Origin of the sequence: Streptomyces sp. NPDC006552 (assembly GCF_040611655.1) — a bacterium.
GTDB lineage: Bacteria > Actinomycetota > Actinomycetes > Streptomycetales > Streptomycetaceae > Streptomyces.
The window spans coordinates 1-55,799 of record NZ_JBEXOS010000052.1 but is presented as its reverse complement, the minus strand read 5'-3'; the positions used below and the strand labels follow the sequence as shown (position 1 = coordinate 55,799).

Below are 55,799 nucleotides of genomic sequence, written 5' to 3'. Positions count from 1 at the left end.
CTGCGCGCGGCCTTGCTGCGCCGCGGGGTGCCCGAGCGGTGTGCCGAGTGCGGAGTCGGTGTGGAGTGGAACGGCGGTCCCCTCCGGCACGAAGTCGACCATGTCAACGGGGAATGGTGGGACAACCGTCCGGAGAACCTGCGCCTGCTGTGCCCCAACTGCCACGCGGTGACCGACACTTACCGCGGCCGGAAGCGGGGTACGGCGTGACACGGTATCCCCGGAGACTGCTCACCGCGGAGGCCGCGAAGTCATCGAGCGTCGTTGACCTGATGCGGCGCCTGGGCACCCCGATGGGCTCCAAACCACGCCGTTATCTGCTGGCACGGCTCGCGCACTACGGGATCGACACCTCTCACTTCTGCGAAGAACCGCTTCCCCCGCGTGCGCCGAGGTCGTTCGCCAAGGAGATCCTGGCCGATGCGGCGGCACGCTCCACCAGCATCCGCGACATGTTCGTCCACATGGGCATCCCTCCACAGGACGGGCCGTACGGGCATGTCCGGCGGAAGCTCGACACCTTCGGCATCGACACCAGCCACTTCACCAGCGGCCGCGCCAGGACGGGCGAACACCTCTATCCACAGGCGGAGTTCACTCGCGCCGTGGCATCGTCCCGGACCCTCGCAGCCGTCCTGCGAAAACTGGGTGAGCCCCGCGTCAACGGATCGACGTTTGCCAAGGCGAAGCGCAGCATCGACGCCTACGGGCTCTCGACCGAGCACTTCACCGGGCAGGGTCACCTGGTGGGTACGGTCTCACCCCGACGCAAGGGAGCGCAGGCCATCCTGGTCCGCCAGGCACCGGGTTCTCGGCGTACGCCCACGTCGCTGTTGCGCCGGGCGCTGTGCGACATCGGCACCCCTGCCGTGTGCGCGGCGTGCGGCTTGGGCGAGCTCTGGCGAGGCAAGCGACTGGTCCTGGAGATCGACCACGTCAACGGAGACCGCGCGGACAACCGTCCGGAGAATCTGCGGTATCTGTGCCCGTCCTGCCACAGCCAGACCAGAACCTTCTCGAACCGGCGCCCCTTCGCCCAGTAGAGTAAGCCGGGCGGGTCCGTACCCCAGCTGGCCGAGAGGGCGCCGGTTTAGGTCCGGTGTGTCGTGGGTTCGAGTCCCACCGGGCCCACACGCCGAGGGGCGCGGCCTGTGCAGGCCGCGCCCCTCGTCACTCTCCCGGCGCTCAGCCCACCAGCTCCCGCACCACCGGCACCAGCGCCCGAAACGCCTTCCCCCGGTGGGAGATCGCGTTCTTCTCCGCCGGGGTCAGCTCCGCGCACGTGCGGGTGGAGCCCTCGACCTGGAGGATCGGGTCGTAGCCGAAGCCGCCCGTGCCCGCGGGAGCGTGCCGCAGGACTCCGCGGAGCTGGCCCTCGACCACGCGCTCCGTGCCGTCCGGCAGCGCGAGCGCCGCCGCGCAGGCGAAGTGGGCGGTGCGGTGGCGGTCCTCGTCGATGTCGCCGAGCTGGGCGAGGAGCAGGTCGAGGTTGGCCTGGTCGTCGCCGTGCTTGCCGGCCCAGCGGGCGGAGAAGATGCCGGGCGCGCCGCCGAGGACGTCGACGCAGAGGCCGGAGTCGTCGGCGACGGCGGGCAGGCCGGTGGCGCGGGCGAGGGCGTGGGCCTTGAGGAGGGCGTTCTCGGCGAAGGTGACGCCGGTCTCGCGGACGTCGGGGATGTCGGGGTAGGCGTCCGCGCCGACGAGTTCGTGGGGCAGGCCGGCGTCGGCGAGGATGGCGCGGAGTTCGACGATCTTGCCGTTGTTGCGGGTGGCGAGGATGAGGCGGGTCATGCCTTCAGTATCCCGCCACCCGCGGCGGCGCGGTCGCGGTGGCCGCTACGGCGTGCAGACCTTGGTGAGTTCGCCCGCGGCGTCGGTGACCGGGGTGACGTCGGGGGTCTCGTCGCCGTTCTTGATGGCTGTGCGGACATTGTCGACGGCCTTGTCGAGGTCGCCGACGGCCCGGGAGACGTCGGCGTCGTCGGTCTTGTCGCCGATGCTGTCGAGGTTGGTGTCGATGGAGGCGAGGGCCTCGTCGGCCTGGCCGGGGTCGTTCGCCGCGTTCTCGACGGCCTGCTGGAGGTCGGTGACGCTGTCGGCGATGGCGTCGGCGGTCTGGACGCAGTCGAGCGCCTTGTCGACGGCGGAGCAGCCGGCGGCGGCCGGCAGGGCGGTCAGTGCGACGGCTGCCGCGAGTAGGGCGGTGCGGCGGTGGCGGCGCGCGGCCATGGAACGGTCCTCCCCTGAAGTACGGACGGGTGGGCGGCGGTTGCGGATGCGTGCCGTCCACCCGTTCGTAGGGACGCGGTGGGTGGCCTGCTGGTTGCCACCATGCTTGGGGAGTTCTTTACCTGCGTGGCGGGGGTTATGCGGGGTCGGTGGGGGTGAGTGCCTGGCGCTGGGCGGCGGCGAGTTCGTCGCAGCCGGCGACGGCGAGGTCGAGGAGGGAGTTCAGTTCGGCGCGGTCGAAGGGTTCGGCTTCGGCGGTGCCCTGGATCTCGACGAAGCGGCCGTCGCCGGTGCAGACGACGTTCATGTCGGTGTCGGCGCGGACGTCTTCCTCGTAGCAGAGGTCGAGGAGGGGCGTGCCGCCGACGATGCCGACGGAGACGGCGCTGACGGTACCGGTGAGGGGCTGCCGGTTGGCCTTGATGATCTTCTTGCCCTGGGCCCAGGCGACGGCGTCGGCGAGGGCGACGTAGGCGCCGGTGATGGCGGCGGTGCGGGTGCCGCCGTCGGCCTGGAGGACGTCGCAGTCGAGGACGATGGTGTTCTCGCCGAGCGCCTTGTAGTCGATGACGGCGCGCAGGGAGCGGCCGATGAGGCGGCTGATCTCGTGGGTGCGGCCGCCGATCTTGCCGCGGACGGCTTCGCGGTCGCCGCGGGTGTTGGTGGAGCGGGGCAGCATCGAGTACTCGGCGGTGACCCAGCCCTCGCCGCTGCCCTTGCGCCAGCGCGGGACGCCTTCGGTGAAGGAGGCTGTGCAGAAGACTTTGGTGTCGCCGAAGGAGACGAGGACGGAGCCTTCGGCGTGCTTGCTCCAGCCGCGTTCGATGGTGATCGGGCGGAGCTGTTCGGGGGTGCGGCCGTCGATGCGAGACATGGGCCCGAGCCTATCGGGAGCGGGCGGGGACGCAGGACGGGGCGGGTTGGGCGGGGTCTGGGGCCCGGGTGGCCCCCGGGCGGGACCAGGTGGGCGGGGGCGAGCGAGAGCAGGGGACCCGACGGGCCGGGCCGGGCGAGACCAGTGGGCGGGGTCGATGGGCAGGTCCAGTGCGGGGGGCCACGGGCCGGGACGGGAAAGGCCGCCGGCCCGGGGTGTGCGGGGCGGCGGCCTTTCTGGTCTGGGCGGGAGCCGGGTGCGGGCCCGGTCCCGGTCAGAGGTGGCGACTCACATCATGTCTTCGATGTCGGCGGCGATGGGGTCGGCGTCGGTGCCGATGACGACCTGGATCGCGGTGCCCATCTTCACGACGCCGTGGGCGCCGGCGGCCTTCAGGGCGGCCTCGTCGACCAGGGCCGGGTCCTTGACCTCGGTGCGCAGGCGCGTGATGCAGCCCTCGATCTCGTCGATGTTCTCGATGCCGCCGAGCCCGGCGACGATCTTCTCAGCCTTGGTGGCCATTGCGTTCTCCCTGTGGTTCCCCGGCCCGCCGTGTGGGCCGCTTTGTCACGGTAACCCACGGTTGGCCCAACTTCGCGAGCGGTGGCGCCGCCCGTCCCGAAAGATGACGAGCGACGACCAGCACGTGGACGGACCCGTCCCGCGACTGGTCTACACCAGTTTCCGACAACCGCCAAACGTGGTTTGTCCCGGGAGGACGCCCATGAGCGCGAACGCCGCCGCCACGCCGCGACAGAGCCCCTGGGGGAACTTCTTCCAGGGGCTCCAGAAGATGGGACGCAGCCTTCAGCTGCCCATCGCCGTCCTGCCGGCCGCCGGTATCGTCAACCGGCTCGGCCAGCCCGACGTCTTCGGCGACGACGGGCTCGGCTGGACCAATGTGGCGAAGGTCTTCGCGGGCGCGGGCGGCGCCCTGCTCGACGCCGATCTCGGGCTGCCGCTGCTGTTCTGCATCGGTGTCGCGATCGGTATGGCCAAGAAGGCGGACGGATCCACGGCGCTCGCGGCGGTGGCGGGCTTCCTCGTCTACCGGGGGGTGCTGCGCCAGTTCCCGATCGACTGCGCCGACGGGGCGAAGGCCGTGGCGGTGGGGTGCCAGGCGGCGGACAACACCGTCTCCGCGTTCCAGTACCAGAATCCGGGCGTCTTCGGCGGCATCATCATGGGCTTCCTGGCGTCGTTCTTCTGGGTCCGCTACCACCGTACGAAGCTGGTGTCGTGGCTCGGCTTCTTCAACGGCCGCCGGCTCGTCCCGATCATCATGGCGTTCATCGGCATCGTCTTCGCCGTGATCTGCCTGTGGATCTGGCCGCCGATCGGTGACGCGCTGGAGCACTTCTCGGACTGGTTGCAGGGGCTGGGGGCGATCGGCTCGGGCATCTTCGGTGTCGCCAACCGCGCGCTGCTGGTGATCGGCCTGCACCAGTTCCTCAACGTGCCGCTGTGGTTCCAGTTCGGCTCGTACACCAAGCCGGACGGCACGACCGTGCACGGGGACATCAACATGTTCCTCAGTGGCGATCCGTCCGCCGGCATCTATCAGACGGGCTTCTTCCCGATCATGATGTTCGCGCTGCCGGCGGCCTGTCTGGCGATGTACCACTGTGCGCGGCCGGAGCGGCGCAAGGCGGTCGGCGGCATGATGCTGTCGCTGGCGCTGACGTCGTTCGTCACGGGGATCACCGAGCCGATCGAGTACTCCTTCGTCTTCATCGCGCCGCTGCTGTACGCGGTGCACGCGGTGCTGACCGGGGTCTCGATGGCGGTGACGTGGGGGCTCGGGGTCAAGGACGGCTTCAGCTTCTCGGCGGGGCTCATCGACTACCTGATCAACTGGAGCCTGGCGACCAAGCCCTGGCTGATCATCGTGATCGGGCTCTGTTTCGCCGTCGTCTACTACGCGGTCTTCCGGTTCGCGATCACGAAGTTCGACCTGAAGACGCCGGGGCGTGAGCCGGAGGACGAGGTGGAGGACGTCACCAAGTAGCGCTTCCGCTCCGCTCGAAGGGCCCCTGGACTACTGGTCCGGGGGCCCTTCGTCACGTATGAGCCGGAGCGGACGCATATGTTCCAGACCACAGAATCGGCGCCTTCCTTATCTCGCCTTCACCGTGCTACAACAGGTCTACACCACTGAGTGGTGTAGACCACGCGTGCAGTTGAGCCGCGTTCCCGAGACGCCGCCGTCCCCCCTTCCCCAGGCGGCGCCTGCCCACTGGAGGAAGTTGTGTCCACGGCTAGTGCCGCGCCCGCGGCCGACAAGAAGAAGAAGGGCGCAGGCGCGATGGCTGTCATGCAGCGCATCGGCCGCAGCCTCATGCTGCCGGTCGCCGTGCTGCCCGCAGGCGCTCTGCTCGTCCGCCTCGGCAACCCCGACATGCTCGGCAGGGACTCCTTCCCGGCCTTCATCACCAAGATCGCCTCGTTCATGGCCGCGGGCGGCAACGCGATCCTCGACAACATGGCGCTGCTGTTCGCCGTCGGCATCGCGATCGGCTTCGCCAAGAAGTCGGACGGCTCCACCGCTCTGGCGGCCGTGACCGGCTACCTGGTCTTCAAGAACGTGCTGGCCACGTTCACCGACAAGAACCTGCCGAAGGTGGCCACGGCCGTCGACGGCAAGGTCGTCATGGTCGACGCCCCGGTGGACGCCAAGGTCCTCGGCGGCGTGGTCATGGGCATAGTCGTGGCCCTGCTCTACCAGCGGTTCTACCGGACCAAGCTGCCCGCCTGGGCGGGCTTCTTCGGCGGCCGCCGCCTCGTGCCGATCCTCTCCGCCTTCGCGGGCCTGATCATCGCCGTCGTCTTCGGCTACATCTGGCCGGTCCTCGGCACGGGTCTGCACAACTTCGGTGAGTGGCTGGTCGGTTCGGGCGCGGTCGGCGCCGGTATCTTCGGTGTCGCCAACCGTGCGCTGATCCCGATCGGCATGCACCACCTGCTCAACTCCTTCCCCTGGTTCCAGGCGGGTTCGTACCAGGGCAAGAGCGGTGACATCAACCGCTTCCTCGCCGGTGACCCGACCGCCGGCCAGTTCATGACCGGCTTCTTCCCGATCATGATGTTCGCCCTCCCGGCCGCCTGCCTCGCGATCGTGCACTGCGCCCGCCCCGAGCGCCGCAAGGTCGTCGGCGGCATGATGTTCTCGCTCGCCGCCACCGCGTTCGTCACCGGCGTGACCGAGCCGATCGAGTTCACGTTCATGTTCATCGCCCCGGTCCTGTACGCCATCCACGCGGTGCTCACCGGTGTCTCGATGGCCCTGACCTGGGCGCTCGGCATGAAGGACGGCTTCGGCTTCTCGGCCGGCGCGGTCGACTTCTTCCTGAACCTGGGCATTGCGACCAAGCCGTGGATGCTGGTCCTGGTCGGTCTCTGCTTCGCCGTCCTCTACTACGTGATCTTCCGGTTCGCGATCGTCAAGTTCAACCTGCCGACGCCGGGCCGCGAGTCCGACGAGGAGCTGGCGGAGCTGCTGAAGGCCGAGGCCAAGTAGCCGCACCCCCGCACATGGCGAAGGCCCCGGAACCGTACGGTTCCGGGGCCTTCGCCATGTCGCACCGGCACGCTCAGAGCTCGTACGCCGCCCCGGCCACCGCCAGCTCCACCGGCCCGTCGAAGACATCCCGCGCGTCCGCCAGGTTCACCTGCGGGTCCGTCCAGGGCGGGATGTGGGTGAGGACCAGCTTGCGGGCGCCGGCCCGGCGCGCCGCGTCGCCGGCCTCGCGGCCGTTCAGGTGCAGCTCCGGGATGTTCTCCTTGCCGTGCGTGAACGCCGCCTCGCACAGGAACAGGTCGCTGTCCGCGGCCAGTTCGTCGAGCGCGGCGCACGGCCCGGTGTCACCGGAGTACGTCAGGGAGCGGCCGCCGTGCTCGATGCGGATGGCGTACGACTCGACCGGGTGGCAGACCTTCTCCATGCGCACCGAGAAGGGGCCGATCTCGTACGCGCCCGGCTTGACGGTGTGGAAGTCGAAGACCTCGCTGAACGCGGAGGCCGAGGGGGTGTCGGCGTGCGCGGTGGTCAGCCGCTGCTCGGTGCCCTCGGGCCCGTAGACCGGCATGGGCGCGCAACGGCCGCCGTCGTGGCGGTAGTAGCGGACGACGAAGTACGCGCACATGTCGATGCAGTGGTCCGCGTGCAGATGGCTGAGGAAGATCGCGTCGAGGTCGTAGAGACCACAGTGGCGCTGCAGCTCGCCGAGGGCGCCATTGCCCATGTCGAGGAGCAGCCGGAAGCCGTCGGCCTCGACGAGGTAGCTCGAACAGGCCGAATCCGCGGACGGGAACGACCCCGAGCAGCCGACGACGGTGAGCTTCATAAGAGCCGGAACCTCCGCGCTGGCGGTCGGGAAAGCGGGTGGGGAGCGGGACTGAGGGGTCCGTCGAGCGTAAGGCGCGAAAGGGCCGGTCGCTCCTTTGTCGCGGGCCGTTGTGGGCGAACTCACCTGCGCTGTCACCGGTTCGGGGGGCGCTCGCCCGGTGCGGCGGCCCGTGCGCCCCACCGGTACCGTCGTAGCCATGGACACGTCCTGGTGGCTCGCGCTCGCGGCCGTGGTGCTGCTCGCGCTGATCGCGGCGCTCGTCGACGGCTGGGGCCGGGGCTCGCGCCGGCGACGGCTGCGCTCCGGCTCCCCCACGGCGGCCGGCGGGCCCCGGCCGGGCGAGATCTGGTGGGCGCTCGTGCCCTACGAGGACGGGCCCGGGGGCAAGGACCGCCCGTGCCTGGTGCTGAACCGGCGCGGCGACACGGTCCAGGTCGTGAAGATCACCAGCCGGCACCACGAGGAGCGGCCCGGAGTGATCGCGCTGCCGCCGGGCGCGGTGGGCGATGCGCGGGAGCGGCGCAGCTATCTGGAGACGGACGAGCTGCGGGATGTTCCGCTACGGGACTTCCGGCGGCGGGCCGGTGTGATCGACCCGGCGCTCTGGCGCCGGGTGCGGCACCTGGGCTGACGGTCTTCGCAGGAGCTGAGCCGCTTCGGAGCGCGGGCCACGGGGCTCTGCCCCGGACCCCGCTCCTCAAGCGCCGCAGGGGCTGGATCGTGCCGGACCTGGGCGAACTGTCAGGCCCACAACTGGCCGTGCAGGACCTCGATCGCCTCTTCCGTCGTGGCCGCCGTGTAGACGCCCGTCGACAGGTACTTCCAGCCGCCGTCGGCCACGACGAAGACGATGTCGGCCGCCTCGCCCGCCTTGAGCGCCTTCTTGCCCACCCCGATCGCGGCGTGCAGCGCGGCGCCCGTGGAGACGCCCGCGAAGATGCCCTCCTGCTGGAGGAGTTCGCGGGTGCGGGTGACCGCGTCGGCGGAGCCGACCGAGAAGCGGGTGGTGAGGACGGAGGCGTCGTAGAGCTCGGGGACGAAGCCCTCGTCGAGGTTGCGCAGGCCGTAGACGAGGTCGTCGTAGCGCGGTTCGGCCGCGACGATTCTGATGTCCGGCTTCTGCTCGCGCAGGTAGCGGCCGACGCCCATGAGGGTGCCGGTGGTGCCGAGCCCCGCCACGAAGTGGGTGACCGAGGGGAGGTCCGCGAGGATCTCCGGTCCGGTGGTGGCGTAGTGCGCGCCCGCGTTGTCCGGGTTGCCGTACTGGTAGAGCATCACCCAGTCCGGGTGCTGTCCGGCCAGTTCCTTGGCGATGCGCACGGCCGTGTTGGAGCCGCCCGCGGCCGGGGAGGGGATGATCTCCGCGCCCCACATGGCGAGGAGGTCGCGCCGCTCCTGGGAGGTGTTCTCCGGCATGACGCAGACGATGCGGTAGCCCTTGAGGCGGGCGGCCATCGCCAGTGAGATGCCGGTGTTGCCCGAGGTGGGTTCGAGGATGGTGCAGCCGGGGGTGAGCCGGCCGTCCTTCTCGGCCTGCTCGATCATGTGGAGCGCGGGGCGGTCCTTGACCGAGCCGGTGGGGTTGCGGTCTTCCAGCTTCGCCCAGATCCGTACGGAGTCGGCGGGCGAGAGCCGCGGCAGGCGCACCAGAGGGGTGTTGCCGACCGCGGCCAGCGGACTGTCGTAACGCATAGGTCGCTACGTCCGGCTCAGCGCATGCCGCCGGCCACGGCCGGCAGGATCGTGACGCTGTCGCCGTCGGTGAGCTTGGTGTCGATGCCGTCCAGGAAGCGGACGTCCTCGTCGTTCAGGTAGACGTTCACGAAGCGGCGCAGCTGGCCCCCGTCCACGATCCGGGCGGCGATGCCCGAGTGCCGGGTGTCCAGGTCGGTGAACAGCTCGGCGAGGTTGTCCCCGCTGCCCTGGACGGCCTTGGCGCCGTCGGTGTAGGTGCGGAGGATGGTCGGGATGCGGACCTCGATGGCCATGCTGGTGCTCCTGTCAGGAGTCGGAAGTCGTGTGGAGGGGCGCGCGGCGGTGCCCCGTACCGGCGGGCGGCCGTACGCGGAGGTGCGGTTCAGCGCGGACAGCTGGCGCCGGCGAGGCGGCACAGGTCGACGTGCAGCCGCGCCACGAGCAGCGTGCCCGGCGTCTTTTCGCTCACGTCGTGGGAAACCATGGGCTCATCGTAACGATTCCCGTCCGGGTTCCCCGAGTGTGATCTCAGCATGCGGTCGAAATCCGTCCGATGGCCGGGACGATCCTCGGATCAGGCCGTGACCTGGACCTCTTCCTCCGTCACCTGGCCCTCGACGATGCGGAACGAGCGGAACTGGAAGGGGCCCGCGTCGTCGGTGTCGGCGGTGGAGACCAGGACGTAGTGGGCGCCGGGTTCGTTGGCGTAGGAGATGTCGGTGCGTGAGGGGTAGGCCTCGGTGGCGGTGTGCGAGTGGTAGATGACCACGGGCTCCTCGTCGCGGTCGTCCATGTCGCGGTAGAGCTTGAGCAGGTCGCCGGAGTCGAACTCGTAGAACGTGGGCGAGCGGGCGGCGTTGAGCATCGGGACGAAGCGCTCGGGGCGTCCCGCGCCGGCCGGGCCGGCGACGACGCCGCACGCCTCGTCGGGGTGGTCGGCGCGGGCGTGGGCCACGATCTGGTCGTACAGGGCCTGTGAAATCGTCAGCATGCGGCCAGGATAAGCAGCAGGGCCGCCGCGTACCGGAGTGCGGTACGGGGCGGCCCAGCTGGTGAGACGCGGTGCGCGGGCGCGGGTTACGCGCGCTTGGCGAACGCGGCGCTCTGCGGGTTGCGCTTGCGCAGGAAGAAGTAGGAGACGCCGAGGACGACGCCCCACACCGGGGCCGCGTAGAGGCTGACGCGGGCGTCCTTGTCGATGCCCATCAGGACGATGACCATGGCGATGAACGCCAGTGCGAGGGCGCTGGCCCAGACGCCGCCCGGGGCGCGGAACTCGGAGACGGGCAGTTCGCCGCGGTCGGAGCGCAGGCGGTAGCGGATCTGGCAGATCAGGATGACGATCCAGGCCCACATGCCGGAGATGGTGGCGAAGGAGACGACGTAGTTGAACGCCTCGCCGGGCCACTGGTAGTTGATCCAGACGCCGACCAGCATCATCGCGGCGGAGACGGACGTGCCGATGAGCGGGAGGCCGTTCCTGGTCAGCTTGGTGAAGAAGGACGGGCCCTGGCCGTTGAGCGCGAGGTCGCGCAGCATGCGGCCGGTGGAGTACATGCCCGAGTTGCAGGAGGACAGGGCGGCGGTGAGCACGACGAAGTTGACGATGCCGGCGCCCGCGGCCAGGCCCATCTTGGAGAAGGCTTCGACGAAGGGGCTCTTGCCCGCCTCGAACTCGGTCCACGGCACGACCGAGAGGATCATGATGAGGGCGCCGACGTAGAAGACGGCGATGCGCCACGGCACGGTGTTGATCGCCTTGGGCAGGACCTTCTTCGGGTCCTTGGACTCACCGGCGGTGACGCCGACCAGCTCGACGGCGAGGAAGGCGAACATGACCATCTGGAGGGTCATCAGGGTCGAGCCGATGCCGTTCTCCCCGGCGAAGAAGCCGCCCTTGTCCCACAGGTGGGTCACGGAGGCGGTGTCGCCGGCGTCGGAGAAGCCGATGGTGAGGATGCCGGCGCAGATCAGGATCATGCCGACGATGGCGGTGACCTTGACCATGGAGAACCAGAACTCCAGCTCACCGAAGAGCTTCACGGAGATCAGGTTGGCGCCGTAGAGGATGAGGGTGAAGACGAGGGCGGAGACCCATTGCGGGATGTTCCACCAGTACGTCATGTAGGTGGCGGCGGCGGTGACCTCGGTCATGCCGGTGATGACCCAGAAGAGCCAGTACGTCCAGCCGGTCACGAAGCCCGCGAAGGGGCCGATGAACTCGCGCGCGTACTCCGAGAAGGAGCCGGAGACCGGGCGGTACATGAGGAGCTCGCCGAGCGCCCGCATGATGACGAAGATGACGAGGCCCGCGACGGCGTACGCGAGGATCAGGCTGGGGCCCGCCTTGGCGATGCCCTTGCCCGCGCCGAGGAAGAGGCCGGTCCCGATGGCGCCGCCGATGGCGATCATCTGGATCTGCCGGGAGCCGAGGCCCCGCTTGTAGCCCTCGCCGCCCTCGGCGGGGTCGCTCACGGCCTCATTGCCGGCATCGTGCTGGTCGACCTGCACTGAGGTCATGGTGCTGCGCCTTTCTCCATGCCGATCCGTGCCGTCGGTGGCCCGGATCGACTGTGACGATCCTTGGGGGCTGGGCCCCTGGATGGATGGAGCTGTGCCTGCCGGCGGTCGGCCGACAAGGGCGCCCCCGGCGGACAGGGGTGGCGTCCGTCAGGTGGTCGTGAAGATTTATCACGGCGTTCACGGTGCCCGGGACGGGCCAGTGTGACGCGGACCACTGGAAAAAGGGGACAAAAGTCGTTCGCGACCGCAATGGGGGTCCGGGCGGTGACGCGATCGTTATGCGGATTTGAGTACCCGCTGAGCGAACACGGCCGCGCGCGCCGCCCGGAAGGCACCCATTTCAGCCCGACATGTCAGGGCATAAGGGTTTCGACCAGAGTCTCCTGGAGGCCGCCCAGCCACAGGTACGCCATCACCATCGGTTTGCGCGGGTCCTCGTCCGGGAGCCGGTAGAGGAGGTCCGTGTCCTCCTCGTCGGTGATGTCCAGGCGAGTACCGATGGCCAGGCGCAGGTCGTTCAGGGCCCGCATCCACTGGACGGACTCGTCCTGGGAGAGCTTCAGGACGGCGCCGCCACCGCCGCCGTCCGGGCTGAGCGCGTCCAGCGAGCGGACCACCGCGAGGGCGTCCGCACGCTTGCCGGCCCGCAGGTCGTTCTCGGTGAAGCGGCGGAACTCCGAGGAGTAGGCCCGCAGTTCGTCCGCGTCCGCGCCGCGCACGCCGTCCTCGGCGGCCGGGCCGCCGTAGGCGTCCGGGAGCAGCCGGCGCAGCACGGCGTCGGTGGGCGGTTCGCTGGGGCCCTCGGCGAAGAGTTCGGCGAGCGGGTCGTCCGAGATCTCGCCGCCGGGCCCCGGGCCGATCAGCTCCAGGAGCTGGACGGCGAGCGAGCGGATGATGGAGATCTCGACGTCGTCGAGGGCGACGGCCGCGCCGCCGGGGATCGGTTCGAAGTGCCCGGGCATCAGAGCGCGGTACCTCTCGCGTACGTCGTCAGCACTTGCCTACTTCCGATCCTGTTGCAGCGTGGCCCACAGGCCGTATCCGTGCATGGCCTGGACGTCGCGCTCCATCTCCTCGCGGCTCCCGGTGGAGACGACGGCCCGTCCCTTGTGGTGGACGTCCATCATGAGCTTCGTGGCCTTCTCCTTGGAGTAGCCGAAGTAGCTCTGGAAGACGTACGTCACATAACTCATCAGGTTGACCGGGTCGTTGTGGACGAGCGTGATCCAGGGGACGTCCGGCTCGGGGACCACGGAGATGTCCTCCGTGGTCTCGGGGCTTTCGATCTCAAAGGGTGCTGGAGCCGTCACACGGCCCATGCTGCCACCACCGGGCGGGAACCGCACAAACGGGCCGCTCCTGCCGTTCGCACAGATGGACCCCTGAAATCGTCACCTTGACGCTAAGAGGGGGTAGCATCCGGGACATGAACACAGCGGACCTTGGCCTGCCGGTGGACGTTCCGTCGACAGCGCTCTTCACCGATCACTACGAGCTGACGATGCTGCAGGCCGCCCTGCACGGGGGCGCGGCCGACCGCCACTCGGTCTTCGAGGTCTTCACCCGCCGGCTTCCCGAGGGCCGGCGCTACGGCGTCGTCGCGGGCACCGGGCGCGTCCTGGACGCCGTGGAGAACTTCCGCTTCGACGCGGGCGTCCTCGGCTTCCTGCGCGAGCGCGGCGTGGTCGACGAGCCGACCCTCGAATGGCTCGCGCAGTACCGTTTCTCCGGCGACATCTGGGGCTACCCGGAGGGCGAGGTCTACTTCCCCGGCTCGCCGGTCCTGCGTGTCGAGGGCTCCTTCGCCGAGTGCGTGCTCCTGGAGACGGTGATCCTCTCCATCCTCAACCACGACTCGGCGATCGCGGCGGCCGCCTCGCGCATGGCCTCCGCCGCCGCCGGCCGGCCGCTGATCGAGATGGGCGCGCGGCGCACGCACGAGCTGGCCGCCGTCGCCGCCTCGCGCGCCGCCTACGTGGGCGGCTTCGCGACGACGTCGGACCTGGCGGCCGGGTTCCGGTACGGCATCCCGACCGTCGGCACCAGCGCCCACGCCTTCACGCTGCTGCACGACACCGAGCGCGACGCCTTCCGCGCCCAGGTCGACTCGCTCGGCGAGGGCACGACGCTGCTGGTGGACACCTACGACGTGCAGGAAGCGGTCCGTACCGCCGTGGAGATCGCGGGGCCGGGGCTCGGCGCCGTCCGGATCGACTCCGGCGACCTGCTGCTCGTCGCGCACCGGGTGCGCAAGGAGCTGGACGAGCTCGGCGCGCACGACACGAAGATCGTGGTCACCTCCGACCTCGACGAGTACGCCATCGCCTCGCTGGCCGCCGCACCCGTGGACGCGTACGGCGTCGGCACGCAGCTGGTGACCGGCTCCGGGCACCCCACCTGCTCGATGGTCTACAAGCTGGTGGCGCGCGCGGAGTCCGCCGATCCGACGGCGCCGCTGGTGCCCGTCGCCAAGAAGTCGGCCGGCGGCAAGACGTCCATCGGCGGCCGCAAGTGGGCGGCGCGCCGGCTCGACCGGGACGGCGCCGCCGAGGCGGAGGTCGTGGGCGTCGGCCCGGTGCCGGCAGAGCTCGCGGACCGCCAGCTGCTGGTCGAGCTGGTCAAGGGCGGCGAGGTGCTCGCCCGGGAGCCGCTGGACGCGGTGCGCGAGCGGCACATCGCGGCCCGCGACGGTCTTCCGCTGTCGGCGACGCAGCTCTCCCGGGGCGAGGCCGTCATCCCCACCGAGTACGTGTGAGACCCGGCCGTGCGGGCGGGGGCGCGGGCCGCCCTCTCCCGCTCGGCACGCGAAGCTTCTACGCTCGTAATCCTCCGGGCCGAAATCCGGCCCTTCACTAAGGACACCAGTCATGCGCCGCGCCCTGATCGTCGTAGACGTGCAGAACGACTTCTGCGAGGGCGGCAGCCTCGCGGTGGCGGGAGGTGCCGACGTCGCTGCTGCCGTCACGGATCTCATCGGCCAGAGCGCCGGCGGCGGCTACCAGCACGTCGTCGCCACCCGCGACCACCACATCGACCCCGGCGACCACTTCGCCGTGGCCCCGCAGAGCCCCGACTACGAGCGCACCTGGCCTCCGCACTGCGTCGCCGGGACGGAGGGCGTGGGCTTCCACCCGAACTTCGCTCCGGCGGTCGCCTCCGGGGCGATCGACGCCGTCTTCGACAAGGGGGCCTACGCGGCCGCCTACAGCGGGTTCGAGGGGGCCGACGAGAACGGGGTGCCGCTGGCGCGGTGGCTGCGGGAGCGGGAGATCTCCGAGGTGGACGTGGTGGGGATCGCCACGGACCACTGCGTGCGGGCCACCGCGCTGGACTCCGTCCGGGCCGGGTTCCGTACGCAGGTCCTGCTGGAGCTGACCGCGGGGGTCGCCGCCGCCACGACCGAGGCGGCGCTGGAGGAGATGCGGGACGCCGGGGTCGAGCTGAGCGGGAAGCCCGTGGTGGCTTAGGCGCTGGTGGGGCTGAGGCGCAGGAGGGCTCGTATCGGGTGCCACAGCTCGCCCGTCGAGGCGTCCGGCGCCTCGCGCCACAGCAGGCCGTCCGGGTGGTGCAGGACCGCGGTGATCTCGTCCGGGGTCGGCGGGTGGGCGTTGCCCCGCAGGTAGACCGCGCGCAGGCCGAGGTTGCGCAGGCGGGTCAGGGCCCGGGCCCGGTTCGCCGCGTGCACGAGGACGCGGACCGCGCGCTCCCCGGGGCCCGGTGCGGGCAGGGTCAGCGCCACCACCACGCTGCCTCCGGGCAGCTTGCAGAACCCTCCTGCGGACATGACGGTCACACCCCCGTAAGACGCGGTGTCAATAAGGAACTCACAGGACGCACTCAAACACGATCGGCCGCGACCCGCTAGACCCAGCTAGCGCAGTCGCGGCCGATACGGTTGTGACCTGCGGCTTTACCGACTACTTCGTCGAGGGGCCGACCTTGATCGTCATCGAGGAGCCGTCGAGCGGCTGGCTCAGGACGGAGATCCGGGTGTGGGTGTCAGTTGTCTGGACGCTCCCGGTGGGGTTCTCCTTGTACCAGTAGGTGCCCTTGTGGTCGTCGAAGACCGGGACGCCGAGCTGGGCCGGGATCTTCGTCTCGACGCCCAGCTTGTGCAGCTTCATGCCCGGCACCGGGTACCAGCCGAAGGCGGCGTCGTACGGCGTGATCTTGTTGCTGATCAGCTTGCCGTCCGACCACTTCAGCGGCTTCGCGTGCGCGTCGACGGGGAGGATCAGCCCCTTGCCGGGGTGCTGGCCGACGTTGTTGTTGCGCTGCGAGGTGTCCCACTGCCAGACGACGAGGCCGGGGCGGTACTGGTAGTGCTCGACCCAGTCGTTCTTCGCGCCGCCGTCGCGCCAGCCGAAGTTGTACGGGCCGACCTTGAGGGTCTTGTCGTAACTCACGTACTGGCGGTTCTCCGCGAGGTAGAACTGCGGGAAGTCGCCGCTGATGGAGGCGCCGACGCGCGAGAAGCCGCGCGCGGTCCAGCCGTTGTCGTCGCCCTCGGCGTCGTCCGTGAAGACCGCCGCGCCGTCCGCCTGCACCGAGAGGTTGTCGGCGGTGAAGCCGAGGCCGCCCGCGCCGCCGTCCGTCTTGTAGCGGAACCGGATGTCGATCTTCTTGCCCGCGAACTCGTCGAGCGGGTAGACGAGGTGCTGGAACGTGGTGGAGTCACCGGTCAGCGCGGGCTTGTCGCCGCCGTCGCGCGGGATGGTGACGCCGTTGGCGGTGCCGTCGATCGACTTCCAGCTCGCGCCGCCGTCGGTGGAGACCTGCGTGTACAGGTAGTCGTAGTCCTTCTCGATGTTCCACCAGCCGTCGAGCTCCAGCGCCGCCTTCGCCTTGCCGGTCAGATCGACCGTGCGCGACAGGGTGTTGTCGAGGTCGTCGCCGTAATCCGACCACCACTGCTTGGATCCCTGCGGGGGCTGCACGATGTCGGTGGTGACGTGCTTCTGCGGCAGTTCGACGACGAGCGCCTGCTTCAGCTTGGTGTTGTACTCCGACACGCCCAGCTTGTGCAGCGAGTTGGTCGCCGCCTTCGCCTTGTCGTAGTTGAGCCAGCCCAGCTGGAGCTTGTCCCAGGCGGTCATGTCGCCCGGCATGTCGCCGATCTCGTTCTTGCCGGTGCCGAGCCAGGAGCCCGCCGACATCAGCGACCAGAAGCCGACCGAGTTCTCGGCCGCGTTCGAGGTGTCGTAGAGGTCGGGCAGGCCCAGGTCGTGGGCGTACTCGTGGGCGAAGACGCCGAGGCCGCCGTTCTCCGGCTGCATCGTGTAGTCGCCGACCCAGATGCCCGTGTCGCCGACCGGGGTGCCGCCCGCCTTGAAGCCCGTGGGGCCGGTGTCGCCGTCGTCGCGGCTGTAGGCGTAACCGCGGTGCGCCCACAGGGAGTCGCCGCCCTGCGCGCCGCCGCCGGCCGACCCGTCCTCGCCCGCGTGGACGATCTGGAAGTGGTCGATGTAGCCGTCCGGCTCGTTGAAGTTGCCGTCGTTGTCGTGGTCCGTGCGGTCCCACTGGTCGTACTGCGCGAGGTCGGCCTTGATGTCGGCGTCGGTCTTGCCGGCCGCCTTCTGCTGCTCGACCCAGGCGGTCACGCCGTCGCGGACCAGGTCCTCGACGTTCGGGCAGTTGTCGGCGCCGCAGTAGTTGGAGCCGTAACGGGCCTCGTTCCACGGGACCTTGACCCAGTCCGAGACCTCGCCGTCGACCGAGTAGCGGCCCGAGGACGTCTTCTCGTAGTACGTCTTGAGGGAGTCGACGCCCTTGCCGGAACCGAAGTACAGGTCCTGGTAGTGCTGCGAGTTGTAGTCCTTCTGCCAGGCCGTGCTGTTGTTCGTGGCACGGTCCGGCTCGGCTATCCGGTTGTGCAGCGGGCCGGGCGTGCCGCCGTACTTCGGCTTCGGCTCGGGGGTGTTGTCGTCCGCGCGGTCCACCAGGGTGGTGTTGTCGACCTTGTCGCCGAACTCGGTCAGGATCGTGAAGATCTTGTCCGTGCGCTCGCGGCCCAGCTCGACGTACTTGCCCCGGCCGAGGTCGACGACCTTCGAGCCGTGCTTCTCCTGGACCTTGGACTTGCCTTGCAGGACGTTCTGCAGGGCGGTCTGCCGCTGCTGCTCCTGCTGCTTGCTGAACGGGCCGTCCATGACATGGCCCTTGCCCCCGTACGTCTTCCCGGAGGTCGTGCTCGTCGCGGCCGGCGCGTCGGCCTGGGCCGTCGTCGCCAGCGCGCCCGCGGCCGCGGTGGCGGTCAGGGTCACGAGCACGGCGGCGGATCTCAACGCCCGTCTCTTGGTCGTCACTTGAGTGGTCCCCTCTTCCGTGGCGGATGCGCCACGTGTCACAAGTGACGCCATTTGAACGGAAGTAGAGGCGAAATAACAGTCCTTGACTGTGACGTTTCCGTTGCACTATGCAGGGGGGCGGCTCCGGAATCCGGACAAGCGCCCCGATACGCGACGGCGCGCACCCCGTCCAGCTGATGGACCCGGTGACTCCGTGCGCCCCCCGTGCACCGGCACTGTGGGTTAGGTCATGCTTACTGGCCGTTCCGCTCGGGCACAGGTCCGAATAGAGTGCGGGCCGACGGTGGGACCCACCGGTTGCGCCCTTCTCGCACCCCCTGATGTCACGAGGACGGATACCGCCATGCCTCGCCCGACTGTCGCACAGCTCCTCTACGGTTCCGGCACCGTCATCTGTTCCACCGTCGCCATGCTGCTGCTGTCACAGACGAGTTCGGGTCCCGGCGTCGGCGTGATAGCGGTGTCGGCGCTCATCCTGGGACTCTTCGTGGCCTTCTCCGTGCCCACCCGCCGGCCGGCGGCCGGCGCGGGAGAGCCGGCCGGCCAGGAGCCGAAGCGGGCGCCCGGCCGGCGCGTCCCGGCCCACGCGCCCGGCTCCGTCGCCCGGTCCGTCCGGGAACGCGAGCCGGCGGGCCCGTGAGCCACGGACCCGCCGGACGTACCGCAGCGCCTCGCGTCAGGCGGTGCTGACCACCACCGTCTTGGCGGCCTTGTCGTGCAGGCCCTGTCTGTAGGGCTTGTCGAAGAAGCTCCAGCCGCCGCAGATCGCCGTCCAGATACAGGCGCAGCAGAACACGGCCGGAAGCCACAGCACGACCGCGCGCAGCAGATTGCTCTGCACGCTGGGGGTGGCGCCGTTGTCGAGGTTGGCCACGCGCAGTTTCAGCAGCTTCTTGCCGAGCGTCTGGCCGGTCCTGGCCATCATGACGGTGTCGTAGCCGATGTAGAGCACGGCCGCCAGCAGCGACTGTCCGAACTGGCGGCCGTACTGGATCTTGTCGGGGTCGGTCTCGTACTCGGAGGTCCCGAACGCCCAGGAGAGCAGGCCCACGACGATGCCGACCAGGACCAGGTCGATGATCCGGGCCAGGACGCGCTTGCCGCTGTCGGCCAGCGGCGGCATCCCGGCCGTCGGGTCCTGCGCGCCGTAGCCGCCGCCCGCGCCGTAGGGGTCGCCGCCGCCGTACGGCGGCGGGGCGCCGCCGCCCGGCGGGGGCGTCGCGCCGTAGGGGTTCTGGGGGGTGTCGTACGGGTTCTGGCCCGGGCCGGGGTCGGGGGGCTGCGGGCCGTCGTACGGGGAGCCGCCGCCCGGCGGGGCCGGGGGCGGCTTGCGGAACGGGTCGTCGTCCGGCGGGCGGCCGGATCCGTTGGGCGGCGGTTCGGTGCTCATGGCCCGAGTGGACCGCGAACCCGGGCGCCACGCACCCGGCGGGCCGCCGTCCGGATGAGCCGGACGGCGGGCGGGCTACCCGGCGACGAACGTCCGCGCGAGCTTGTCGTGCAGGCACTGGCGCCACGGCCGGTCGACCGCCCCCCACAGGACGCCGAGCACCCCGATGACGAGGACGCCGGGCACGGCGTAGGCGAGCCAGCGCCACAGGGCCGCGCCGAACGACGGGGAGTCGCTGCCCTCGATCTCCCGCACGCTCAGGCCCATCAGCTTCTTGCCCAGCGTGCGGCCCCACTTGGCGGTCGGCAGCGCCTCGTACAGGACGCCGAAGACGAGCAGCACGGCGAGGACGATGCCGAGGTACGTCGCGGTCGTGCCGTCGAGCAGCCAGACCGTGACCTGCCGGCCCGATGCCTTGGCCGCGTCGATCTTGCCGTCGATGTGGTCGAGGGCGCGGGTGCCGAGCGGTACGGCTGCCGCCGCGGTGACGGCGCCCAGGACGAGCGAGTCGATGAGCCGCGCCACGAACCGCTTGCCGAGGCCCGCGGGGCGCGCGGACGCCTGCGCCTGCGCGGCGGCTAGGAACGGGTCCTCTGCCACCGGCTTGAACGGGGTGACCGGCCCGTCCGGCTCCGCGCCCCGCGGTGTCGCCAGCTGGTGCACCTGCTGCGCCCAGGACGACGAACCGCCGCCGGGGCCCGGGGTGACGGGTGTGGCGGGCGCGGCGGATTGGGGGTAGCCGTACGCGGGCGCGGGCGGCGGGTAGCCGTATCCGGGGTGCTCCTGCTGCGGGACCGGGGCCGGCCCCGGCTGGGGGTAGCCGTACCCGGGCTGCGCGGCGGGGGCGCCTGCCTGCGGCCGCGCGCCTTCGAGACGCGGGTCCGGGACGGACCCACTCTGCGGGTGGCGTCCCGCGCGGACCGGGGCCGGTGAAGGTGCCTGGGGCCGGGCGGCCGCCGGGGGCTGGGCCTGGGCCGGGGGCTGCGCTTGCGGCGGGGCCTGGGAGGCGGCCGGGGACTGTGCCGGGGTGTGAGACGCGGCCGGTGACTGGGCCGCAGCCGGGAACGCGGCCGGGCCTTGCGCCGCGGCCGGGAACGCGGCCGGGGACTGCGCCGAACCCTGGGACTGTGCCGGGCGCCGAGAGCTGCCCGGGGACTGTGCCGGGGCCGGGGACTGTGCCGGGGTGTGAGACGCGGCCGGTGACTGGGCCGCAACCGGGAACGCGGCCGGTGACTGCGCCGAACCCTGGGACACGGCCTCCCTCCGAGACCCGCCCGGGGACTGAGCCGGGGCCGAGGGCTGCGCCGGGGCCTGGGAGGCGGCCGGGGTCTGAGACGCGACCGGTGACTGGGCCGGGGCCGGGAACGCCGCTGGGGACTGTGCCGAAGACTGAGGCGCGGCCGGGGTCTGTGTCGGGGACTGATGTGGTGCCGGGGTCGAGGGCTGCGCGGTGCTCTGTTGTGGTACGGCCCGGATCGTCATCGTGCCGTCGGCGCGCGGAGCCGCAGGTACGTCGCCGGGCCCGGTGGGCTCCTCCGCGTCCACGCCGGAGGCATCCGCGCCCCAGGAGACGCGGCGGTCCTGCTCGCCGCCGAAGCCGGTCTGGTGGGAGGTGTCGGCCGCCCACGCGGAGGCGGGCTCGGGCGAGTCCGCCTCCTCGCCCGTCTCCGTCCGTACGGAGGGCTCCTCGTCGAGGAAGACCGGTCCGGTCTCCTCGACGGGTCCGGGCGCCGGACCGGCCGGGACCGGCAGGGCCTCGCCTTCGGACGGGGCGGGGCGGCTGGTGCCGGGCACCCAGGCGGCACCGTTCCAGTACCGGACATATCCGGGAATGGACGGGTCGGGGTAATAGCCTTCGCGGGGCCTGTCGTCACCGGGGGCCGGGGTTGGGGCGCTCATGTCCGTCGTCCCGTATCTGCTCGGGGGTCTTGTTGTGGCCTCCACATCTATCAGACGGCCGCACCCGCCCGTGCCGCTCCGCCGGTACGCCCCACTTTCCGGGCAACGCGGCGGGTACCGCACCCCGCACGGCGGCCCCGCGCAGAAACTTCGGCGAACTCGCGTAATGGCGCGGGGACATCGCGCTCTCTCCCGGTACGGGCCCGCTCCAGGGCCCCGTACCGAGGAGAGGAAACGCACGTGACGCACACCGTGGTGGAACGCGAACTCGAGCTGCAATTGGTGCTGTCACCGGAGCGGAGCATCCCCGTACCGGCCCGCCTGACCTACCGGACCGACGACCCGTACGCCGTCCACATCACGTTCCATCTGGGCTCGGAGCATCCGGTGCACTGGACGTTCGCCCGCGAGTTGCTGGTGGAGGGGGTGTTCCGGCCGTGCGGCCACGGGGACGTGCGGATCTGGCCGACGAAGGTGGACGGGCGCAGCGTCGTGCTGATGGCGCTGAGTTCGCCGGACGGCGACGCGCTCCTCGAAGCGCCGACCGTGCCGGTCTCGGCCTGGCTGGAGCGGACGCTGCGGGTGGTCCCTCCGGGCTCTGAGGCCGGGCAGCTCGGCATCGACGACGGCCTCGCCGAGCTGCTCGCCACCACCCCCTCCGCCCCGGCCGCCGACGACCTCTATCTGCGCGACCCGTGGCCCTCGGACGAGTCGTCGCCCGACGAGCGGTGAGGGGGCGGCGTCAGAAGAGCTTGCCCGGGTTGAGCAGGCCCAGCGGGTCGAAGGCCGCCTTGACCGCACGCTGGACGTCGACGCCGACCGGGCCGAGTTCGCGCGCCAGCCACTCCTTCTTCAGGACGCCGACGCCGTGCTCGCCGGTGATGGTGCCGCCGAGTTCCAGGCCGAGCGCCATGATCTCGTCGAAGGACTCGCGGGCCCGGCGGCCCTCGTCGGCGTCCTGGGCGTCGAAGCAGACGGTGGGGTGGGTGTTGCCGTCGCCCGCGTGCGCGCAGACGCCGATGGTCAGGGCGTACTTGGCGGCGATGCGCTCGACGCCTTCGAGGAGTTCGGCGAGGCGCGAGCGCGGCACGCAGACGTCGTCGATCATGGTGGTGCCCTTGACCGCTTCGAGGGCGGTGAGGGACAACCGCCGCGCCTGGAGCAGCAGTTCGGACTCGGCGGTGTCCTCGGCGGGCACGACCTGGGTGGCGCCCGCGGCCTCGCACAGGGCGCCGACGGCGGCGAGGTCGCTCGCCGGGTCGGGGGTGTCGAAGGCGGCGAGGAGGAGCGCCTCGGTGGTCTCGGGCAGGCCCATGTGCGCCATGGCGTTGACGGCCTTGACGGTCGTGCGGTCCATCAGCTCCAGGAGGGACGGGACGTGGCCACCCTCCATGATCGCGCAGACCGCGTCGCAGGCGGCGGTGGCGGACGCGAACTCGGCGGCGAGGACGAGCTGGCGCGGCGGCCGCGGCTTGAGCGCGAGCGTCGCCCTGACCACGATGCCGAGGCTGCCCTCGGAACCGACGAAGAGGCGGGTGAGGTCGTAGCCGGCGACGCCCTTCGCGGTGCGCCGGCCGGTGGAGAGCAGCCGGCCGTCGGCGAGGACGACATCGAGCCCGAGCACGTACTCCGCCGTGACGCCGTACTTGACGCAGCACAGGCCGCCGGAGGCCGTGCCGATGTTGCCGCCGATGGTGCACATCTCCCAACTCGACGGATCGGGCGGGTAGTACAGGCCCTGTTCGTCGACGGCGCGGGAGAGGACGGCGTTGACGACGCCCGGTTCGACGACGGCGATCCGGTCGACCGGGCTGATCTCCAGGATGCGGTCCATCTTGACGAGCGAGAGCACGATGCAGCCGTCGGAGGCGTTGGCGGCGCCGGACAGGCCGGTGCGGGCGCCCTGGGGGACGACGGGGACGCGCAGGGCGGTGGCGGTGCGCATGACGTGCTGGACCTGTTCGACGGTGCGGGGCAGGACGACCACGGCGGGGCTGCCCGCGGCGCAGAAGCTCGCCATGTCGTGGGCGTAGGCGGCGGTGACGTCGGGGTCGGTGACGAGCGCCTCGGCGGGCAGTCCGTCGCCGAGCAGTTCGATGAGGGTGCGGCTCATGATCACAGCCTGGCACCCGGGGCGATCGGTGTGAACCCGTCTGCGAGGTGGGTCGCGGCCCCTGGGCAGTTCTCCGGCCGACGCACCGTCGTGGTTGCTCGCGCAGTTCCCCGCACCCCTGAGATGCGCACTGCGTGCGCCGTCTCCTCGGGCCCCCGCTGGGGCGCGGGGAACTGCTCAGAGCGTTCGGGCGGCCCGGGGTCAGAGGTTGCCGCGCTTTTCCTGTTCGCGCTCGATCGCTTCGAAGAGCGCCTTGAAGTTGCCCTTCCCGAAACCCATCGACCCGTGCCGCTCGATCATCTCGAAGAAGACCGTCGGCTTGTCCTGGACCGGCTTGGTGAAGATCTGGAGCAGGTAGCCGTCCTCGTCCCGGTCGACGAGGATCTTCTGCTCGCGCAGCGTCTCGACGGGGACGCGGGTCTCGCCCGCCCACTCCCCGAGGGTGTCGTAGTAGGAGTCGGGGGTGTCGAGGAACTGGACCCCGGCCGCGCGCATGGTCCGTACAGAGGCGACGATGTCGTTCGTGGCGAGCGCGATGTGCTGGACGCCGGCCCCGCCGTAGAACTCCAGGTACTCGTCGATCTGGGACTTCTTCTTGGCGACGGCCGGCTCGTTGATCGGGAACTTGACCTTCAGCGTGCCGTCCGCCACGACCTTCGACATCAGCGCGCTGTACTCGGTCGCGATGTCGTCGCCCACGAACTCCTTCATGTTCGTGAAGCCCATGACCTTGTTGTAGAACTCCACCCACTCGTTCATGCGGCCGAGTTCGACGTTGCCGACGCAGTGGTCGATTGCCTGGAAGGTCCGCTTGGCGGGCGGCTCGACGATCGGGGCCGCGGTCTCGAACCCGGGCAGGTAGGGGCCGTCGTAGCCGGCGCGCTCGACCAGGGTGTGCCGGGTCTTGCCGTACGTGGCGATGGCGGCGAGGACGACGGTGCCGTGCCCGTCCTTGACCTCGTGCGGCTCGGCGATGCCACGCGCCCCGTGCTCGACGGCGTAGGCGTACGCGGCGCGCGCGTCCGGCACCTCGATGGCGAGGTCGACGACGCCGTCGCCGTGGGCGGCGACATGGTCCTGGAGGAAGTGGCCCCACTCGGTGGACGCCTTGATGACGGAGGTGAACACGAAGCGGGCGGAGCCGTTGGTCAGGACGTACGAGGCGGTCTCGCGGCTGCCGTTCTCCGGTCCGGAGTAGGCCACGAGCTTCATGCCGAAGGCGGTGGAGTAGTAGTGCGCGGCCTGCTTGGCGTTGCCCACGGCGAAGACGACCGCGTCCATCCCCTTGACCGGGAAGGGGTCGGCCTGCCGGGCGGTGTCGGGGGTGTGCTGCGAGGACGAGTGTGTGGTCTGCGTCATGGGGGGAGGCTCCCGCCGTTCCACAAGGTGCGCAACAGTTCGCGTATCGGCTGGACAATCTGTTCAGGGACCCGCCGGTTCCGGCAGACTGATTGCACAGGATGACCACCCGGGAGGCGCGCATGCCGATCGATCATCTGGACGGGCGGCTGATCCTGCTGCTGGCCCGGGAGCCGCGGATCGGGGTACTGGAGATGTCGCGGCGGCTCGGCGTCGCCCGCGGCACCGTGCAGGCCCGCCTGGACCGGCTTACCTCGAACGGAGTCATCCGCGGTTTCGGCCCCCAGGTCGATCCGGCGGCGCTCGGCTACCCCGTCACGGCGTTCGCGACGCTCCAGATCAGACAGGGCCAAGGAGCCGACGTCAGGGCGCATTTGACCGGGGTCCCGGAGGTCCTGGAGCTGCACACGACGACGGGCAGCGGGGACATGCTCTGCCGGCTCGTGGCCCGCTCGAACGCCGATCTCCAGCGGGTGATCGACCTGGTTGTCGGTTTTGATGGCATCGTCCGGGCCTCCACGGCGATCGTCATGGAGAACCCGGTTCCGCCGCGGATCATCCCGCTGGTGGAACAGGCGTCGGGAGATACCTGACGCCGGGCCCCGGGCCGGCGTGACGTCAGCGAGGTGCGATGAACTTCTGGGAGTACCTGGTCAACCGCCACCAGCAGTTGCTCGCCGACTCCTACCAGCACGCCAGCGCCGTCTTCCAGTGCATGGTGGTCGCCACCCTCATCGGCGTCCTCATCGCCGTCGTCACCTACCGCAGCGACTGGGCCGGGAACCTGGCGACGACGGCCACCTCGACCATCCTCACCATCCCCTCGCTCGCCCTGATCGGCCTGCTGATCCCGCTGGTGGGGCTCGGGGTCGCGCCGACCGTCATCTCGCTGACCCTGTACGGGCTGCTGCCGATCGTACGCAACGCCATCGTGGGGCTGCGCGGCGTCGACCCCACGCTGATCGACGCGGCCAAGGGCATCGGGATGTCCCGCCTGGCCCGGCTGTTCCGGGTGGAGCTGCCGCTGGCGTGGCCGCCGATCCTGACCGGCATCCGGGTCTCCACGCAGATGCTGATGGGGATCGCCGCCATCGCCGCCTACGCCTCCGGACCCGGGCTCGGCAACGAGATCTTCCGCGGCATCGCCTCCCTGGGCAGCGCCAACGCGCTCAACCAGGTGCTGGCCGGCACCCTCGGCATCATCGTCCTCGCCCTGCTCTTCGACGCCGCGTACGTCCTCATCGGACGGCTGACCATCCCGAGGGGGATCCGTGTCTGAGACCATCCCGGGGCGCACGCCCGAGCCGGGACCCGTACCCGTGGACGAGCGCCGCACCGGCGCCACCATCGAGCTGGAGAACCTCACCAAGCGCTACCCGGGCAGCGGCGACCCGGCCGTGGACAGCGTCGACATGGAGATCAGGGCGGGCGAACTCGTCGTCTTCGTCGGCCCCTCGGGCTGCGGGAAGTCGACCACCCTGAAGATGATCAACCGGCTGATCGAGCCGACCGGCGGCCGCATCCGCATCGGCGGCGAGGACGTCACCGACATGGACCCGGTGAAGCTGCGCCGCAAGGTCGGCTACGCGATCCAGTCCTCGGGCCTCTTCCCGCACATGACCGTCGCGCAGAACATCGCGCTCGTGCCGAAGATGGTGGGCTGGTCGAAGTCGAAGGTCACCGCGCGGGTCGAGGAGATGCTGGACCTCGTCGGGCTCGACCCGGGCGAGTTCCACGGCCGCTACCCGCGCCAGCTCTCCGGCGGCCAGCAGCAGCGCGTCGGTGTGGCGCGGGCGCTCGCCGCCGACCCGCCGGTGCTGCTGATGGACGAGCCGTTCGGCGCCGTCGACCCGATCACCCGCGACCACCTCCAGGACGAACTGATCCGCCTCCAGCACGAGCTGCACAAGACGATCGTCTTCGTCACGCACGACTTCGACGAGGCCATCAAGCTCGGCGACCGGATCGCGGTGCTGCGCGAGCGCTCGCACATCGCCCAGTTCGACACCCCGGAGGCCATCCTCACCAACCCGGCCGACGACTTCGTCTCCGGGTTCGTCGGCGCGGGCGCGGCGCTCAAGCGGCTCAACCTCACCCGCGTACGGGACGTCGAGGTCACCGACTACCCGACCGTCGGCGTCGACGACCCGCTCCAGGACATCTTCGACAAGCTGCGGGCCGCGGGCACGAACGAGCTGCTGCTCCTCGACCGGCGCCGCCGCCCCTACAAGTGGCTGCGCCGCGGCGACCTGATGCGCGCCAAGGGCTCGCTGGCCCGCGCGGGCACCCTGGTCCACGACACGGTGACCTGGGACGCGACCCTGCGCGACGCGCTGGAGGCGGTCCTCACCGACAACGCCGGCCGCGTCGCGGTCACCGGCCGGCGCGGCGAGTACGAGGGCGTCGTCGACATGGAGACCCTGATGAACTCCGTGCACGAACTCCTCGACGCCGACCGGCTCGAAGCGGTCGAGCACCAGCACGAGCTTCAGGAGCACCGGGCCCGCCAGACGCAGGCGGAGCAGGAGGGCGCGGGGGCCGGTGACGGAGGGGTGACGCCGTGAGCACTCCCGTGAAGCCGGGTGACGGGCGGCCCGAGGGCGAGCACGAGGTCAAGGGCCTCGCCTTCCGCGACGAGGGCGAGGGCGAGCAGGAGGCGCCGCCGCCGTCGGCCGCGCGCCGGCAGCAGCGCCGCATCACCTGGCAGAAGGTGACGTTCCTGCCGGTCGTGCTGGTGGCGGTACTGCTCGCGACCTGGCTCTGGTTCCGCAGCGCCGACCTGGACTCGATCTCGAAGAACGCGATCTCCGGCGGGCAGGTGTGGAAGGCGCTGCGCCAGCACATCACGCTCACGGTGATCTCGACGTTCTTCGTGCTGATCATCGCGATCCCGCTGGGCATCCTGCTGACCCGCAAGGCGTTCCGCAAGGCGACCCCGTTCGCCCTCACCCTCGCCAACATGGGGCAGGCGACGCCCGCGATCGGCCTGCTCGCACTCCTGGTCATCTGGCTGGGCATCGGCCAGAAGACCGCCCTGATCGGCATCATCATCTACGCGATCCTGCCGGTCCTCTCCAACACGATCGCCGGACTCAAGGCCAACGACCCGACGCTCCTGGAGGCGGCGCGCGGCATCGGCATGTCCCCGCTGGGCGTCCTCACCCGGGTCGAACTGCCGCTGGCCGTACCCCTGATCCTGGCGGGGGTGCGCACCGCGCTCGTCCTCAACGTCGGCACCGCGACGCTTGCCACGTTCGGGGGCGGCGGCGGCCTCGGCGTCCTGATCACCACCGGCATCACCAACCAGCGCATGCCGGTGCTGATCCTCGGCTCCATCCTGACCATCGCGCTGGCGCTGCTCGTCGACTGGCTGGCCTCGCTCGCCGAACTCCTGCTGCGGCCGCGCGGGTTGGAGGTACGGACATGAGGTACCGGATGCGGACGGCCGCGGCGGCGGTAGGCGGGCTCGTGCTGCTCGCCGGGTGCGGGCTCACCAGCGGCAGCCCGCTGGTCGACGACGTACGGCCCGGCACGGTCGGGCGGGGCGAGCCGCTGAAGGGCGCGAACATCACCGTCACGTCGAAGGAGTTCACCGAGCAGCTGGTCCTCGGCGCGATGATGGGCATCGCGTTCAAGGCGGCCGGCGCGGACGTCCTGGACCGCACCGGGATCCAGGGCTCGGTCGGCGCTCGCGAGGCCATCAAGTCCGGTGACGCGGACGCCATGTACGAGTACACGGGCACGGCCTGGATCACGTACCTCGGCAACTCCCACCCGATCCCCGACCCGCACCGGCAGTGGGAGGCGGTGCGCGAGGCCGACCTGAAGAACGGGGTCACCTGGCTGACGCCGTCCGCGCTCAACAACACGTACGCGCTCGGCATGAATGAGGCCAACTTCAAGAAGTACGGCACCAAGACGCTCTCCGACGTCGCCGCCCTGTCGAAGTCGGACCCGGGCGCCGTGACGCTGTGCGTGGAGAGCGAGTTCGCCAACCGCGCGGACGGGCTGCCCGGGATGGAGGAGGCGTACGGCATGAAGATCGGCGCCGGGAACATCACGCAGATGGACAGCGGCATCATCTACACGCAGGCCGCCAAGGGCAGTTGCACGTTCGGCGAGGTCTACACGACCGACGGCCGCATCAAGGCGATGAACCTGCGCGTGACCCAGGACGACAAGCACTTCTTCCCCAACTACAACGCGGCGCCCGAGATCAACTCCGCGGCGCTGAAGAAGTATCCGCAGATGGCGAAGGTGCTGGAGCCCATCACGAAGAGACTCGACAACACCGTCGCGCAGGAGCTCAATGCCAAGGTCGACGTCGACGGGCAGGACCCGCACGACGTCGCGAAGGACTGGCTGGTGCGGGAGGGCTTCGTCAAGGAGTGAGCCGGGCGCGGGTTCAGCAGGCGGGGACGGAGCCGGTGTCCTTTTCCAGGTCCGTCAGGGCGGTGACCGCGCCCCGGAGCGTGCTCACCGGGATCAGCCGCATCGACTTCGGCGCCGACGCCTTCGCGTCCGCACACTCCGCCTTCGGTACGAGGAAGACGGTGGCGCCGTCGCGGTCGGCGGCCTGCACCTTGAGGGAGACCCCGCCGACGGCGCCGACCCGGCCGGTGTCGTCGATGGTGCCGGTGCCCGCGACCGACTTCCCGCCGGTCAGGTCGGAGCCGCTGCCGTCGCCGTCCAGCATGTCGACGATGCCGAGCGAGAAGAGCAGGCCCGCGCTGGGGCCGCCGACGTCGCCGAGCTGGAGGGAGACCTTGACGCCGTCCGTGGTCGCGCCCTCGTCGTTCAGGTAGCCGAGGGCGGCCTCGGTGGCGGCGTCCTGGGAGCCCGTCATCTCCTTCTTGTTGTGCTCCTCGATCTCCTTGGTGGAGCCGCCCGACGGGTAGACGGAGTCCCGCGGCATGATCGCCCGGTCCTCCGCGAACCAGCCGTCGAGCACGTCGCCGAGGTGCACGGAGGCGTCCGGCCCGGTCGCCACGATGGTCACCGCGCGCAGCGCTCCGCGGGTGTCCCGGGTCGGGGCGCCGGTGATGTCGATGACGGGCTTGCCGTCGTCGTCGCCGAGCACGTTCGTGGTGGGGCCCGGCTGCGCCACCGAGAACGGCAGCGGGGCGAGGGCGGCCACCGCGAGCAGGGCGAGGGTGGGGAGCGCGCACAGGGTGAGGGCAGCGGGGCGGCTGAGGCGGTTGAGCACGGGGTCAATCTAACGTGGCCCGCGTTCGTTGCGCGGAGCGCCTATGGCAGGTCTTCTGCCCGCGGCCCCGGTGGGGGCTCCCCTGAAGGGGCGCACCCCGTCGTTTTTCGTCTGCCGGCCGGTGGGGCTTCTAGCACAGTTCCCCGCGGGCTGCCTCCAGGGGGCGGTACCCGCGTGACGGCGCAGGCCGGAACGGCGGCCCGGCGCACCACGTACCCCGGGTCACCAGAAACCGCCGCCTCAGCGGAGCGCGTCCGCCACTTCGCGCGCCGCGTCCATGACCCGAGGGCCCACCCGCTCGGGCACCGCGTCGGCCAGCATGACGACCCCCACGCTCCCCTCAAGACCGCTCACCCCGAGCAGCGGCGCGGCCGCCCCGCTCGCGCCGGCCTCCAGCTCACCGTGCGTGAGGGTGTAACCGGGCTCGGGCAGCACGCCGCGCCGGGAGGCGAGGATCGCCCGGCCCGCGGCCCCCCGGTCCAGGGGGTGGCGGAACCCCGTCCGGTACGCCACGTGGTAATCCGTCCAGGTCGGCTCGACGACGGCGACGGCCAGCGCCTCCGAACCGTCGACCAGCGTCAGATGCGCCGTCGCCCCGATGTCCTCGGCCAGCGACCGCAGCGCGGGCAGCGCGGCCTCGCGCACCAGCGGATGCACCTGGCGGCCCAGGCGCAGCACGCCGAGGCCGACCCGGGCGCGGCCGCCCAGGTCGCGGCGGACCAGGGCGTGCTGTTCCAGGGTGGCGAGCAGCCGGTAGACGACGGTGCGGTTGACGCCGAGCTTGTTCGAGAGCTCGGTCACGGTCAGCCCGTGGTCGGTGTCGGCGAGCAGTTTGAGGACGCGCAGTCCTCTGTCGAGCGTCTGGGAGGTCTCCGCGGTCACGACGCCCACTCCTTCATGGTGAGGTCGGCGGTCTCCTACGCGGCGGTTGCGCCACCTGTCCCTTGGGCGACGCGCGTCAGAGCCGCCGGTCGGTGATCAGGCGCTGGGCTGCATACGGCTGCAGACGACTGTCTTCGTGCGTACCGGCTGCGCTCCGCGGCGGCGCTGCCACGGGGCGTGTGCGTTGCCGGGAATGTAGCGAGGTCGTCCCGCTGAGCGGAAGACTCCGTCCAGAATCCGGTCAGCCCGGAGTCTGAGTTATTGCCGATTGCCCGCACTTGCGACCCGTGTCACTTCATGCGGGTCGCCCACTCCTGGACCTTGGCGATGCGCTGCCGCAGCTGCCCCGCGGTCGCCTCCGCGCTCGGCGGCCCGCCGCACACCCGCCGCAGTTCGGTGTGGAGGACACCGTGCGGCTTGCCGCTCTGATGGACGTAGGCGCCGACGAGCGTGTTGAGCTGCTTGCGCAGCTCCATCATCTCCTTGTGGGAGACGACGGGCCGCCGCTCGGCGGGCAGCTCCAGCAGGTCGGCCTCGGTGTCGGGCTTCTTGCGGCTGTGCGCGATCTGCCGCGCCTGCCGCTTCTGGAGCAGCAGCTGCACCTGATCGGGTTCGAGGAGCCCGGGAATCCCCAGGTAATCCTGCTCCTCCTCGCTCCCGGGGTGGGCCTGCATGCCGAACTCGGCGCCGTCGTAGAGCACCCGGTCGAAGACGGCCTCGGACTCCAGCGCCTCGAAGGAGAACTGCTCCTGCTCGCCGGTGTCCTCGTCCTGCTCCTTGTTCGCCTCGTCCATCTCCTTCTCGGACTCGGCGTAGGGGTCCTCCTCCCCTTCCTTCTTCGGCTTGTCGAGGACGTGGTCGCGCTCGACCTCCATCTCGTTGGCGAAGCCGAGCAGGTCGGGGACGGTGGGCAGGAAGACGGAGGCGGTCTCGCCGCGCCGCCGCGACCGCACGAAACGGCCGACGGCCTGCGCGAAGAAGAGCGGCGTCGAGATCGTGGTGGCGTACACGCCGACCGCGAGGCGCGGCACGTCGACACCTTCCGACACCATGCGCACGGCGACCATCCACCGGTCCTCGCTCGCCGCGAAGTCGTCGATCCGGTTCGAGGCGCCGGCGTCGTCGGAGAGGACGAGCGTCGCCTTGGAGCCGGTGATCTCCCGGATCAGCTTCGCGTACGCGCGGGCCGACTCCTGGTCGGAGGCGATGACGAGGGCGCCCGCGTCCGGGATGCCCTTCCTGACCTCGGTGAGCCGGGCGTCGGCGGCCCGCAGCACGCTGGGCATCCACTCGCCGCGCGGATCGAGGGCGGTGCGCCAGGCCTGGCTGATCGCGTCCTTGGTCATCGGCTCGCCGAGCCGCGCGGCGATCTCGTCACCGGCCTTGGTGCGCCAGCGCATGTTGCCGCTGTAGGAGAGGAAGATGACGGGCCGCACGACGCCGTCGCCGAGCGCGCTCCCGTAGCCGTAGGTGTAGTCGGCGGAGGACCGCCTGATGCCGTCGTTCCCCTCCTCGTACTGGACGAAGGGGATGGGGTTGGTGTCGGAGCGGAACGGGGTGCCGGTGAGCGCGAGGCGGCGGGTGGCCGGCTCGAACGCCTCCAGGCACGCCTCGCCCCACGACTTCGAGTCGCCGGCGTGGTGGATCTCGTCCAGGATCACCAGGGTCTTGCGCTGCTCGCTGCGGTTGCGGTGCAGCATGGGCCGCACGCCGACCCCCGCGTACGTGACGGCGACGCCTTGGTACTCCTTGCTGAGCGGACCGGCGCTGTACTCGGGGTCCAGCTTGATCCCTATCCGCGCGGCCGCCTCCGCCCACTGCTTCTTCAGGTGCTCGGTCGGCGCGACGACGGTCACCTGCTGCACGACGTGGTGGTGGAGCAGCCAGGAGGCGAGGGTCAGCGCGAAGGTCGTCTTGCCGGCCCCCGGTGTGGCGACGGCGAGGAAGTCGCGCGGCTGCTCCTGGATGTACCGCTCCATCGCCCCCTGCTGCCAGGCGCGCAGCTTGTTGGCGGTGCCCCAGGGGGCACGGCCGGGGAAGGCGGGCGAGAGGTGGTGGGACGAGGAGCTGGTGGCGGCGGCAGGGGTGGTAGTCACGGTCTCCGGTTACTTGAGATCGACGGCACGGCTACGTACACGGCTACGTATGACAACCGGGCCACCCTACCGGTGCCGGAGTTGACGGAGCGGGCGGACGAGGCGGGGGAGGCGGCGGTTGGGACGCGCGTCACAGATCACCGGGCCCGGGCCGCGGCCTCCTTCAGTAACGGCCGCTACTGAAGGAGGCCGCTCCCTCCCGCTCCCCCTTACCGCTCCCGCAGCCGCGTCCCCACCCAGGCGCCGGCCAGCGCGATCGCCGCCATCGGCAGGAAGACGGCGGCGAAGGCGGCCGGGTGGGATCCGCCGGTCCCGGCGACGACCTCGTGTCCGCGCCCCACCGCTCCCCCGCCGAGCGCCGCGAAGGCCGCGCCGCCGGCGGCGAGCAGGACGACGTTGGCGAGGCCGTCGGAGATCTGCAGGGCCGCGGAGTTCGTCCCGGCCTCCTCGGGCGCGGAGAGCTGGAGCAGGAGCACGCTGGTGGCGGAGATGACGAGCCCCATCCCCAGGCACCCGAACGCCCACGCCACCGCGACGGTCCACACCGGTACGGCGGCGATCAGCACACTCGGGGCGGCCGCGATGGCGGCGGCGACGAGCACCATGCCCCCGGCGGTGAGCCGGTCCCGGTACGGGTCGAACCGGGGCCGCGACTGGATCCAGGAGCCGAGCGCCCAGGTCGCACCACCGGCGGCGAGCGAGAACCCGGCGAGGGTCGGCGACAGCCCCCGCTGGGTGACCAGCATGAGCGGTACGAAGGACTCGGCCGCGATGAACGACCCCGCCGCCACCCCGCGCAGCAGCACCACCGACGGCAACCCGCGCACGGCCCGGTACGTGCCGCGGGGCAGCAGCCCGAGGACGGACGGTACGAGCAGGGCGGCGCCGAGGACGCCGGGCAGCAGGGCGAGGGGCCGCAGGTCCTGGGCGGCGTACTGCAGCAGCCCGGCGCCGAGCGAGATCCCGAACGCGAGCCGGATCCGGCGCCGGTCGAAGGCGCCGCCGAGAGCGCCCGGGGCGGGACCGGCGGCCCGCCGCCGGATCTGCGGCAGCGCGAGGGCGAGCGGCAGCAGGACGAGCACCGGGATCCCGAGGAACACCCAGCGCCACCCGAGGTGCTCGGTCACGGCCCCCGCCGCCAGCGGCCCCACGATCGACGGGACGACCCACGCGGCGGCGAACGCGGCCATGATGGCGGGCCGCAGCCGTTGCGGGTAGGCCCGGCTGACGACGACGTAGAGCGCCACGATGACGAGCCCGCCGCCGAGCCCCTGCACGGCGCGTCCGGCGACGAAGAGCCACATGCCGCCCGCGGCCCCGGCGACGACAAGCCCGGCGGCGAAGGCGCCGATCCCGGCGCCGAGCGGCCCGAGCGGTCCGCGCCGGTCGGCCCACTGCCCGGCGGCGACCATGCCGAAGAGGCTGGTGGTGAAGTACCCGGAGAAGGCGAAGGCGTAGAGCGACACCCCGTCCAGCTCGCGCGCGGCGACGGGCATCGCGGTCCCGACGGCGGTCGCCTCGAAGGCGATGAGCAGCACGACGGTGACGATGCCGATGCTCAGGGCGCGATAGGTCCGCCCGAGAACGCCCTCGACGCCGGCGAGCGCGGCGAGATCGGGCCCCGGGGCGACCCCCGGCCCGACGCCGACGTCGGTCTCGTCCGTCTCTCTGTCGTCTTCGAGGGCAGCCATGCGGATCAGCGTAAGGGGCGTAGCGCGCACTGACCCCTGTCGGAAGGCGGGGAGGAACTGGTTCCTTGGTCGTACGCCTCGCGCCCGGCGCCCGCTTCATGAACGGCGTATGGCAGTCGCGTTGCGGCCCGGGCCGGGCTCTTGAGGGGGCGGGCCGGCCGCTCTACGGTCGTCTCATCAGCACGCTCCACAGAGCAGAACAACACATGGCCGTGTGCCCGAGTGGTTGAGGGATTCGCCTGCAAAGCGAAGCACACCGGTTCGATTCCGGTCACGGCCTCTGGCAGTCCAACGGCGCTGGACTGCACGCGTACGAAGGGGCGTCCCGCTCAGCCGGGACGCCCCTTCGGCGTCGTCACCCGCCGGCGACCAGCAGAACGCCTCCGCCGACGACGACCACGGCGAAGCCGGCGAACACGAGCACGAAGAGCAACAGCTTCCCGGCGGAGGGAGCGGGTTCATACGCCCGCCCCCCGGCCGCACCCTGAACCCCCTCGCACCTCTCCCCGGCTTCAGACGTCCCCACGCGGAACCTCGCTCACACGACGACAAATGACAAATATCCCGTGCACGCTACGCTCCGTACGCACGGGCCCGCACAAACCCCCCACCGCCGATACTCGGCGCGAGCGCGGCGCGTCGTCCGACACGGTCCTCGCCTGCACACCCCTGAACGCACACCCCCGGGCCACCGCCACCCGCGCGACAGTGGCCTCACTGTTATAACGGGCGCCGGGGCGCCAGCAGGAAGCCATCCATAGCTCCGGGGGAGCACAGATGACCTACGTGGCGGATCGTTCCGGACTCAGCACCTTCGGGCGCGCCATCTGCACCACGGCACTGGCGGCCCTGACGGTTCTCGTCTGCGGTTGCGACGGTCCATCGGCGAAGGACCAGGACGAGAGTGTGGGGGCCGGCCAAGTCTGCGCGGGCACACTCGACGCGTCCGCCGCGAGAGCTCTGGAACGCCTGTCGGGCACCAACCGCTTCGAGGAACTCACCGGTACCAACGAGATCGGCGAGCCCAACGCATTCTCGGTGAAGCGAGCGGTCCAACACCTCCACGCCACCCCGAGCTCGCGCAGTTCGTGCACGGTGTACCTGGCGGACGACAACAGCGGAATGCCGCTCCTCGACCTCGATCTCTCCGCCTCCCAATCCCATCCGAAGCGCACCGAAACGAACTCCTCTCGCAAGAGGTTGACTTATCCGATGGGCGTCTACGCGGCCGCCACCCAGACCGGGACGCAACTGTTCTTCTCCTGCACCACCGAAGCGAAGTCCGCCGATGCCTACGTCGGAGACACTAAGTACGTAGAGGCGAATATGAGTTTCATCGGGCACGCGCGCGGGGGCGACGAGGGCAGAGACCGTATGACCGTGCTCAATTCCGTGGCGCGGGCGGTGGCGAGGGCAGCGGGATGTGCGACGGAAGCCGCCTTGCCCACGACAGTGCCCCCGTCAGTCGGCTGAGCCCGCGCCGCCCGCACAGGTGATGAGGCCATCGCGGGCCGCGATCTGGGTGGCGGGATTGCTAACTTGATCCGAAGCCACAGCGGCCGTACATCGCGAAAGCAACCAGACACACGGGGACGCACGGGGGAAGGTACTCACCCATGGCATGGGACGAGTGGGACCAGCTCAAGACCGACGCCGCCGAACGGCAGTCGGCGCAGATGCGGCTGAACCAGGCGGACGGCGGCGGGGGCACCCCGCCACTCCCCGGCAAGACAGGCGACCTAGGTTACGCGGCGGCAAGCTCTTACATGGAACGCGTCGGATCTGACCTTGTCACCGACCTTTGAATCTCCGCCTTGCCAAGAAAGGGACTGCCGTATGCGTACTTGCAGGCTGCTCTTCGGAGTCGAAGGACAAAAGAGAGTACCGAACTCCCAAGTCACTCTGCTCCATCCCCGTCGACGCCGATCTGTTGACACCGCTCCTACCTGAGGGGAAGACCGTCGGCGTAGAAGAGAAGAATCCGGTACCGAGCAGAAGCCTCTGCCAGGTGAACGTCGATGGAAAGACAGCTCTAATCACTAGTCAGGAATGGCGGGAACGGGGCGACGGTGTCACAGACGTCGCCGATTCTCTGGCTCGGATCGAGGGTGGCGAGGTGACCAGCGATGACAAGTACCTCTATGCCGGCACGGGGGCTGTCGGCCACACAGCCTCCTGCAGCAACCCGAGACACAAGGAACATGTGCTCTTCACTGCAATCCAGCTGTTCGCGGACGGACACGACGACGCTACTAGCATGAAGAAGCTCATCACGGCCTATACCGAGGCCGTCGAGCGGTCAGATATCTGCAGCTGACCCATGCAAGGGCCCAAGTGAACCGCGCAAGAGCGCGTATGACGCGTGGTTAGGCCAGCCCTCACGTTACCGGGCAACCGTACAGGCGATAAGCCGTCTTGAGACTTTGCGCGGTTCGAAGTGGGCGGGGCCGCAGGTGTGAGGGAGCCGATGCCTTACATTCGTTTCGGTGGATCAATAACCGCGATACGGGTTGTCAGGACTGCTGCCCGGTGCGGCCGGATCATAGGGGGGTCGGCCGCCGGACTGCTGATTCCCGTACGGCTGTTGCTCTCCGTATGGAACACTGGCGTGGCCCACCCCGAGGTTAGGCTGTTGCATCGCCGCACCGGACGGCAGTTGCTGAGCGTCACGGCGGCGACGCCTGGTCACGAACGCGACCACCCCGCCGGTGGCCACCAAAGCGGCGGCACCCGCACCGATCCACAACTCGGCCTGGCTGTCGTCACCCTCCGAGGCCGGCGCCGCAGCCGGACTCGCGCCGTCCGTGGCCGCCGCGCCCGCACCCGCGCCCTTCGAAGCCTCGGCTGACGGGGATTCGGCTGTCACGGGGTAGTCCGACATCGGAAACTTGTCGGCCGGGCCCGGGTCGCCGGGGTCGGTGAGGGCGATCCGAGGACGGACGGCTCCGTAGCCGACGAAGTCGCTGCGCTTGCCGCTCTCGCTCTTGACGCCGCCGATCGTGTTGAGGATGACCTTGAGAACCTGGTTGTTGCTCCAGTCGGGATGCCTGGACCAGATCAGGGCGGCGCTGGCGGAGGCGAGGGCGGTGGCATCACTGGTTCCCTCACTCTGGCAGTAGCCGGTCTTACCGCCGCACGCGTGGACGATGTCCATGCCAGGCGCGGCGATGTCGACCTGGGGGCCGTGCTGGGACGCGCTCGTCCGGTGACCGTTCTTGTCGATGGCCGTCACACCCACCACTCCAGGGGTGGCTGCGGGGTACTCGACCTGGTTGGTCTGGTCGCCTGTGTTACCCACGGCGGCGAAGATCAACGAACCCTTCTTGAGGGCGTAATCAACCGCGGAGGCCAGCTCGGGGGCGCCCCGCGTTGCACCCTGTGAGATGTTGATGACCTTGGCGCCATGGTTAGCCGCGTATCTGATGCCCTCAGCGGCGACCCTGAAAAACCGGGCGTTCGTGGCGGCCTCGTTGGCACCCTTCGCGCCATCGGGCAGCCGGATCGGCAGCACTTTTGCTCCTGGAGCCAGTCCATACGCTCCCTGGTTCCCGTTGCCCCTGCCCGTTCCGGCGATGATTCCGGCCATGCCCGTGCCGTGACCGTCGTAATCCGTCTGCTCGTCGCCGGACTCCGTCGGCGCCAAGTCCTTGCCTGGCAGAACCTGACCCTGGAGATCGGGGTGGTCCGCATCGACGCCGGTGTCGAGGACGGCGACCGTGATGCCTTTGCCCGTGGTCGTCCGCCACATCTGGTCGGCCTTCATGGCGTTCAGATGCCACTGCTGAGCACGGAACGACTCCGCCTGCGCCGGTACCGCCGCCACGGTGCCCACCAGAAGCAGGCCGAGAGCCGCCGAAGCTGCCGTGCCGAGGCGTCTACGGCTGAGACCGCTGGTGGGGGGCATGGATTACCTCTCGTCGGGCTTCGGATGGTCAGCGACCACAGGGGGCACGTTACGACGTGCGTCTGGCTGCCACGTGGTTTCGTCCTCGGTGACGTAATCGGGACGTGGGCTCTGCTCGTCCTCGTCACGCTTCCCAGGGCGGGCGTTGGCAGGCGGCTGGCCGCCCCGGCCTGTCGTACCCGCTGCGCGCTGGTCCTCGGCCGAACCGCCGGGCCCGCCCTGACCGCGTACCAGCCCCGATCCCCCCTGGCTGAAGGACCGGTTGTTCGTGCGCTGTTGTTGGCTTTGGCGGCCTCCGACGATGCCACCCTGCTGACCGGTGGGCCCAAGGACCGGACGGCCTGTGGCGGAACCGCGCTGCCCGGCGCCGATCACACCGGGTTTGCTTCCCGACCGCTGTCCACCAGCACCCTGGGCCTGCTGCCCACGGCTTCCAGCACCCCCCCGCGCACTGTTCGCTCCCTCGCCGCCCATGACGGTGCCACGCGGCATCGCTCTGCCTGTCCTGTCCGCCGTCGGCTGCGCACGGCCCCCTGTGACACCGTTCTGCGCAGGGCCCCGGCCCGTCGGCGAGCCTCCGGTCCGGCCGGCACCCGTGGTCCCATGTGCCGACGGCGCATTGGTGGCTGGGCGGCCGAACGCACTGGGCGTCGAAGGGCCGGGCCGGCCGTTCGTGCCACCTGGTGTCGTCGGCGTCACTCGGCCACCAGGCGGACTGCTCAGGCTCCGAGCGCTCGGCGGAGTACGTCCTGTGATCCCGTAGGCCGGTGGAACCGGTGCAGGGCTCGCCTGGCCGGCGCCGGGCCCGGACGGGCCCAGGACGTTAGGTGAAGTGGCAGGTGTCTGCGTCTGAGGGTTCTGCGGAAGCACGTCGACCGAGTCGACATCCATCCGCGCCGGCACCTCCGAGACTGCGGACGTGCTCTTTCCCGTTTCCCCGACAACGGGGCGGTCCTCAACTCCACTGTGCGGGAGACCGGTTCCCGTGCTCGCGACATCTCTGTCCGCCGTGTTCCCGGTCACAGCACCATCGGCCGAAGAGATACCGCGCGAAGCGGCACCGGCCGAGGAGCCTCCTCCGCTTCCCTGTCCGACAGGAAGGTCCCTGCTGCGCCGGTCACGGGCGTCGGCTTCCGGGTCCTGGATGTCCAGTGGCGGCGGCGGGAACTTACGGGGCTTGGACGCCTGCATCTGCGACTTGGACAGCGAATACGCTTGCCCGAGCTTCTCCAGCTCGTCCGCGGTCTGCTGCCGGACGGCCATGTTCTTCGACAGGATGCCCTGCGCGTCGGGGTCGTTGTGAGCGGCCTTCGCCGCGTCGATGTTCGCGTCCACACCCTTGTCGCGCGGGGCCGATGTCTTGGCCCTCCCGATGGCCTGCGCGGCCTGCCCCAGCCAGTGCGCCTGGTGCTCACTGTATTCACTCAGTGACAACGTGGACTTGGCGAGGTCCGCAGCCCACGTACGGAACGAATCTGCGCTCTCACCCTTCCACTTCACCCACTGCGGGCGGATCTGGAGTTCTTCCGCGATGCTGTTGATCTCTTTGGCCGCAGCAGTGAGTCTGTCCGCCGCACCTTGGACCGCCTCGGCGTCTGCGGCATCGAGCCACGCCAGCATCTGTTCGTGCGTCATGCCGTCGAAAGTGGTCTTCTTGTGTTTGCCGGCCATCAGAGATTCGTCTCCTCTTCGCCGCCTTCAGGCGTCTTGTCAGACGCGCCCGAGCTGGCGGAACCAGTGTCCGCCGCCGAGTTGTTGCCCTTCTCCCCGCGCGTCGGAGGCACGTAGTCGCCCCCGTAGTGCTGCTTCGTCTCGGCGTTGATGGCCGCCATCCGGTCCCGGACGTCCGAGTCGATGTTGTCGAAGCCCTTGTGCGACGCCAGCACCGCGAAGCCCATGGATTCGATCGAACCGGAGAGGATCTCCGAGAGGTTCTCCAACTCCCGGATCACCGAGCCGTACTGGCCAAACAGGTCGTCCGCCTCGTACCAGCCCTTGTCTCCCCCGCCGAACTTCGGGCGTGTGAGCTGCTGCTCGCTGACCTTTTTCGCTCCTGCGGGCGACCCTTTGAGGTCCTTGATCAGTTGATCCACCCGCTGCTGAAAAGCCGTGAACGACTCCAGCTCCGTCACGATGTCCGCAGCCGCGCCCTTCGCGGCCTCGACGACGTTGGTCGCCCAGCCCCCGAGCCCGCCCGAGCCGCCGCCCTTGTCGTCCGCCATCGCGTACGCCCCTCCCCGTTCCCCCGTGATCGTGCCTTTACAACAAGTAGGTCTGGTGACAACTTTAGCCACCCGCTCTGACAGTTCACAGGCGGCTCAGGGCAGTGGCGATGCACATCACGTCACAGGTCGATACGTTCGGTAACAGTTCGCCGGGTCGCCGACGGTTGGTCGGTGCTGCTCACCGAGGCGCCGAACTGGGCTGTGGGGACGAGTAGTTGACGTCGGCCACGGGGGAACGGCGCATGACCTTCTTGGCCTGGATGCTGCTGGCCGTCGCCGCGCTGTTCGCCGTGCTGGGGTCGGTGAACCAGCAGTGGCTGCGGCAGCGGTTCTCGTCGGACCGGGGGCGGGCGACGACCGCGCCTTCGGGCTGGTACCGGTTCCTGTTCCTGCTTGCCGCCGCGCTCGCCGCCTATCAGGGGGGCAAGGGGCTCTGGTCGGTGGACAAGACCTCTTGGAGCACGGGCGAGTTGCGGGATTCAGTGCATAGCGCCGCGTCGGCCATGGAGAGCGAGCCGCGTCTGCGCGATGCGTACGACGACTACTCCTCGCTCATCCAACAGGAGGTCGAAAGGGCGGGCGAGGGAATGGGGCCCTACGTCGACATCAAGGTGGAAGCGGTCGACGAGCATGCGTACGCGGTGACGGCAACCGGGGCAGGGAGCGGATTGTGCATGGACGTGTCCGCGACCGAGTCGGACCAGGGCGGCATGTGGGTGCCCGGCGCCGGGGACCAGCCGCCTACCCGCGTCCCGGCGTACCAGCTGACCGTCCACGTCGCGGAAGGTGAGTGCTGAGCGTCCGGGCCGCGGGAGGGGTGGAGGTGCCTATCGGCCCGGGGCGGTGGGCGAACGTGCGTGCGCGCCATGGTCCGGGGTGCGGGGCGCGCGTGCCAGCCATCTGCCGCACAGAGCCCGCGTGGGCGCGCGCGGCACGTCGTCCGGTCAGGGGGCTCGACGCGGCCTCAGCCCGTCGTCTCCGGCGTGCCGGTCGGTGCGGGGGCCGGCTCCGTCACCACCGCCGCCTGTGGTCGGATCGGGAGGCGGTTGACCGGGCGGCCCGTCGCCGCGCGGACCGCTGAGGCGATCGCCGCCGGGGACGCGACCACGGGGGCCGCGCCGGCTGCCTTCGCGCCGAAGGGGGCCACCACGTCGCGCTCCTCCACCAGTTTCACGATGCGGATGTCTGGGGCGTCCAGCGACGTGGGCAGGGCGTAACCCGTGAGGTCAGGACGGCGTACGACACCCTTGGGTGTGCGCAGGTTCTCGGTGAGAGCCGCGCCGACGCCCTGCGTGACACCGGCCTCGATGCGCGCGGCGAGCTGGCCCGGGTTGAGGACCCGGCCGACGTCCTGCGCCACCGCCAGTTCCACCACCCGTACGGAGCCGATCTCGATGTCCACGTCGACGACCGCGCGGATCGCGCAGAACGCGAGGCCCACGAACGCGTCGCCCTGACCGCTCGCGTCCAGCGGCTCGGTCGGGTGCGGGCGGCACTGCGCCGTGGCCCACAACTCCTTGCCGTCCATGGCCTCTTCGACCGTGGTGGACAGGACACCGTCGTACGACGTGATCTTGCCGTCGGCGATCTGGAGCAGCTCCGTCGACATGCCGAACTTGTGCGCCAGCGGCTGAAGGAGCTGCGTGCGGACCATCTTCGCGGCGCGTTCGACCGCGCCGCCCGAGACCCAGGTGTGGCGGCCGCGGCAACCCGGCCCGGCGGGGGGCTGGTCCGTGTCCACCGGGGCCACGTGGACCTCGTCGATGCCCAGCGTCTCCTGGACGATCTGGCGGGCGAGCGTGGTGAAGCCCTGGCCCGTCTCGACCGCCGCGCAGATGACCGTGGCGACCCCGTCGTGCACCTTGACCGTGGCCGTGGAGACCTCGTCCGCGCCCTCGGCGCCCAGCACGTGCACCATGCCGATGCCGTAGCCGACACCGCGCCGCACCGCACCGGGCTCGCCCGCGCCCTCGGGGCCGCCGGGCAGCAGCCAGTCCTCCTCCGGAGTGTCCTTGGGGAGGGCGGGCAGGGGGAATTCCCGTACGGCGCCCAGGAGTTCGGCCACGGGGGCCGGGCAGGTGACCGTCTGGCCGGTGGGGAGGACGTCGCCGGTCGCCAGGACGTTGCGCATCCGCAACTCGGCCGGATCGAGGCCCAACTTCTTCGCCAGCTTGTCCATCTGGGCTTCGTACGCCGCGCAGACCTGCACCGCGCCCTCGCCCCGTACGTGGCCGGAGGGCGGGTTGTTCGTGCGGACCGCCCAGCCTTCGATGGAGGCGTGCGGGACGACGTACGGGCCGCAGGCGAAGGCGACGGCCGCCGCGAGCGCGTCCGACGACGTGTCCGCGTACGCGCCCGCGTCGAGCAGGATCTGCGCCTCGACCTTGACCAGCGTGCCGTCGGCGTCCGCGTGGTGGCGGTAGCGCAGGAGGGTCGGGTGGCGGTGCGGGTGGCCGAGGAACGACTCCTCGCGGGTCGCCGTCAGCTTGACCGGGCAGCCGGTGCGCAGGGCGAGGAGGCCGAGCGGGAGCTGGAAGCCCGGGTCCTCGCGGTCGGCCGTCGCGCCCGGGACGCCCGTGACGACGACCTTCACCCGGTCCGGCTCCAGGCCGTAACAGGCGGCGGCCACATCGCGGTCGCCGTGCGGGTCGGTCGAGGCGATGTACAGCTCGACACCGCCGTCGGGGCGCGGGACCGCGAGGCCCGCTTCCGCGCCGATGGGGGCCGGGTCCTGGCGGCCGATGCGGTAGAGGCCCTCGACGATGACCTCGCCGGTCGCCTCCAGGTCGCCGTGGCGCAGCGGGATGTGCCGGATCAGGTTGCCGTCGGGGTGCAGCGGCTCGGCCGCGAACGCCTTCTCCGGGTCGGTGACGGGTTCCAGGACCTCGTACTCGACGATGATCGCCGCGGCCGCCATGCGCGCCGTGTCCGGGTGGTCGGCGGCGACCGCCGCGAGGGGCTCGCCGTGGTGGCGTACGACCTCGGAGGCGAAGAGCGGGCGGTCGGAGGTGCGGTGGCCGGAGAGCGGGCCGCCGGGGACGTCCTCGTGCGTGATGACCGCGCGGACGCCCGGCATCTCGCGCGCGTGGGTGGTGTCGATGGAGACCACGCGTGCGTGCGCGTGCGGGGAGCGCAGGACCGCCGCCCACAGGAGCCCTTCGGCCCACAGGTCGGCGGCGTAGGGGAAGGTTCCCTCGGTCTTGGCGCGCGCCTCCACCGCGGGGAGGGTGGTGCCGAGTCCGTGCGGGATCGGCTCCGCCTCGGGGGCCGCGGGGGCCTCTGTCGTCTCGCTGGTCACGCTCGGCCTCCGTCCCGGGTCTCCCGGTCGCCCCGGATGTCTTCAGTGGTGGCCGGGCCCGCCTGGTGCGGGATGCGGGGCCCGTCCTCGGCGGCGGTCCCCGCCGTTTCCGCCGGTGTCTGCTGCGCCGCCCGCCGTTCGCCGGCGACCTGGCGCACCGCGTCGAGTACGCCGCGGTAGCCCGAGCAGCGGCACAGGTTGCCGCAGAGCGCCTGGCGGGCTTCGAGGTCGGTGGGGGCCGGGTTGCCTTCGAGGAGGTCGTGGACCGTCATCGCCATGCCGGGGACGCAGAAGCCGCACTGGACCGCGCCGCACGCGGCCAGCGCCCGCTGCACGTCGGAGGGGCCTCCTTCGTCGGCGAGGCCCTCGACCGTACGTACCTCGCTGCCGGCGGTGGTCGCCGCGGGGACCAGGCAGGAGGCGACGAGGCGGCCGTCCACCTGGACGTTGCACGCGCCGCACTCGCCCTGCGAGCAGCCGTCCTTGGCACCGGCGAGGCCGAGGCGTTCGCGCAGCACGTAGAGGAGCGATTCGCCGATCCAGGCGTCGGTGACGGGGCGGTCGGTGCCGTTGACCCGTAGGACGTAGCTGGCGACGGGGTGGTCGTCGTGGAGCGGGGCGGAGGGGGGGCTGCCGGGTGAGGAGTGGGCGGAGTGGGGGGCGGGGGCTTCGTCGGGCTCCGGTACGAGTTCGCCGGCCGGCGTGGGGGCGGTGTTCGGGGCGGGTTCGGGGTTCGGGGCGGGGTCGTCGTCCTGCGCGGGACTGCCGTCCTGCGCGGGGCCATGGTTCGAGGCCGGGCTACCGTCCTTCGCGGGGGCGCCGTCCTGCGCGGGTGCGGAGTCCTGCGCGAGGGCGCCGTCCTGCGCGGGTGCGCCGTCCTGCGCGAGGGCGCCGTCCTGCGCGAGGGCGCCGTCCTGCGCGAGGGCACCGTCCGGGGCGGGGCCACCGTCCTGCGCGGGGACGCCGCCCTTCGCGGGGTCGCCGTCCAAGGCGGGGCGGCCCTCCGGTGCGGGCGCGGCGTTGTCCACCAAGGGTGTGACGTCCGGCCCGGGGGCCGTGTTCGGCAAGGGTGCCGTGTCCGGCGCGGTTTCGTCGTCCGGCGCGGGCCCTTCGTACGGCTCGGGCTCTCCGTCCGGCACGTATCCGCCGTCCGGCGCGGACGTGGTGTCCGCCTGGGGCGCGCCGTCCTGCGCGGGTGCGGAGTCCGACGCGGGTGCGGGGGCCACCCAGGGTTCGCCGTCCTGCGCGGGTGCGGGGGCCACCCAGGATTCGCCGTCCCGCGCGGGTGCGGAACCCGGCGTGTGTGCGAAGGCCGCCCAGGGTTCGCCGTCCTGCGCGGGTGCCGAGTCCGACGCGGGCGCGGAGGCTGCCCAGGGTTCGCCGTCCAGTCCGGGTACGGAGTCCTGTACGGATGTGGAGCCCTGCGCGTGTGCGGCGTCCAGCGCGGATGCAGAACCCGACTCAGGCGCAGCGTCCAGCGGGGACTCGGAGTCCGACGTGGATGTGGAGCCCGACGCGGGTCCGGAGCCCGACGCTGATGCCGCGGAGCTCGACGCGGATGCGGAGTCCCGCACGGATCCGGCACCCCGCGCGGCCGCACCGTCCAGCGTGGTCGCGGAGCCCGAAGCGGGCGCGCCGTCCGACGCGGATGCGGAACCCGACGCGGATGCGCCATCCAGCCGGGATACGGCGTCGTCCACCGCCGGTGCAGCGTTCGGCGCGCGGCCGACATCCGGCACACCGTCAGTAAAGGGCACGCCATCGTCGTCCGGCCCGCCGTCAGCAACCGGCCCGCCGTCGACGCCCCGCCTGCCCCCGGCGACCGACCTGCCCTCGGTGCCCGGCGCACGTTCAGCATCCCGGCCCGCCTGCGCCTCAACACCGACCCCGCCCTCCGGCGCGGGCCCCGCAGGCTCCGTCCCGGACTCCAGCTCCCCCTCGGGCTCGGGCCGCGCACGACCCGGCTCCGGCCACGCGAACCCCGGGCCGGCCACATCGGTTTCCCGCCCCTCGGGCTCCTGCCCAGACGCAGACGCAGACCCCGGCTCACTCACCAACTCCGGATCGGCCACCCCGTGGCCCCCACCCGGCTGCGCCCACGGCTGCGACGCCCAGGGCGCGGGCGCGCCCCCCGGCAGCGTCGCGGGAGGCATGCGGTCGCCCCAGTGCGCGGCCAGCGAGGACGCGGTGAACTCCCCCGACTCCTCCGGGAGTACGCCGCCGGCGACCGGGATCGACCACTGCCCCGTCTCACCGTGCCCGTGCACATCACCGTGCCCGTGCGCGTCACCATGCCCGTGCGCGTCACCGTGCCCGTGCGCGCTCCCGTACGGCTCAGGCGTCGCCCCATACGGCTGCTCATAGCCCGGCACCTGGTACGCCCCGTACGGATCCGCGTCCTGCCCCTGGTACCCCGCAGAGGACGACGCGTCCGGCCCCTGGTACCCCCCGTCCCCACCCCCGTACGACTCCGCGGGCCAGCCCGACCCCTGCTCCGGCTCCTGCCGCTGCGGCGCACCCGCGGTGCCGGTCAGTCCCGGCGGCAGTACCCAGACACCCGTCGCCGCGGGGTCGGTCGTGGCGGCGCCCGTGGCGGGGCTCACCGTTATCTGCGGCGGCACGTAGCCGTGGCCCGGGGCGGCGAGCGGCGCGTCCGGGAAGCCGTCGGGGGGCAGCTGTACGAAGGCGGTGGCGTCGGAGTCGTAGTCGCCCTGAGGCAGCGGCTGCCAGCCGTCGGCGCCCCGGGCTCCCGCGTCCGCTCCGTTGTACTCGTTCGTCACGACAGCGCCCTCCCAAGTGCACGTCGGGCCAGCGCGGCGACGGTGCGCCGCAGATGCAGTACGGCGGGCGGCAGTGGCTCCTGGGTGCCGTCCGGGGCGGGGGCCTGGTCGGGGATGCAGGCCGCGGCGACGTACTCGCCGAACGCCTGCACGGCCTGCGGCACGAGCGCGCCGCGGTCGCCGTCCCAGTCGATGAGCGAGGCCACCCACTGCTCGGCCTCCAGGGGGCGCAGCGGCATCGGCGCGATGGCGCCGACGGCGCAGCGCACGGAGCGCCGGGCCGGGTCGAGGACGAGCGCGACGGAGGCGAGCGCGCGGCCGGGTCCGGTGCGGCCGGTGGCCTTGAGGAAGACCTGCGGGGCGTGGAGCAGGGGGACGCGGACGAAGCCGATGAGTTCGCCGGGGCGCAGCATCTCCATCCCGGCCAGCAGGTGCGAGACGGGCACCTCGCGGCGGGCGCCCTGAGGTCCGGCGATGATCAGCGTGGCTTCGAGGGCGGCCAGCACGGGCAGCGCGTCGTTCGTGGGGGCGGCGGAGGCGATGTTGCCGCCGAGGGTGCCGGCGTTGCGGATCTGGGGCGGCCCGGCGGCGCGGGCGGCGGCGGCCAGGGCGGGGATGAGCGCGGCGAAGTCGGGGCGGCCGATACGGGCGTGGGTGAGGCCGGCGCCGAGCAGCGCGTTGCCGTCCTGGTACTGCCAGCCGCGGATCTCGCTGATCCGGCCGAGGCCGACGAGGGCGGCGGGGCGGAGCTGACCCGCGTTGACCTGCGCCATGAGGTCGGTGCCGCCCGCGACGGGCACGGCGGCGGGCATGGCGGCGAGCGCCGCGACCGCCTCGTCCAGCGAACTCGGAAGTACCGCGGCCCGTGTCGCCTGCGGTGCGTGCGTGGTCAAAACCGGCTGCCCCTTCCCGATGCCCGGCCCTGCGCCCGGCGGCCGCGGTGGTCGTCACCTGGGCTGCCGCCGCTCGCGTGACCGCCGTTGCCGCCGTTGCGCCTGTTCCGCCGTACGGTACGTGCTGACAGGCCGGACGTGGCAACTCTGGCACATCTTCCCGGGTGCCCGGAGTTGGGGTCCGGTAGGAGGCTTTCGCCCCTTCCACCTGGGAGATGACCGATATGGCAGGGGATCGTCCCTCAGGGCGAATTGACACTCTTCGGTGACCTATGAGGCGTCCTGCGCGGGTCCCCTGCCGGCCCGGGCCACCTCCTCACCTGTTCGGGGGCGCTCCCTCGATCGGGCGGCCGAGCACGCCGGGGCGGCGCTGCCACGGCAACGGGCCGCCCGGCCGCCGGTAGTCGACGCCCAGGGCGTCAAGTCGCCGGTAGTGGCCGTCCATCCGGCGTGCGAACTCCGTGTAGTCGCGCTCCGCGGGCGCGGGCAGCTCGCTCCAGGCCACCTCGCTGAAGGCGGACAGGCGCGGGAACGCCTGGTAGTCGACGCGTTGTTGGTTCTCCATCACCTCGGTCCACAGGTTGGCCTGGGTGCCCAGGACGTGCCGGGCCTCCGCCGCGGTCAGCTCCGGCGGGACGGGCTCGAAGCGGTAGACGTCCTCCAGGGTGCGCACGTAGCCGATCGGGACGGGCTCGTCCTCGCCGGGCGCCTGCCGGTGGTCCAGGTAGACCTGCTGCTCCGGGCACATGACGACATCGTGTCCTGCCCGGGCCGCGGTGATGCCGCCCTGGTAGCCGCGCCAGGAGGAGACCGCGGCGCCGGGCGCGAGGCCACCTTCGAGGATCTCGTCCCAGCCGATGAGCCGCCGGCCGCGTTCGCCCAGCCAGGTGTCGAAGTGCCGGATGAACCAGGACTGGAGTCCGTCCTCGTCCTTGAGGCCCAGCTCCCGGATGCGTGACTGGGCCGTCGGCGACTGCCGCCACTGGTCCTTGGGGCACTCGTCGCCGCCCACGTGGATGAACGTCGACGGGAAGAGGCCCAGCAACTCCTCGAAGACGCCCTCGTAGAAACGGAGGGTGGCGTCGGTGGGGGCGAGGACGTTCGGGTTGACGCCCCAGGTGTCCCAGACGGGGAGCGCGGCGGTGTCGACGACGTCGGTGTTGCCGAGTTCCGGATACGCGTGGATGGCGGCCTGGGAGTGGCCCGGCAGGTCTATCTCGGGGACGACCGCGATGTGCCGGGCGTCGGCGTAGGCGACGATCTCCCGGATGTCGTCCTGGGTGTAGAAGCCGCCGTGCGGTGTGTCGTCCCAGAGGTCGGAGGCGCGGTGGCCCCATTTGGTGCGCGTGCGCCAGGAGGCGTCCCGGGTCAGCTTCGGGTACCGCTCGATCTCGATGCGCCAGCCCTGGTCGTCGCTGAGGTGGAAGTGGAAGACGTTGAGCTTGTGGGCGGCGAGCAGGTCGATGAAGCGCAGCACGCCGTCCTTGGGCATGAAGTGCCGGGCGACGTCCAGCATGGCGCCGCGCCAGCCGAACCGCGGGGCGTCCTCGACGGTGACGTGCGGGACGGACCACGGGCGCCCGGCGGCGAGCGGGGCGCGGCGGAAGGCGTCGGGGCCCAGGAGCTGACGCAGCGTCTGGGCGCCCCAGAAGACACCGGCCGGGGCGCCGCCCACGATGTCGACGCCGGTGGCGGTGGCGGTCAGGCGGTAGCCCTCCGCCGGGAGGGACGGGTCGATGGACAGGCGTATCGCGCGGCCCTCGTCGGCCGGGGGCAGGGCGAGGCCGGTGACCTGGCCGAGCGTGGCGCGCAGCCAGCGCGCGGTGGACTCGGTGCCCTCTGCCGCCGTGAGGCCCGTGCGGCTGTCGAGCTCGAAGGCGCCGTCGCCGTCCCGCGTGAACCGGCGGGGCGCGGGGAGGAGGTCTGCGGGAGCGTCCAGCACGTCAGTCCTTAACCGCGCCGCCGAGGCCGGAGACCAGGCGGCGCTGTACGAGTACGAAGAAGACCAGGACCGGCAGGGTCATCACGGTCGAGGCTGCCATGATTCCGCCCCAGTCGTTCTCGTCGGGTTTGAAGAAGACGAGCAGCGCCATCGGCAGCGTCGACTGGGAGGTGTCGCTGATGATGAACGACTTCGCGAAGAGGAAGTCGTTCCAGGTGGAGATGAAGGAGAAGACACTCGTCGCCACCAGCCCGGGGAAGACGAGCGGGAAAAGGATCTGCCACAGGAAACGGGAGCGGCTCGCGCCGTCCAGACAGGCCGCTTCCTCCAGTGCTTCCGGTACGGCTTTGACGAAGCCGCGCAGCATCCACACGGCGAACGGCAGCGAGAACGCGAGGTGCGGCAGGATCAGCGAGCCGAGCGTGTTGAGCTGTCCGAAGTCCCGCATCAGGAAGAACAGCGGGATGGTGAGCGCTTCCACGGGCACCATCTGCGCGACGAGGAACATGATGAGCAGCGTCGTACGGAACCGGAAGCGGAAGCGGGTCACGGCGGTCGCGGCGAGAAAGGCGACGAGCGCGGAGACGACCACGACGGTGCCCGCCACGATGAGGCTGTTGAGGAAGTACCGGCCGAATTCCTGTTGCTGGAAGACGCGGCGGAAGGAATCGAGCGACGGAGCGAGCGTCCAGGGCCGCGGCTGGGACGATTCGATCTCGCCCGCCGGTTTGAACGCGCTGAGCACCATCCAGTAGAGGGGAAAGGCGACCGCCACGGCGATCAGCAGCGCGGACGCCTCGGCGGCGAACCGCCAGGGCCGGCGGATGCGCGGCGCGCGCCGCACGCGTACGCCGGTCGGACCGGTGGCGCTCACAGTTCCTGCCCCTCTCTGCGCATGATCCGGAGGTAGACGAGGGTGACGGCGAGCAGGATGACGAGCATGACGACGCCGATGGCGGAGCCGAGGCTGTACTCGCTGCCGGCGAACGCCTTCTGGTAGGCGTACACGTTCAGGACGAGGTTCTGGCCGGCGATGCCGCCGCCGTTGGTCATGACGTAGATCTGCGTGAAGACCTTGAAGTCCCAGATGATCGACTGGATGGTGACGACGACGAGGATCGGGCGGAGCATCGGCGCCATGACGGAGCGCCAGGTCCGCCACTGCGAGGCCCCGTCGAGGGAGGCCGCTTCGAGCACCTCGCCGGGGATGGCGCGGATGCCCGCGTACACCGTGACCATGACGAACGGGAACGAGCACCAGACCACTTCGAGCAGGACCAGGGCGAAGGCGCTGTATCTGCCGTACGTCCAGGAGAAGTCGCCGAGCCCGAGCACCTTGTTCACGGGGCCGAAGTCGGGGTCGAAGAGGAAGACCCAGACGGTGGACCCGGTGATCGCGGGGGTGGCCCAGGCGCCGAGCGCGGCGAGCATCAGGGCGAGCCGGGGCAGCGCCCGGACCCGGGTGAGCAGCACCGCGAGGGCACAGCCGATCAGCAGGGTGCTGACGACGCAGGCCGCCGCGAAGAGCAGGGTGGCCGCCAGCACCTGCCAGAACTGGCTGTCGGCGAAGAGGGTCCGGTAATTGCCGAAGCCCTGGAAGGTGGTGGGTGCGCCGCCGCTGACCTGGGCCTGGGTGTACTCCAGGAAGGAGATCAGGCCGAGTTGGTAGATCGGGTAGACGAGCAGTGCGCCGAGCAGGACGAGCGCGGGGGCGAGGTAGAGCCAGGGCGTCCAGCCGCCGCGCGCCCGTGCGGGTCTCCCGCGTGCGGTGCCCGCGGGTATCGCACTCATCCGGCGCTCCCGAAGGCGTCGTCCATCTTCTTCGCCGCGTCACCGGCGGCCGCCGCGACGTCCTTGCGGCCGCTGACGACCTCCTGGAACATCGTCGGCAGGACGAGGGAGGCGTCGATCTTCGCCCAGGCGGGCGAGGCGGGGACGAACTTGGCGCCCGCGCCCAGGGTCTTCACGAAGGGGGCGACGAACGGCTCCTCCCGGGCGACCTCGGTCCGGACGTCGGTGTAGGTGGGCAGGAAGCCCATCCCCGAGAAGAGGGCGCGCTGTGCGCTCTTCCCGGCGAGCCGCTCCATGAGGGCGACGGCGAGCGTGCGGTGCGAGGTGCTCTTGAGGACGCCGATGTTGTTGCCGCCGGCGAAGGCGGGCGCGATGGAGCCGGCCCGCACGCCCGGCAGCGGGACGACGGCGTACTTGCCCTTGACCTTGCCGTCCTCCATGGCCTGGTGGCTGAAGTCGCCGCCGATGGCCATGGCGGCCTTGCCGGAGGCGAAGGCGGTGACGGTGTCGTTGCCGCCCATGCCGGCGCACTTGGCGGCCGGGCAGTTGGCGGAGCCGAAGAGCGAGGTGTAGGCCTTGATGCCCTTCTGGGCGGCGGGGCTGTCGAGGGCGGAGACGTACGAGTCGCCCTTCTTCTCGGCGAGTTCGCCGCCGTTGGCCCAGATGAAGGGCATCGCGCCGTAGGTGTACGCGCCGCCGACGGCCAGCCCGTACAGCTCCGGGCGGGACCGGTGGATCTTCTTGGCGGTGGCGGCGAGTTCGGCCTGGGTGCGCGGGACGTCGAGGCCGAGGTCCTTGAAGACGTCGGTGCGGTAGTACAGGGCGCGTACGCCGACGAAGTAGGGCGCGCCGTAGATCTTGCCGTCGACCGTGACGGACTCCTTGGCGGTCGGGTCGGTGTCCTTGGCATCGGCCCACTTGCCGAACTCCTCGGTCACGTCGGCGAGTCCGCCGTCGCGCACGTACCCGGCGGTGTCGGTGTTGCCGTACTCGATGAGGTCGGGCGCGCTCTTGGGGTCGTTGAACGCGGCCTTGATCTTCTCGGCGCGGGTGTCGACGGGGATGTACTCGACCTGGACCTTCGCGTCCTTGTGCGCGCGCCGGAAGTCACCGATCGCGGTGTCGACGACCTTCTGCTTGGGCGCGTTGTTGACCTCCTGGAAGAGCCAGACGCGCAGGGTGCCGCTCTGTTCGTCCTTGGCGGCGCCGCTGTTGTCGGAGGTGCCGGGGGCGCAGGCGGTGGCCGCGAGGACAAGTGCCGTGAGCGGTACGGCCGTTCTGACAGAGAGCCGCGCTGGGAGCTTCATCGGGAACGCCTCCGAGATGTCGTTGCAACATACGCAATGGTTGTTTCGCTGTGCACAACACGACGGAGATTAAGAGGACTGGACCAGTGAGCGCAATGGTTTACGTGGGACCGGCCGCGCGGACACACGAAGGCCCCCGGCGCGCGTCACCGCACACCAGGGGCCTCAAGGCAGGGAGAGGAGGGCGTCGCCGCCCGGGGAACGACGCCGCTAGTTGCCCTTGCCGCCGTCCTTGTCCTTGTCGCCCCCGGCACCCATCGACTCGTAGATCTCCTTGCACATGGGACAGACCGGGTACTTCTTCGGGTCGCGGCCCGGCACCCAGACCTTGCCGCAGAGCGCGACGACAGGAGTGCCGTCGAGAGCGCTCGCCATGATCTTGTCCTTCTGGACATAGTGGGCGAAGCGCTCGTGATCGCCGTCACCGTGCGACGTCTGCGGCGTCGGCTCTACCAGGGTCCCCGTACCTGTCCCGCGCTCGGGCTCAAGAGTGCTCATAACGGCCAAGGGTACTGAAGGCGGCGCACGGGGCGAAGGGCCGCCGGTGGCGTCAGTTCAGCGAGGGGTCGTCCGGGTAGGTCGCGATCATGGCCAGCTTGCCGCGCTGGCGGCGCAGCACCGCGCGCCACAGCCCCTCGGGGCGCGTGGCGGACACGTCCCCCGGCTCCGACTCGACCACGTACCAGGCGCCCTCGGCCAGCTCGTTCTCCAGCTGGCCCGGGCCCCAGCCCGCGTACCCGGCGAAGATGCGCAGCGAGCCGAGCGCCGCCGCCAGCAGCTCGGGCGGTGCCTCCAGGTCGACGAGGCCGATCGCGCCGTGCACCCGGCGCCAGCCGAGCGGGCCCTCCTCGCCGGGGATCACCGCGACCCCGAGCGCCGAGTCCAGCGCGACGGGACCGCCCTGGAAGACGACCCCCGGCTCCCCGGCCAGCTCGCCCCAGCCGTCCAGGACGGAGCCGACGTCCACCGGGGTCGGCCGGTTGAGGACGACGCCGAGCGAGCCCTTCTCGTCGTGGTCGAGGAGGAGCACGACGGCACGCTCGAAATTCGGGTCCGTGAGGGCGGGAGTGGCCACGAGCAGTCGCCCTGTGAGCGAGGACACCTCGGTCATGCCAGACATGATCCCGCACATCGCCCGCGCGGGGGGCGGCAAGGGGAAGAACGGCAAGAACGCAGCTCAGCCGGGATCGCGGCGGAGGGCACGGCGCGGCGCCTCCCGCCGCCCCCCGCGTCACCTCGGGTGCCCGGCCCGCCACGGATCGTGTTGTAGCGAAGTCATGACGGTCCCGACCGACTCCGGGCTTACGGAACAGGGGCAGGCGGCCCTTACCCTTGTCCCTTGTTGTCACTTGGCCCTGCCCCCCTCTTCGGAACGCGAGATCCATGACCGTCACCGATGATGTCCTGCTTGTCCACGGCGGCACCCCGCTGGAGGGTGAGATCCGTGTCCGCGGCGCGAAGAACCTCGTGCCGAAGGCCATGGTCGCCGCGCTGCTCGGCAGCGCTCCCAGCCGGCTGCGCAACGTCCCGGACATCCGCGACGTCCGTGTCGTACGCGGCCTGCTCCAGCTGCACGGTGTGACGGTCCGCCCCGGGGAGGAACCGGGCGAGCTGGTGATGGACCCCTCGCACGTGGAGTCGGCCAACGTGGCCGACATCGACGCGCACGCGGGTTCCTCACGCATCCCGATCCTGCTCTGCGGCCCCCTCCTGCACCGTCTCGGCCACGCCTTCATCCCGGGCCTGGGCGGCTGCGACATCGGCGGCCGGCCGATCGACTTCCACTTCGAGGTGCTGCGCCAGTTCGGCGCGACGATCGAGAAGCGCGCGGACGGCCAGTACCTGGAGGCCCCGCAGCGGCTGCGCGGCACCAAGATCCGGCTGCCCTACCCCTCCGTGGGCGCCACCGAGCAGGTCCTGCTCACGGCCGTCCTCGCCGAGGGCGTGACGGAACTCTCGAACGCGGCCGTGGAGCCGGAGATCGAGGACCTGATCTGCGTCCTGCAGAAAATGGGCGCGATCATCGCCATGGACACCGACCGCACCATCCGCGTCACCGGTGTCGACAAGCTCGGCGGCTACACGCACCGCGCCCTCTCCGACCGCCTGGAGGCGGCGTCCTGGGCGTCGGCCGCGCTCGCCACCGAGGGCGACATCTACGTCCGCGGCGCCCAGCAGCGCTCGATGATGACGTTCCTCAACACGTACCGGAAGGTCGGCGGCGCCTTCGAGATCGACGACGAGGGCATCCGCTTCTGGCACCCGGGCGGCAAGCTCTCCTCGATCGCCCTGGAGACGGACGTCCACCCGGGCTTCCAGACCGACTGGCAGCAGCCGCTCGTCGTCGCCCTCACGCAGGCCACGGGCCTGTCGATCGTCCACGAGACGGTGTACGAGTCCCGGCTGGGCTTCACCTCCGCGCTGAACCAGATGGGCGCGCACATCCAGCTCTACCGCGAGTGCCTGGGGAGCTCCGACTGCCGTTTCGGGCAGCGCAACTTCCTGCACTCGGCGGTCGTCTCCGGGCCGACCAAGCTGGAGGGGGCCGATCTGGTCATCCCCGACCTGCGTGGTGGCTTCTCGTACCTGATCGCTGCGCTGGCTGCGCAGGGGACGTCCCGGGTGCACGGGATCGATCTGATCAACCGGGGTTACGAGAACTTCATGGAGAAGCTCGTCGAGCTCGGCGCGAAGGTAGAACTGCCGGGCAAGGCGCTCGGCTAGCCCGTATCCCGCGTAGCGGCCTGTACGCCGATGGGGGCCACCCGGATCCGTCCGGGTGGCCCCCATCGGCGTCGAGACGCCCAGAGATGGCCTCAGCGGCCCGGTGGGGGCTTCTCGCGCAGTTCCCCGCGCCCCTAGGCATGCGCTGCGCGCAGCCTTCCCCGGGGGAGATGGCGCACGCAGTGCGCATCTCAGGGGCGCGGGGAACTGCGCGACCAGCCCCCACCGGAGCCGCGGCCGGCAGGACACCCCCGTAAAACCCCGGCGGGGGGGGGGGGCGGGGGGCGGGGGGGGGGCGACCCCCACGAGGGAGAACGAGAGATA

The 55,799-nt window shown here is 71.0% G+C and carries 53 protein-coding genes and 2 tRNA genes (1 of these 55 running past the window's edge); 21 read left to right on the top strand and 34 right to left on the bottom strand.

Going from position 1 to position 55,799, the window contains the following annotated elements; all coding sequences use genetic code 11:
* The 3 genes from ABZY33_RS26075 to ABZY33_RS26065 all read left to right on the top strand — a co-directional run.
* A protein-coding gene (locus ABZY33_RS26075; protein WP_356494098.1) for an HNH endonuclease signature motif containing protein crosses the window boundary here: on the top strand, positions 1-210 show its end. 414 nt of this gene lie to the left of the window's left edge; the window shows 210 of its 624 coding nt (coding positions 415-624); its start codon lies beyond the left edge, outside the window; it ends in the stop codon at positions 208-210.
* 62 nt (positions 211-272) lie between these two features.
* Complete coding sequence (locus ABZY33_RS26070) at positions 273-1,043, top strand: HNH endonuclease (RefSeq protein WP_356494097.1); 771 nt, start codon at positions 273-275, stop codon at positions 1,041-1,043.
* 12 nt (positions 1,044-1,055) lie between these two features.
* Positions 1,056-1,131, top strand: a tRNA-Leu gene (locus ABZY33_RS26065).
* A 54-nt stretch (positions 1,132-1,185) separates the two neighbouring features.
* Here ABZY33_RS26065 and rdgB read toward each other — a convergent pair.
* The 4 genes from rdgB to ABZY33_RS26045 form a co-directional block, all read right to left on the bottom strand.
* Positions 1,186-1,791: an RdgB/HAM1 family non-canonical purine NTP pyrophosphatase gene (gene rdgB, locus ABZY33_RS26060; RefSeq protein ID WP_356494096.1), complete on the bottom strand. Its 606-nt coding sequence runs from the start codon at positions 1,789-1,791 to the stop codon at positions 1,186-1,188.
* A gap of 45 nt (positions 1,792-1,836) precedes the next feature.
* Positions 1,837-2,229 (bottom strand): hypothetical protein, encoded by a 393-nt coding sequence (locus tag ABZY33_RS26055; protein WP_356494095.1) that lies wholly within the window; start codon positions 2,227-2,229, stop codon positions 1,837-1,839.
* Positions 2,230-2,365: 136 nt separating this feature from the next.
* A complete protein-coding gene (rph, locus tag ABZY33_RS26050) occupies positions 2,366-3,103 on the bottom strand; it encodes a ribonuclease PH (RefSeq protein ID WP_356494094.1) in 738 nt (245 codons plus the stop codon).
* A gap of 288 nt (positions 3,104-3,391) precedes the next feature.
* Positions 3,392-3,625, bottom strand: a complete 234-nt coding sequence (locus ABZY33_RS26045; protein ID WP_356494093.1) for a PTS glucose/sucrose transporter subunit IIB — start codon at positions 3,623-3,625, stop codon at positions 3,392-3,394.
* A 202-nt stretch (positions 3,626-3,827) separates the two neighbouring features.
* On the opposite strand from ABZY33_RS26045, the gene ABZY33_RS26040 reads away from it, so the two are divergent.
* Together ABZY33_RS26040 and ABZY33_RS26035 are read left to right on the top strand one after the other, a co-directional pair.
* Positions 3,828-5,111, top strand: a complete 1,284-nt coding sequence (locus tag ABZY33_RS26040; protein WP_356494092.1) for a PTS transporter subunit EIIC — start codon at positions 3,828-3,830, stop codon at positions 5,109-5,111.
* 240 nt (positions 5,112-5,351) lie between these two features.
* A complete protein-coding gene (locus ABZY33_RS26035) occupies positions 5,352-6,620 on the top strand; it encodes a PTS transporter subunit EIIC (RefSeq protein ID WP_356494091.1) in 1,269 nt (422 codons plus the stop codon).
* A 73-nt stretch (positions 6,621-6,693) separates the two neighbouring features.
* On the opposite strand, the gene ABZY33_RS26030 is transcribed toward ABZY33_RS26035, so the two are convergent.
* Entirely contained in the window at positions 6,694-7,446 is a 753-nt protein-coding gene (locus ABZY33_RS26030) for an MBL fold metallo-hydrolase (RefSeq protein WP_356494090.1), read from the bottom strand.
* 199 nt (positions 7,447-7,645) lie between these two features.
* Between ABZY33_RS26030 and ABZY33_RS26025 the strand changes: the two genes are divergently transcribed.
* Complete coding sequence (locus tag ABZY33_RS26025; protein ID WP_356494089.1) at positions 7,646-8,080, top strand: type II toxin-antitoxin system PemK/MazF family toxin; 435 nt, start codon at positions 7,646-7,648, stop codon at positions 8,078-8,080.
* Positions 8,081-8,190: 110 nt separating this feature from the next.
* Here ABZY33_RS26025 and ABZY33_RS26020 read toward each other — a convergent pair whose 3' ends face one another.
* The 7 genes from ABZY33_RS26020 to clpS all read right to left on the bottom strand — a co-directional run bounded on the left by ABZY33_RS26020 (position 8,191) and on the right by clpS (position 12,986).
* Positions 8,191-9,141: a cysteine synthase gene (locus ABZY33_RS26020; RefSeq protein WP_356494088.1), complete on the bottom strand. Its 951-nt coding sequence runs from the start codon at positions 9,139-9,141 to the stop codon at positions 8,191-8,193.
* Positions 9,142-9,158: 17 nt separating this feature from the next.
* Positions 9,159-9,437: a MoaD/ThiS family protein gene (locus ABZY33_RS26015; protein ID WP_356494087.1), complete on the bottom strand. Its 279-nt coding sequence runs from the start codon at positions 9,435-9,437 to the stop codon at positions 9,159-9,161.
* A gap of 89 nt (positions 9,438-9,526) precedes the next feature.
* A complete protein-coding gene (locus ABZY33_RS26010) occupies positions 9,527-9,628 on the bottom strand; it encodes a putative leader peptide (protein WP_356494086.1) in 102 nt (33 codons plus the stop codon).
* A gap of 90 nt (positions 9,629-9,718) precedes the next feature.
* Entirely contained in the window at positions 9,719-10,135 is a 417-nt protein-coding gene (locus tag ABZY33_RS26005) for a M67 family metallopeptidase (protein ID WP_356494085.1), read from the bottom strand.
* A gap of 86 nt (positions 10,136-10,221) precedes the next feature.
* The gene (locus ABZY33_RS26000; protein WP_356494084.1) at positions 10,222-11,664 is read right to left on the bottom strand and encodes an amino acid permease; all 1,443 of its coding nucleotides are present in this window, start codon (positions 11,662-11,664) and stop codon (positions 10,222-10,224) included.
* 356 nt (positions 11,665-12,020) lie between these two features.
* The gene (locus ABZY33_RS25995) at positions 12,021-12,629 is read right to left on the bottom strand and encodes a DUF2017 domain-containing protein (RefSeq protein WP_356494083.1); all 609 of its coding nucleotides are present in this window, start codon (positions 12,627-12,629) and stop codon (positions 12,021-12,023) included.
* 39 nt (positions 12,630-12,668) lie between these two features.
* Positions 12,669-12,986: an ATP-dependent Clp protease adapter ClpS gene (gene clpS / locus ABZY33_RS25990; protein WP_356494082.1), complete on the bottom strand. Its 318-nt coding sequence runs from the start codon at positions 12,984-12,986 to the stop codon at positions 12,669-12,671.
* 107 nt (positions 12,987-13,093) lie between these two features.
* Here clpS and ABZY33_RS25985 point away from each other — a divergent pair, with 107 nt between their 5' ends.
* Positions 13,094-14,422 (top strand): nicotinate phosphoribosyltransferase, encoded by a 1,329-nt coding sequence (locus ABZY33_RS25985; protein ID WP_356494081.1) that lies wholly within the window; start codon positions 13,094-13,096, stop codon positions 14,420-14,422.
* Positions 14,423-14,534: 112 nt separating this feature from the next.
* Positions 14,535-15,134 carry an isochorismatase family protein gene (locus ABZY33_RS25980; protein WP_356494080.1) on the top strand — a complete coding sequence of 200 codons (600 nt, stop codon included), beginning with the start codon at positions 14,535-14,537 and terminating at the stop codon, positions 15,132-15,134.
* Here ABZY33_RS25980 and ABZY33_RS25975 read toward each other — a convergent pair.
* Entirely contained in the window at positions 15,131-15,451 is a 321-nt protein-coding gene (locus tag ABZY33_RS25975; RefSeq protein ID WP_356494079.1) for a hypothetical protein, read from the bottom strand. The genes ABZY33_RS25980 and ABZY33_RS25975 overlap by 4 nt on opposite strands.
* Before the next feature lie 133 nt (positions 15,452-15,584).
* Positions 15,585-17,972, bottom strand: a complete 2,388-nt coding sequence (locus ABZY33_RS25970) for an immune inhibitor A domain-containing protein (protein WP_356494078.1) — start codon at positions 17,970-17,972, stop codon at positions 15,585-15,587.
* A 346-nt stretch (positions 17,973-18,318) separates the two neighbouring features.
* Between ABZY33_RS25970 and ABZY33_RS25965 the strand changes: the two genes are divergently transcribed.
* Positions 18,319-18,615, top strand: a complete 297-nt coding sequence (locus tag ABZY33_RS25965) for a hypothetical protein (protein WP_356494077.1) — start codon at positions 18,319-18,321, stop codon at positions 18,613-18,615.
* Positions 18,616-18,651: 36 nt separating this feature from the next.
* Here the strand turns inward: ABZY33_RS25965 and ABZY33_RS25960 are convergent, their stop codons facing one another.
* Positions 18,652-19,365, bottom strand: coding sequence for an RDD family protein (locus ABZY33_RS25960; RefSeq protein ID WP_356494076.1), 714 nt, complete (start codon positions 19,363-19,365; stop codon positions 18,652-18,654).
* Between the two features lie 75 nt (positions 19,366-19,440).
* On the bottom strand, positions 19,441-21,264 hold the full coding sequence (locus tag ABZY33_RS25955; protein WP_356494075.1) for an RDD family protein: 1,824 nt from the start codon (positions 21,262-21,264) through the stop codon (positions 19,441-19,443).
* 240 nt (positions 21,265-21,504) lie between these two features.
* Between ABZY33_RS25955 and ABZY33_RS25950 the strand changes: the two genes are divergently transcribed.
* On the top strand, positions 21,505-21,996 hold the full coding sequence (locus tag ABZY33_RS25950; protein WP_356494074.1) for an SsgA family sporulation/cell division regulator: 492 nt from the start codon (positions 21,505-21,507) through the stop codon (positions 21,994-21,996).
* Between the two features lie 10 nt (positions 21,997-22,006).
* Here the strand turns inward: ABZY33_RS25950 and ABZY33_RS25945 are convergent, their stop codons facing one another.
* Positions 22,007-23,377: an FAD-linked oxidase C-terminal domain-containing protein gene (locus tag ABZY33_RS25945; RefSeq protein ID WP_356494073.1), complete on the bottom strand. Its 1,371-nt coding sequence runs from the start codon at positions 23,375-23,377 to the stop codon at positions 22,007-22,009.
* Between the two features lie 201 nt (positions 23,378-23,578).
* Positions 23,579-24,736, bottom strand: coding sequence for a 4-hydroxyphenylpyruvate dioxygenase (gene hppD / locus ABZY33_RS25940; protein ID WP_356494072.1), 1,158 nt, complete (start codon positions 24,734-24,736; stop codon positions 23,579-23,581).
* 122 nt (positions 24,737-24,858) lie between these two features.
* Here hppD and ABZY33_RS25935 point away from each other — a divergent pair, with 122 nt between their 5' ends.
* From ABZY33_RS25935 to ABZY33_RS25915, 5 genes are read left to right on the top strand one after another with little or no spacing between them, the layout of a single operon-like run.
* Positions 24,859-25,329: an Lrp/AsnC family transcriptional regulator gene (locus ABZY33_RS25935; protein ID WP_356494071.1), complete on the top strand. Its 471-nt coding sequence runs from the start codon at positions 24,859-24,861 to the stop codon at positions 25,327-25,329.
* Positions 25,330-25,367: 38 nt separating this feature from the next.
* Positions 25,368-26,015 carry an ABC transporter permease gene (locus ABZY33_RS25930; protein WP_356494070.1) on the top strand — a complete coding sequence of 216 codons (648 nt, stop codon included), beginning with the start codon at positions 25,368-25,370 and terminating at the stop codon, positions 26,013-26,015.
* Positions 26,016-26,055: 40 nt separating this feature from the next.
* Positions 26,056-27,300 (top strand): betaine/proline/choline family ABC transporter ATP-binding protein, encoded by a 1,245-nt coding sequence (locus tag ABZY33_RS25925; protein ID WP_356494103.1) that lies wholly within the window; start codon positions 26,056-26,058, stop codon positions 27,298-27,300.
* Positions 27,297-28,163 (top strand): ABC transporter permease, encoded by an 867-nt coding sequence (locus ABZY33_RS25920; protein ID WP_356494069.1) that lies wholly within the window; start codon positions 27,297-27,299, stop codon positions 28,161-28,163. The genes ABZY33_RS25925 and ABZY33_RS25920 overlap by 4 nt, the downstream gene beginning before the upstream one ends.
* Positions 28,160-29,128, top strand: coding sequence for a glycine betaine ABC transporter substrate-binding protein (locus ABZY33_RS25915; protein ID WP_356494068.1), 969 nt, complete (start codon positions 28,160-28,162; stop codon positions 29,126-29,128). The genes ABZY33_RS25920 and ABZY33_RS25915 overlap by 4 nt, the downstream gene beginning before the upstream one ends.
* Positions 29,129-29,141: 13 nt before the next feature.
* Here ABZY33_RS25915 and ABZY33_RS25910 read toward each other — a convergent pair whose 3' ends face one another.
* The 4 genes from ABZY33_RS25910 to ABZY33_RS25895 all read right to left on the bottom strand — a co-directional run bounded on the left by ABZY33_RS25910 (position 29,142) and on the right by ABZY33_RS25895 (position 34,611).
* Positions 29,142-29,942, bottom strand: a complete 801-nt coding sequence (locus ABZY33_RS25910; protein ID WP_356494067.1) for a S16 family serine protease — start codon at positions 29,940-29,942, stop codon at positions 29,142-29,144.
* Positions 29,943-30,182: 240 nt separating this feature from the next.
* Entirely contained in the window at positions 30,183-30,824 is a 642-nt protein-coding gene (locus ABZY33_RS25905; RefSeq protein WP_356494066.1) for a helix-turn-helix domain-containing protein, read from the bottom strand.
* Positions 30,825-31,114: 290 nt separating this feature from the next.
* On the bottom strand, positions 31,115-32,920 hold the full coding sequence (locus ABZY33_RS25900) for a DEAD/DEAH box helicase (RefSeq protein ID WP_356494065.1): 1,806 nt from the start codon (positions 32,918-32,920) through the stop codon (positions 31,115-31,117).
* A gap of 209 nt (positions 32,921-33,129) precedes the next feature.
* The gene (locus tag ABZY33_RS25895) at positions 33,130-34,611 is read right to left on the bottom strand and encodes an MFS transporter (protein WP_356494064.1); all 1,482 of its coding nucleotides are present in this window, start codon (positions 34,609-34,611) and stop codon (positions 33,130-33,132) included.
* Between the two features lie 208 nt (positions 34,612-34,819).
* Here ABZY33_RS25895 and ABZY33_RS25890 point away from each other — a divergent pair.
* The 4 genes from ABZY33_RS25890 to ABZY33_RS25875 all read left to right on the top strand — a co-directional run bounded on the left by ABZY33_RS25890 (position 34,820) and on the right by ABZY33_RS25875 (position 36,928).
* A tRNA-Cys gene (locus tag ABZY33_RS25890) sits at positions 34,820-34,891 on the top strand.
* A 497-nt stretch (positions 34,892-35,388) separates the two neighbouring features.
* Positions 35,389-36,084 carry a hypothetical protein gene (locus tag ABZY33_RS25885; protein ID WP_356494063.1) on the top strand — a complete coding sequence of 232 codons (696 nt, stop codon included), beginning with the start codon at positions 35,389-35,391 and terminating at the stop codon, positions 36,082-36,084.
* Between the two features lie 143 nt (positions 36,085-36,227).
* A complete protein-coding gene (locus tag ABZY33_RS25880) occupies positions 36,228-36,416 on the top strand; it encodes a hypothetical protein (RefSeq protein WP_356494106.1) in 189 nt (62 codons plus the stop codon).
* Entirely contained in the window at positions 36,413-36,928 is a 516-nt protein-coding gene (locus ABZY33_RS25875; protein WP_356494062.1) for a hypothetical protein, read from the top strand. The genes ABZY33_RS25880 and ABZY33_RS25875 overlap by 4 nt, the downstream gene beginning before the upstream one ends.
* 174 nt (positions 36,929-37,102) lie before the next feature.
* Here ABZY33_RS25875 and mycP read toward each other — a convergent pair whose 3' ends face one another.
* From mycP to ABZY33_RS25860, 3 genes are read right to left on the bottom strand one after another with little or no spacing between them, the layout of a single operon-like run.
* On the bottom strand, positions 37,103-38,515 hold the full coding sequence (gene mycP, locus ABZY33_RS25870; protein ID WP_356494061.1) for a type VII secretion-associated serine protease mycosin: 1,413 nt from the start codon (positions 38,513-38,515) through the stop codon (positions 37,103-37,105).
* Positions 38,516-38,518: 3 nt separating this feature from the next.
* Complete coding sequence (locus ABZY33_RS25865) at positions 38,519-40,186, bottom strand: hypothetical protein (protein ID WP_356494060.1); 1,668 nt, start codon at positions 40,184-40,186, stop codon at positions 38,519-38,521.
* A complete protein-coding gene (locus tag ABZY33_RS25860; protein WP_356494059.1) occupies positions 40,186-40,737 on the bottom strand; it encodes a hypothetical protein in 552 nt (183 codons plus the stop codon). The genes ABZY33_RS25865 and ABZY33_RS25860 overlap by 1 nt, the downstream gene beginning before the upstream one ends.
* Positions 40,738-40,982: 245 nt before the next feature.
* Here ABZY33_RS25860 and ABZY33_RS25855 point away from each other — a divergent pair, with 245 nt between their 5' ends.
* Positions 40,983-41,537 carry a hypothetical protein gene (locus ABZY33_RS25855; RefSeq protein WP_356494058.1) on the top strand — a complete coding sequence of 185 codons (555 nt, stop codon included), beginning with the start codon at positions 40,983-40,985 and terminating at the stop codon, positions 41,535-41,537.
* A gap of 167 nt (positions 41,538-41,704) precedes the next feature.
* Here ABZY33_RS25855 and ABZY33_RS25850 read toward each other — a convergent pair whose 3' ends face one another.
* The 9 genes from ABZY33_RS25850 to ABZY33_RS25810 form a co-directional block, all read right to left on the bottom strand.
* Positions 41,705-44,038, bottom strand: a complete 2,334-nt coding sequence (locus tag ABZY33_RS25850) for a molybdopterin cofactor-binding domain-containing protein (RefSeq protein ID WP_356494057.1) — start codon at positions 44,036-44,038, stop codon at positions 41,705-41,707.
* Positions 44,035-46,818, bottom strand: a complete 2,784-nt coding sequence (locus ABZY33_RS25845) for a 2Fe-2S iron-sulfur cluster-binding protein (RefSeq protein WP_356494056.1) — start codon at positions 46,816-46,818, stop codon at positions 44,035-44,037. Before ABZY33_RS25845 ends, ABZY33_RS25850 begins: the two co-directional genes overlap by 4 nt.
* Positions 46,815-47,711, bottom strand: a complete 897-nt coding sequence (locus tag ABZY33_RS25840; RefSeq protein ID WP_356494055.1) for an FAD binding domain-containing protein — start codon at positions 47,709-47,711, stop codon at positions 46,815-46,817. The genes ABZY33_RS25845 and ABZY33_RS25840 overlap by 4 nt, the downstream gene beginning before the upstream one ends.
* 316 nt (positions 47,712-48,027) lie before the next feature.
* The gene (locus ABZY33_RS25835) at positions 48,028-49,650 is read right to left on the bottom strand and encodes a beta-N-acetylhexosaminidase (protein WP_356494102.1); all 1,623 of its coding nucleotides are present in this window, start codon (positions 49,648-49,650) and stop codon (positions 48,028-48,030) included.
* 4 nt (positions 49,651-49,654) lie between these two features.
* Entirely contained in the window at positions 49,655-50,497 is an 843-nt protein-coding gene (locus tag ABZY33_RS25830; RefSeq protein ID WP_356494101.1) for a carbohydrate ABC transporter permease, read from the bottom strand.
* Positions 50,498-50,523: 26 nt separating this feature from the next.
* Positions 50,524-51,444 carry a sugar ABC transporter permease gene (locus ABZY33_RS25825; protein ID WP_356494054.1) on the bottom strand — a complete coding sequence of 307 codons (921 nt, stop codon included), beginning with the start codon at positions 51,442-51,444 and terminating at the stop codon, positions 50,524-50,526.
* On the bottom strand, positions 51,441-52,751 hold the full coding sequence (locus ABZY33_RS25820; protein WP_356494053.1) for an extracellular solute-binding protein: 1,311 nt from the start codon (positions 52,749-52,751) through the stop codon (positions 51,441-51,443). The genes ABZY33_RS25825 and ABZY33_RS25820 overlap by 4 nt, the downstream gene beginning before the upstream one ends.
* A gap of 210 nt (positions 52,752-52,961) precedes the next feature.
* Positions 52,962-53,249 carry a DUF3039 domain-containing protein gene (locus ABZY33_RS25815; protein ID WP_356494052.1) on the bottom strand — a complete coding sequence of 96 codons (288 nt, stop codon included), beginning with the start codon at positions 53,247-53,249 and terminating at the stop codon, positions 52,962-52,964.
* Positions 53,250-53,301: 52 nt separating this feature from the next.
* Positions 53,302-53,862 (bottom strand): YqgE/AlgH family protein, encoded by a 561-nt coding sequence (locus ABZY33_RS25810; protein WP_356494051.1) that lies wholly within the window; start codon positions 53,860-53,862, stop codon positions 53,302-53,304.
* Positions 53,863-54,134: 272 nt separating this feature from the next.
* Between ABZY33_RS25810 and murA the strand changes: the two genes are divergently transcribed.
* The gene (murA, locus tag ABZY33_RS25805) at positions 54,135-55,475 is read left to right on the top strand and encodes a UDP-N-acetylglucosamine 1-carboxyvinyltransferase (protein WP_356494050.1); all 1,341 of its coding nucleotides are present in this window, start codon (positions 54,135-54,137) and stop codon (positions 55,473-55,475) included.
* The last annotated feature ends 324 nt before the right edge of the window (positions 55,476-55,799 follow it).

Excerpts from the sequence above, each read along its gene's own strand:
- ABZY33_RS26070 (WP_356494097.1), top strand. The coding sequence starts at position 273 with ATGCGGCGCCTGGGCACCCCGATGGGCTCCAAACCACGCCGTTATCTG.
- rdgB (WP_356494096.1), bottom strand. The coding sequence starts at position 1,791 with ATGACCCGCCTCATCCTCGCCACCCGCAACAACGGCAAGATCGTCGAA.
- ABZY33_RS26055 (WP_356494095.1), bottom strand. The coding sequence starts at position 2,229 with ATGGCCGCGCGCCGCCACCGCCGCACCGCCCTACTCGCGGCAGCCGTC.
- rph (WP_356494094.1), bottom strand. The coding sequence starts at position 3,103 with ATGTCTCGCATCGACGGCCGCACCCCCGAACAGCTCCGCCCGATCACC.
- ABZY33_RS26045 (WP_356494093.1), bottom strand. The coding sequence starts at position 3,625 with ATGGCCACCAAGGCTGAGAAGATCGTCGCCGGGCTCGGCGGCATCGAG.
- ABZY33_RS26040 (WP_356494092.1), top strand. The coding sequence starts at position 3,828 with ATGAGCGCGAACGCCGCCGCCACGCCGCGACAGAGCCCCTGGGGGAAC.
- ABZY33_RS26030 (WP_356494090.1), bottom strand. The coding sequence starts at position 7,446 with ATGAAGCTCACCGTCGTCGGCTGCTCGGGGTCGTTCCCGTCCGCGGAT.
- ABZY33_RS26025 (WP_356494089.1), top strand. The coding sequence starts at position 7,646 with ATGGACACGTCCTGGTGGCTCGCGCTCGCGGCCGTGGTGCTGCTCGCG.
- ABZY33_RS26020 (WP_356494088.1), bottom strand. The coding sequence starts at position 9,141 with ATGCGTTACGACAGTCCGCTGGCCGCGGTCGGCAACACCCCTCTGGTG.
- ABZY33_RS26015 (WP_356494087.1), bottom strand. The coding sequence starts at position 9,437 with ATGGCCATCGAGGTCCGCATCCCGACCATCCTCCGCACCTACACCGAC.
- ABZY33_RS26010 (WP_356494086.1), bottom strand. The coding sequence starts at position 9,628 with ATGGTTTCCCACGACGTGAGCGAAAAGACGCCGGGCACGCTGCTCGTG.
- ABZY33_RS26005 (WP_356494085.1), bottom strand. The coding sequence starts at position 10,135 with ATGCTGACGATTTCACAGGCCCTGTACGACCAGATCGTGGCCCACGCC.
- ABZY33_RS26000 (WP_356494084.1), bottom strand. The coding sequence starts at position 11,664 with ATGACCTCAGTGCAGGTCGACCAGCACGATGCCGGCAATGAGGCCGTG.
- ABZY33_RS25995 (WP_356494083.1), bottom strand. The coding sequence starts at position 12,629 with ATGCCCGGGCACTTCGAACCGATCCCCGGCGGCGCGGCCGTCGCCCTC.
- clpS (WP_356494082.1), bottom strand. The coding sequence starts at position 12,986 with ATGGGCCGTGTGACGGCTCCAGCACCCTTTGAGATCGAAAGCCCCGAG.
- ABZY33_RS25985 (WP_356494081.1), top strand. The coding sequence starts at position 13,094 with ATGAACACAGCGGACCTTGGCCTGCCGGTGGACGTTCCGTCGACAGCG.
- ABZY33_RS25980 (WP_356494080.1), top strand. The coding sequence starts at position 14,535 with ATGCGCCGCGCCCTGATCGTCGTAGACGTGCAGAACGACTTCTGCGAG.
- ABZY33_RS25975 (WP_356494079.1), bottom strand. The coding sequence starts at position 15,451 with ATGTCCGCAGGAGGGTTCTGCAAGCTGCCCGGAGGCAGCGTGGTGGTG.
- ABZY33_RS25965 (WP_356494077.1), top strand. The coding sequence starts at position 18,319 with ATGCCTCGCCCGACTGTCGCACAGCTCCTCTACGGTTCCGGCACCGTC.
- ABZY33_RS25960 (WP_356494076.1), bottom strand. The coding sequence starts at position 19,365 with ATGAGCACCGAACCGCCGCCCAACGGATCCGGCCGCCCGCCGGACGAC.
- ABZY33_RS25955 (WP_356494075.1), bottom strand. The coding sequence starts at position 21,264 with ATGAGCGCCCCAACCCCGGCCCCCGGTGACGACAGGCCCCGCGAAGGC.
- ABZY33_RS25945 (WP_356494073.1), bottom strand. The coding sequence starts at position 23,377 with ATGAGCCGCACCCTCATCGAACTGCTCGGCGACGGACTGCCCGCCGAG.
- hppD (WP_356494072.1), bottom strand. The coding sequence starts at position 24,736 with ATGACGCAGACCACACACTCGTCCTCGCAGCACACCCCCGACACCGCC.
- ABZY33_RS25935 (WP_356494071.1), top strand. The coding sequence starts at position 24,859 with ATGCCGATCGATCATCTGGACGGGCGGCTGATCCTGCTGCTGGCCCGG.
- ABZY33_RS25930 (WP_356494070.1), top strand. The coding sequence starts at position 25,368 with ATGAACTTCTGGGAGTACCTGGTCAACCGCCACCAGCAGTTGCTCGCC.
- ABZY33_RS25915 (WP_356494068.1), top strand. The coding sequence starts at position 28,160 with ATGAGGTACCGGATGCGGACGGCCGCGGCGGCGGTAGGCGGGCTCGTG.
- ABZY33_RS25895 (WP_356494064.1), bottom strand. The coding sequence starts at position 34,611 with ATGGCTGCCCTCGAAGACGACAGAGAGACGGACGAGACCGACGTCGGC.
- ABZY33_RS25885 (WP_356494063.1), top strand. The coding sequence starts at position 35,389 with ATGACCTACGTGGCGGATCGTTCCGGACTCAGCACCTTCGGGCGCGCC.
- ABZY33_RS25880 (WP_356494106.1), top strand. The coding sequence starts at position 36,228 with ATGGCATGGGACGAGTGGGACCAGCTCAAGACCGACGCCGCCGAACGG.
- mycP (WP_356494061.1), bottom strand. The coding sequence starts at position 38,515 with ATGCCCCCCACCAGCGGTCTCAGCCGTAGACGCCTCGGCACGGCAGCT.
- ABZY33_RS25865 (WP_356494060.1), bottom strand. The coding sequence starts at position 40,186 with ATGGCCGGCAAACACAAGAAGACCACTTTCGACGGCATGACGCACGAA.
- ABZY33_RS25860 (WP_356494059.1), bottom strand. The coding sequence starts at position 40,737 with ATGGCGGACGACAAGGGCGGCGGCTCGGGCGGGCTCGGGGGCTGGGCG.
- ABZY33_RS25855 (WP_356494058.1), top strand. The coding sequence starts at position 40,983 with ATGACCTTCTTGGCCTGGATGCTGCTGGCCGTCGCCGCGCTGTTCGCC.
- ABZY33_RS25825 (WP_356494054.1), bottom strand. The coding sequence starts at position 51,444 with ATGAGTGCGATACCCGCGGGCACCGCACGCGGGAGACCCGCACGGGCG.
- ABZY33_RS25820 (WP_356494053.1), bottom strand. The coding sequence starts at position 52,751 with ATGAAGCTCCCAGCGCGGCTCTCTGTCAGAACGGCCGTACCGCTCACG.
- ABZY33_RS25815 (WP_356494052.1), bottom strand. The coding sequence starts at position 53,249 with ATGAGCACTCTTGAGCCCGAGCGCGGGACAGGTACGGGGACCCTGGTA.
- ABZY33_RS25810 (WP_356494051.1), bottom strand. The coding sequence starts at position 53,862 with ATGACCGAGGTGTCCTCGCTCACAGGGCGACTGCTCGTGGCCACTCCC.
- murA (WP_356494050.1), top strand. The coding sequence starts at position 54,135 with ATGACCGTCACCGATGATGTCCTGCTTGTCCACGGCGGCACCCCGCTG.